General features: G+C 62.5%; 30 protein-coding genes, 1 pseudogene and 1 riboswitch (1 of these 32 cut by a window edge). Of the genes and pseudogenes, 15 read left to right on the forward strand and 16 right to left on the reverse strand.

Going from position 1 to position 46898, the window contains the following annotated elements:
- Nucleotides 1-1117, reverse strand: the 5' portion of a protein-coding gene (yiaY, locus tag HX814_RS13670) for an L-threonine dehydrogenase (protein ID WP_177008673.1). It extends 32 nt beyond the left edge of the window; 1117 of the gene's 1149 nt are visible here — the first part of the coding sequence; its start codon is at nucleotides 1115-1117; its stop codon lies beyond the left edge, outside the window.
- Between the two features lie 328 nt (nucleotides 1118-1445).
- On the opposite strand from yiaY, the pseudogene HX814_RS31505 reads away from it, so the two are divergent.
- Nucleotides 1446-1574: pseudogene (locus tag HX814_RS31505) on the forward strand (DUF6691 family protein); the annotation flags it as partial.
- 47 nt (nucleotides 1575-1621) lie between these two features.
- Nucleotides 1622-2398, forward strand: coding sequence for a nucleotidyltransferase domain-containing protein (locus HX814_RS13675; RefSeq protein ID WP_177008674.1), 777 nt, complete (start codon nucleotides 1622-1624; stop codon nucleotides 2396-2398).
- 225 nt (nucleotides 2399-2623) lie between these two features.
- Here the strand turns inward: HX814_RS13675 and HX814_RS13680 are convergent, their stop codons facing one another.
- The gene (locus HX814_RS13680; protein WP_087694689.1) at nucleotides 2624-2923 is read right to left on the reverse strand and encodes a hypothetical protein; all 300 of its coding nucleotides are present in this window, start codon (nucleotides 2921-2923) and stop codon (nucleotides 2624-2626) included.
- A gap of 370 nt (nucleotides 2924-3293) precedes the next feature.
- Between HX814_RS13680 and HX814_RS13685 the strand changes: the two genes are divergently transcribed.
- The 8 genes from HX814_RS13685 to HX814_RS13720 all read left to right on the forward strand — a co-directional run bounded on the left by HX814_RS13685 (nucleotide 3294) and on the right by HX814_RS13720 (nucleotide 10561).
- Nucleotides 3294-4283, forward strand: a complete 990-nt coding sequence (locus HX814_RS13685; protein ID WP_177008675.1) for an aldo/keto reductase — start codon at nucleotides 3294-3296, stop codon at nucleotides 4281-4283.
- Entirely contained in the window at nucleotides 4280-4870 is a 591-nt protein-coding gene (locus HX814_RS13690; protein ID WP_102605912.1) for a flavodoxin, read from the forward strand. Before HX814_RS13685 ends, HX814_RS13690 begins: the two co-directional genes overlap by 4 nt.
- A 24-nt stretch (nucleotides 4871-4894) precedes the next feature.
- On the forward strand, nucleotides 4895-5887 hold the full coding sequence (locus HX814_RS13695; RefSeq protein ID WP_008432612.1) for an aldo/keto reductase: 993 nt from the start codon (nucleotides 4895-4897) through the stop codon (nucleotides 5885-5887).
- Nucleotides 5888-5949: 62 nt separating this feature from the next.
- Nucleotides 5950-6417: a cupin domain-containing protein gene (locus HX814_RS13700; protein WP_008432610.1), complete on the forward strand. Its 468-nt coding sequence runs from the start codon at nucleotides 5950-5952 to the stop codon at nucleotides 6415-6417.
- Between the two features lie 228 nt (nucleotides 6418-6645).
- Nucleotides 6646-7419, forward strand: a complete 774-nt coding sequence (locus tag HX814_RS13705; protein WP_003209734.1) for a carboxymuconolactone decarboxylase family protein — start codon at nucleotides 6646-6648, stop codon at nucleotides 7417-7419.
- Between the two features lie 121 nt (nucleotides 7420-7540).
- On the forward strand, nucleotides 7541-8485 hold the full coding sequence (locus HX814_RS13710) for an alpha/beta fold hydrolase (protein ID WP_173406085.1): 945 nt from the start codon (nucleotides 7541-7543) through the stop codon (nucleotides 8483-8485).
- Between the two features lie 47 nt (nucleotides 8486-8532).
- Nucleotides 8533-9585 carry an alpha/beta hydrolase gene (locus HX814_RS13715; protein WP_134326300.1) on the forward strand — a complete coding sequence of 351 codons (1053 nt, stop codon included), beginning with the start codon at nucleotides 8533-8535 and terminating at the stop codon, nucleotides 9583-9585.
- Nucleotides 9586-9667: 82 nt separating this feature from the next.
- Nucleotides 9668-10561, forward strand: a complete 894-nt coding sequence (locus HX814_RS13720; protein WP_003209726.1) for a LysR family transcriptional regulator — start codon at nucleotides 9668-9670, stop codon at nucleotides 10559-10561.
- A gap of 171 nt (nucleotides 10562-10732) precedes the next feature.
- On the opposite strand, the gene HX814_RS13725 is transcribed toward HX814_RS13720, so the two are convergent.
- The 3 genes from HX814_RS13725 to HX814_RS13735 form a co-directional block, all read right to left on the reverse strand.
- Nucleotides 10733-11461: an SDR family oxidoreductase gene (locus tag HX814_RS13725; protein WP_177008676.1), complete on the reverse strand. Its 729-nt coding sequence runs from the start codon at nucleotides 11459-11461 to the stop codon at nucleotides 10733-10735.
- Between the two features lie 127 nt (nucleotides 11462-11588).
- Nucleotides 11589-12074: a nuclear transport factor 2 family protein gene (locus tag HX814_RS13730; RefSeq protein WP_177008677.1), complete on the reverse strand. Its 486-nt coding sequence runs from the start codon at nucleotides 12072-12074 to the stop codon at nucleotides 11589-11591.
- Nucleotides 12075-12279: 205 nt separating this feature from the next.
- The gene (locus HX814_RS13735; protein ID WP_177008678.1) at nucleotides 12280-13020 is read right to left on the reverse strand and encodes an SDR family NAD(P)-dependent oxidoreductase; all 741 of its coding nucleotides are present in this window, start codon (nucleotides 13018-13020) and stop codon (nucleotides 12280-12282) included.
- Nucleotides 13021-13194: 174 nt separating this feature from the next.
- Here HX814_RS13735 and HX814_RS13740 point away from each other — a divergent pair, with 174 nt between their 5' ends.
- Nucleotides 13195-13794: a TetR/AcrR family transcriptional regulator gene (locus tag HX814_RS13740; RefSeq protein ID WP_177008679.1), complete on the forward strand. Its 600-nt coding sequence runs from the start codon at nucleotides 13195-13197 to the stop codon at nucleotides 13792-13794.
- 355 nt (nucleotides 13795-14149) lie between these two features.
- Nucleotides 14150-14896, forward strand: a complete 747-nt coding sequence (locus tag HX814_RS13745; protein ID WP_177008680.1) for a BPL-N domain-containing protein — start codon at nucleotides 14150-14152, stop codon at nucleotides 14894-14896.
- A 68-nt stretch (nucleotides 14897-14964) separates the two neighbouring features.
- Here HX814_RS13745 and HX814_RS13750 read toward each other — a convergent pair whose 3' ends face one another.
- From HX814_RS13750 to lexA, 7 genes are all read right to left on the reverse strand, one after another.
- The gene (locus tag HX814_RS13750; RefSeq protein WP_083853185.1) at nucleotides 14965-15228 is read right to left on the reverse strand and encodes a hypothetical protein; all 264 of its coding nucleotides are present in this window, start codon (nucleotides 15226-15228) and stop codon (nucleotides 14965-14967) included.
- A gap of 236 nt (nucleotides 15229-15464) precedes the next feature.
- Nucleotides 15465-17993, reverse strand: a complete 2529-nt coding sequence (uvrA, locus tag HX814_RS13755) for an excinuclease ABC subunit UvrA (protein WP_177008681.1) — start codon at nucleotides 17991-17993, stop codon at nucleotides 15465-15467.
- Nucleotides 17994-18157: 164 nt separating this feature from the next.
- Nucleotides 18158-19867 (reverse strand): ATP-binding protein, encoded by a 1710-nt coding sequence (locus HX814_RS13760; RefSeq protein WP_177008682.1) that lies wholly within the window; start codon nucleotides 19865-19867, stop codon nucleotides 18158-18160.
- A gap of 113 nt (nucleotides 19868-19980) precedes the next feature.
- Nucleotides 19981-23070, reverse strand: a complete 3090-nt coding sequence (locus HX814_RS13765) for an error-prone DNA polymerase (RefSeq protein WP_371318523.1) — start codon at nucleotides 23068-23070, stop codon at nucleotides 19981-19983.
- Nucleotides 23046-24461 (reverse strand): DNA polymerase Y family protein, encoded by a 1416-nt coding sequence (locus HX814_RS13770; RefSeq protein ID WP_177008684.1) that lies wholly within the window; start codon nucleotides 24459-24461, stop codon nucleotides 23046-23048. Before HX814_RS13770 ends, HX814_RS13765 begins: the two co-directional genes overlap by 25 nt.
- A gap of 7 nt (nucleotides 24462-24468) precedes the next feature.
- Nucleotides 24469-25080, reverse strand: a complete 612-nt coding sequence (gene imuA, locus HX814_RS13775) for a translesion DNA synthesis-associated protein ImuA (protein WP_177008685.1) — start codon at nucleotides 25078-25080, stop codon at nucleotides 24469-24471.
- Nucleotides 25080-25697 carry a transcriptional repressor LexA gene (gene lexA / locus HX814_RS13780; RefSeq protein WP_003210482.1) on the reverse strand — a complete coding sequence of 206 codons (618 nt, stop codon included), beginning with the start codon at nucleotides 25695-25697 and terminating at the stop codon, nucleotides 25080-25082. The genes imuA and lexA overlap by 1 nt, the downstream gene beginning before the upstream one ends.
- A gap of 101 nt (nucleotides 25698-25798) precedes the next feature.
- Nucleotides 25799-26006: riboswitch (cobalamin riboswitch) on the forward strand.
- Nucleotides 26007-26099: 93 nt separating this feature from the next.
- Here lexA and HX814_RS13785 point away from each other — a divergent pair.
- From HX814_RS13785 to HX814_RS13795, 3 genes are read left to right on the forward strand one after another with little or no spacing between them, the layout of a single operon-like run.
- Nucleotides 26100-28034 (forward strand): TonB-dependent siderophore receptor, encoded by a 1935-nt coding sequence (locus HX814_RS13785; protein ID WP_177008686.1) that lies wholly within the window; start codon nucleotides 26100-26102, stop codon nucleotides 28032-28034.
- An 11-nt stretch (nucleotides 28035-28045) separates the two neighbouring features.
- A complete protein-coding gene (locus tag HX814_RS13790; protein WP_177008687.1) occupies nucleotides 28046-28378 on the forward strand; it encodes a (2Fe-2S) ferredoxin domain-containing protein in 333 nt (110 codons plus the stop codon).
- Nucleotides 28375-29295 (forward strand): ABC transporter substrate-binding protein, encoded by a 921-nt coding sequence (locus HX814_RS13795; RefSeq protein ID WP_177008688.1) that lies wholly within the window; start codon nucleotides 28375-28377, stop codon nucleotides 29293-29295. Before HX814_RS13790 ends, HX814_RS13795 begins: the two co-directional genes overlap by 4 nt.
- Nucleotides 29296-29587: 292 nt before the next feature.
- Here the strand turns inward: HX814_RS13795 and HX814_RS13800 are convergent, their stop codons facing one another.
- From HX814_RS13800 to gspE, 4 genes are all read right to left on the reverse strand, one after another.
- Nucleotides 29588-42151: a filamentous hemagglutinin family protein gene (locus HX814_RS13800; protein ID WP_177008689.1), complete on the reverse strand. Its 12564-nt coding sequence runs from the start codon at nucleotides 42149-42151 to the stop codon at nucleotides 29588-29590.
- 201 nt (nucleotides 42152-42352) lie between these two features.
- A complete protein-coding gene (locus tag HX814_RS13805; RefSeq protein WP_003210472.1) occupies nucleotides 42353-43516 on the reverse strand; it encodes a substrate-binding domain-containing protein in 1164 nt (387 codons plus the stop codon).
- Nucleotides 43517-43999: 483 nt separating this feature from the next.
- Nucleotides 44000-45211 carry a type II secretion system inner membrane protein GspF gene (gene gspF / locus HX814_RS13810; RefSeq protein ID WP_177008690.1) on the reverse strand — a complete coding sequence of 404 codons (1212 nt, stop codon included), beginning with the start codon at nucleotides 45209-45211 and terminating at the stop codon, nucleotides 44000-44002.
- Complete coding sequence (gspE, locus tag HX814_RS13815) at nucleotides 45211-46629, reverse strand: type II secretion system ATPase GspE (protein ID WP_087694715.1); 1419 nt, start codon at nucleotides 46627-46629, stop codon at nucleotides 45211-45213. Before gspE ends, gspF begins: the two co-directional genes overlap by 1 nt.
- Nucleotides 46630-46898: the final 269 nt, after the last annotated feature.

A 46898-nucleotide genomic window follows, 5' to 3' on the forward strand; every position in this document is an offset into this window, starting at 1 on the left:
CATCCTGATTGGCAGGACGCGGATTGGTAAAGCCGCAGGCATCTTTCATGGCATTGGTTGCCAGGGTCGGAATATCGTCAGCCTTCACACCCAGCTCAACGAGCCCGCTCGGAATCCCCACATCCGCAGACAGCTTGCGGATCGCCGCGATGGCCGCCGCAGCGCCCTTCTCCGCATCCAGTTGCTGAGTCTCAACCCCCATCGCATGAGCGATATCCTTAAACCGGGCCGGGCATACGCTGGCGTTGAAGCTCGACACATGGGGCAGCAGGATCGCGTTGCACACGCCGTGAGGCAGGTCGTAGAAACCGCCCAGTTGGTGCGCCATGGCGTGCACGTAACCCAGCGAAGCATTGTTGAAGGCCATGCCGGCAAGGAATTGCGCGTAGGCCATGTTTTCCCGGGCGGTCATGTTGTCACCCTGGGCAACGGCGGTGCGCAGGTTGGCCGAGATCAATTCGATGGCTTTGAGTGCGCAGGCATCAGTGATCGGTGTGGCCGCCGTCGACACGTAGGCTTCGACGGCGTGGGTCAGTGCGTCCATGCCGGTGGCGGCGGTCAGGCCTTTGGGCATGGCGGCCATCAGCGAAGGGTCGTTGACGGATAACAGGGGGGTGACGTTGCGGTCGACGATGGCCATTTTCACATGGCGGACTTCGTCGGTGATGATGCAGAAACGCGTCATTTCACTCGCTGTGCCGGCGGTGGTGTTGATGGCGATCAGTGGCATTTGTGGCTTGGCGGATTGGTCCACGCCTTCGTAGTCGCTGATGTGCCCGCCGTTGGCGGCGCACAGGGCAATGCCCTTGGCGCAGTCATGGGGTGAACCGCCGCCCAGGGAAATAATGAAATCACAGTCGCTGCGGGCCAGCAGTTCCAGGCCCTTCTCCACGTTGCTGACGGTCGGATTCGGTTTGGCGCCGTCAAACAGGGTGGAGTCGATGTCTTGCTGGGCCAACAGGCCGGCGACCTTGGCCGCCACGCCGGCTTTGGCCAGGCCGGCATCGGTGACGATCAAGGCTTTGCGGAATCCGTACTTGCGGATTGCGAGCATCGCCTCGTCGAGGCTGCCAATGCCCATCATGTTCACGGAAGGAATGAAGAAGGTGCTACTCATGATAAATCCTCTTTTTATTATGGAGACACGGGAGTCAGTGAGGTTTTCTACTCATCTCGCAGGTGATGCGGCGCCTCTTGTTGTCATCGTTGACGATCACAAAGCTGAGCCTAAACCTATGGCGTCAGACCGAAATGGTCCTTTAGCGGGCATTGACACCTCCTTTAGTACTGGAAGCAGGGCTTCACCATTCCATGGGGGGCGGCAGCAAAATCTGACTTGCGCAGACCCAGCCCCGCACGGATGGTTATGATGGTTCGCTGAGCAACAACCCTCACCGACTCTCCTGTGCAGGAACTGATCGGGCTGTCCGTCAGCGTGTTTGTTCTCGGGTATCTGCCCTGGGCCTGCGGTCGCCCTTCTGTTTACCGGGCACTGGCAAATTCTCATCTTCGTAGTGGCGATGCTGGCGGGTATGCATGTGTTTTCCAGCCTGGAAGGCCGGCGCACGTCTTGATGGGGTTTGACCCCGATTTTTACTGAACGCAACTCAAGGACGGCTTCATGGAACAACTCCAACCTCGTGGCACTGATGCGGACGGTTATATCCTCACCGTGTCCAACGTCGAGATGCAGCCACAGTTTCAGGCTTTGCTGACGGACGTTTGCATGACGCTCGCGCAGCCGGAACCTGTGCTGGACGGGATTTATCTTTATGGCAGTGTCGCGAGAGGCGACGCCGTGCCGGGGGGTTCTGACCTTGACCTAACCCTTATTCTGCACAGCCCTCCTACGTCGCAGGATCTGGAAATGCTGGAGTCGAAAAGGCGCACGCTGGAAAGTCGGCATGCCGAAGTCACCAAGATCGATTTCGATATCGGTAGTCGTGCTGAAGTATTGGCACCTGACAATCGATTGAGCTGGGGGTATTGGCTCAAGCATCACTGTCGTTGCTTATGGGGCAATGATCTGACCCAACGCTTCGACCGGTTCAAGCCGTCGCGCGATATCGCCATTGCCGTGAATGGTGACTTTGAATCCGTACTGACCCGGTATGCAGACCTTATCGACCAGGCGACCACACCGACGCAATCGCTACGCTTGCAGCGAGAAGCTTCGCGCAAACTCATCCGGTCAACTCAAGTGCTTCGCTCTGAACAGGACCTGATGTGGCCGCAAACACTGGAAGAGCTTGTCGAGCAGTTTGTTCAGCATTACCCGAGTATGAGAATGCAGATCTCTTTTTTCTTGTCCCAGGCAAGGAACCCGGATGCCAAGCCGAAGAAGTTTACGACTCAGCTCCATCGTTTTTTGACCTGGATGGCTACACAAACCGGTTGAATCCATAACGCGCCTATGAAATCAGGGGCGATTCATGTACCTACAGACGGGTTATCACGCATGCCATTACCGCGAAATTCGATATCCATAACCTGTTGGTTGCTCCATGGGGTTACTGAATTGAGTGAGTCACCCTAAGCGTTCCAGGATCCTCATCGAAAGATACGCCTCCAAGCGACAACAGGCCTTGGATCAACTCCCCCTGAATGACCGATACCCCTCTTCTTATTGATGAGTATCAGCCTCCTCTGCGGGATAAAACTCGCCCTCCTTCCCCATTTTTTTCAGCCGTTCGCGCACAATTACCTCGACGCTGGCTACGGCGGTTTGATCGTCAGGGTTGACCAACTGCAAGCACAGGCGTTGGACATTCTGATCGTGGGTGCCCTCGCTCATCATCTCGTGGGTGAAGACCTGTTCGCCACGCCATAGGCATAGCTGGGTATGCGTCCCGCCAAGCCATATTTCGTTGATTGATCCAAGGTCGGTGGTCGCTAGTTGATCGACGGTGATTGTCTTATCCATTGCGCTGTACCTTACCCATGAGTAGATACAGGTAGACTTGCCGGCATAGCGGGTCGTTCCACGCGTTGGCAGGTCAACCGGGCTAATGGTGGTTAAGCACGTCCCGGTTGGAACCAGGACAATTGACGATTGAAGGCGGGCAGTACGAGCCGATAAGGGCAATCACATGACTGATCCTGCTGTTTCACATGCAAAATGGCCGCGTCTGGATCAACCTTGATCTCCCCTCCTTGGGGCTGATACTGCCAGCTTCGCCAGCTCCTCTCTTCCGGGACTGATGAGCAAACCTCATGAAGCCTTGCCGATTTACCCGTCTAGTCCTCAGTCGTTAGCGCGCTTACTGTCTCCCCACGCCCAACGGGAGATCAACATGCACAAACGCACACTCGGCAACAGTTCACTCGAAGTATCCGCCCTCGGCCTCGGCTGCATGGGTCTGAGCCATGGCTATGGCCCGGCCACGGATACCGAACAAGCCATCGCACTGATCCGCTCAGCCGTTGAACGAGGCGTCACGTTCTTCGATACCGCCGAATTCTACGGCCCCTATATCAATGAGCAAGTAGTCGGCGAGGCGCTGGCGCCAGTTCGCGACCAGGTCGTGATCGCGACAAAATTCGGCTTCGCCGTCGGCGCCGACAATACAAAGCAGACTCTGGACAGCCGGCCCGAACGTATTCGAATAGCCGTCGAGGGTTCGTTGCGTCGACTGAAGACCGATTACATCGATTTGCTCTACCAACACCGCGTTGATCCGGACGTGCCGATCGAAGACGTCGCCGGCGTAGTGAAGGACTTGATTGGCGAAGGCAAGGTCAAGCACTTCGGCCTGTCGGAGGCAGGCGCGCAAACCATTCGTCGCGCCCATGCGGTACAGCCGGTCACGGCGCTGCAAAGCGAATACTCGCTGTGGTGGCGCGAGCCTGAGCTGGAAATCCTGCCGACCCTTTGGGAGCTGGGCATCGGCTTCGTACCGTTCAGTCCATTGGGTAAAGGCTTTCTCACCGGCACGGTGTCGGCCGATTCCACTTATGGCAGTGACGACTTCCGCAGCATCGTCCCGCGTTTCAGCCAGTCGGCGCTGCAGGCAAATCAGGGTCTGGTGGTGTTGATCCGTCAGATTGCTGCGCAGAAACAAGCGACACCGGCCCAGATCGCGCTGGCCTGGCTGCTCGCGCAGGCACCCTGGATTGTGCCGATTCCGGGCACGACCAAACTGCATCGCCTGGAAGAAAACCTCGGCGGCGTGAACATCACCCTCGACGCTGCCGAACTCAAGGCCATTGATACCGCGCTGGCGCAGATCCGCATCGAAGGCGAGCGCTATCCCGAGGCTCTCAAGGCGCGCGTCGGTCGATGAGTACCGATCACGATCCGCTGCGGCGCACGGTCATCGCCGCACTGGCCAGCGCCCCGCTGCTGTCGCTCGCCGACGCGCAAGGCGCCAGTGAAACACCGCGTTCGGGCTCGCGGATTCTGGTCGCGTATTTCTCGCGCTCGGGCAATACCCGCGTGGTCGCCGGGCTGATCCAGCGTGGACTGGGTGCCGATCTGTTCGAGATTCGCCCCGCCCACGCCTACCCCGAGGACTATCTGCAAACCGTGGAACAGGCGCGCCAGGAACGTGACAGTGGCTTCGAACCCGAGCTGCAAAACACGGTTCACGCCCTCAGCGACTACGACACGATCTATCTCGGCTTTCCGATTTGGGGTGAAACCGCCCCGCCGATCGTGCGCGCATTCCTCAGCGCCCACGATCTGACCGGCAAGACCCTCATCCCCTTCAACACCCATGGTGGATATGGCCTGGGCAACAGCCGCCGTGTGCTGGTCAAGCATGCGCCGAAGGCCAAAGTGCTGGAAGGTTTTGTGATGGAGGGTGAGCAGGAGCGCAAGACCATGGAACGCGTGAACGGCTGGCTGAAAGATCACCCTCTCACGCACTAATCGAATTCTGTACGGAGTAACTCCATGAAAATCCGCACGTTGGGTAATGGCCTGGAAGTGTCCGCCTTGGGTCTTGGCTGCATGAGCATGACGTCGGCCTACGGGCCGGCAGCCGACCAAGCCAGCATGATCAAGCTGATTCGTTCGGCCCACGAGCAAGGCGTCACCTTGTTCGACACCGCCGAAGCGTATGGCCCGTTCGCCAATGAAGAGCTGCTGGGGGAGGCCTTGCAGCCGATCCGCGAGCAGGTCGTCATCGCCACCAAGTTCGGTTTCGATATCGACCTGATCACCGGCGCACGTGGCGGCGGCACCAACAGCCGCCCGGAGCATATACGCGCCGTGGCCGAAGCGGCGTTGAAGCGTCTGCGCACCGATTGCATCGACCTGTTTTATCAGCACCGCGTTGATCCCCAGGTGCCCATCGAAGACGTGGCCGGCACCGTCAAGGATCTGATCGCCGAGGGCAAGGTCAAGCATTTCGGCCTTTCTGAAGCGGGTGTGGAAACCATTCGCCGGGCCCACGCGGTGCAACCGGTCACGGCGGTGCAAAGCGAATATTCGCTGTTCTGGCGTGGCCCGGAGCTGGAACTGCTAGCCGTGCTGGAAGAACTGCGGATCGGCTTCGTACCGTTCAGCCCGCTGGGCGCCGGTTTCCTCACCGGTCAGATCGACGAGAACACGCAGTTCGACGCGAGCGATTTCCGCAATTTCGTCCCGCGCTTTTCCCCTGAAGCGCGCAGGGCCAATCTGGCGTTGGTCGATGTGGTGAAAGCCGTCGCGCAACGCAAACACGCCACGCCGGCGCAAGTGGCACTGGCCTGGTTGCTCGCACAGAAACCGTGGATTGTGCCGATACCGGGCACGACCAAACAGCATCGCCTGGAAGAAAACCTGGGCGCGGTCGAGCTGCAATTGAACGGCGACGATCTGCGCGTGATCAACGAACAGATGGCACAGATTCGGGTGCACGGCGAACGTCTGCCGGAGTCGGCACTGAAAATGACCGGACTCTGAGTCTGCCCGACGCGGCGCCATGTGCGGCGTCGCTTTCTCTGTCTGACCGGAGAACTCATCCGATGAACCGATTGATTGCGCCACTCGTTGCTTTGTCACTGATGGCGGCAGAGTCCCAGGCCGCCAGCGAAATCCGCGTTACGCCGAACGGATCCCAGCCTTCGATCAAGGGCGCAGCGGAAAACTTTACCGGCTCTGTACGCGTCGATGGCCTGTTCAAAGGTGAAGCGCCCGCGCGCATCGGTGGCGGCACGGTGACCTTCGAACCCGGCGCACGCACGGCGTGGCACACCCATCCGCTGGGACAAACGCTGATCGTCACTGCCGGCGTCGGCTATGTGCAGCAAGAGGGTGGCGCGCGTCAGGAGATCCATCCGGGCGACACTGTCTGGATTCCACCGAACACCCGTCACTGGCACGGCGCCACGGCCAGCAACGGCATGACCCACATCGCCATCGCTGAAGCCGAGGATGGCAAGACCGTCACCTGGGCGGAGCAGGTCTCGGAGGCGCAATACGCCGGCCAATAAAGTTACGGAATGTGTCGAAGCTGCTCGACCGGCACGTTCGCGGCGAACCGCCACGTAACCTCAATGCCCCGTAACAACCTGCCCGCACCGGGATTCCAGCGGTTATCGCACGTCGACTCATGAGTTCTGCTCATGAGTCCATGCGCTATTTCGGGGTTAATCGCCACAACCATCCTCCTTACGATCCAGCAACACCGCAGCGCCCCGCAATGGATGGAGCCCTTCACGATGATCACTGACACCCGCAACCGCACTGCCCTCCCCACACTCATGGCGCTCTGCCTGAGCGTCGGGGCGATGTTCAGCGTCACCACTCAAGCAGCCGAGGCTTCGCCCACCATGACCAGCACACCCGCCAGCGCAGCCCGCTTGTCGAGCCAGCAACAAGCCATTCCACTGATCGCGGCGTTCATGGCGACCAGCGACATGCCCAACCTCAACACGGCGCTCAACCAAGGGCTTGATGCCGGCCTGACCATTAGCGAAACCCGCGAAGTCCTCGTGCAGCTCTACGCCTACGTCGGCTTCCCGCGCAGCCTCAACGCCTTGAATGAATTGATGACCGTGGTGCAGGCGCGCAAACAACGCGGCCTTGACGATGCGCCGGGGCGTGAGCCGAGCCGGGTGATACCGGTGGGGGATGAGCTATTGGCAGCGGGTACGGCGAATCAAACGAAAATCTCCGGCGCCCCGGTCAAAGGCCCGGTGTTCGAGTTCGCCCCAGTGATCAACCAGTTCCTGCAAACGCACCTGTTCGGCGACATCTTCGAGCGCGACAACCTCGACTGGCAAAGTCGCGAATTGGCGACTGTCGGAGCGCTGGCAGCGACGCCGGGGGTCGAGCCTCAGTTGCGCTCGCACATGGCGGCGAGCCTGCGCGTCGGGCTCAGCGCAGCACAGTTGCACCTAGTCACCGAACTGCTGAAAAAGCATGGCGATGCACAGACTGCCGAGCGGGCCAACGCAGCGCTGGTCCAAGCCCTCGCGGCGTCGAGGAAGTGACATGAGAACTGCAAAACGTCTGCTGAGCGTCATGCTGTTGAGCCTGTTGGCGGCCTGCGCGAACCACTCCGAAGGCCCGCTGCTGATCCAGAAACAAGGCAGCTTCGCCGCCGGCGGAACGATGACCACGGCACCGGGCACCTTCAACCCGCGCCAACCGATGACGCCCAACGGTCAGACCTACCACGGTGACCACGCCTACGCCTTCTATCAAATCCCGGTGGACGCGCGAAAACTGCCCATCGTCATGTGGCACGGCGCAGGTCAGTTTTCCAAGACCTGGGAAACCACCGCCGATGGTCGCGAGGGTTTTCAGAACATCTTTCTGCGCCGCCACTACGGCGTCTATCTGATCGATCAACCCCGGCGTGGTGATGCCGGGCGCAGCATGGTCGAGACTACCATCAAGCCTGTGCCGGACGAACAACTGTGGTTCAACCAGTTCCGTATCGGCCTTTGGCCCCGCTACTTCAACGGCGTGCAAGTGGCACAGGACGCCCAGACCCGCGAGCAGTTTTTCAGGGCTATGACACCGAACACCGGGCCGTTTGACATGGGCGTGGTCTCCGATGGTGTGTCGGCGCTGTTCGACAAAATCGGCCCCGGCATCCTGTTTACCCATTCTCAGGGCGGCGGGCCGGGCTGGTTGACGGCGATCAAGAACGACAAGGTCAAAGCCATCGTGGCGTTCGAACCGGGCAGCAGTTTCGTGTTTGCTGACGGTGAAGTGCCGGCGCCGATCCCCAGCGCGTTCGACACGGTGCAAGGCGCAGCGGTGCCGATGGAGCAATTCATGGCACTGACGCGCATTCCGATTCTGATCCTGTACGGCGACAACATCCCGGAACAGGCAGTCGATCTGCCCGCTCAGGACAGTTGGCGCGCACGCCTGAAAATGGCCCGGCTCTGGCGTGACGCGGTCAATCGCCATGGCGGTGATGTGCGACTGATACACCTGCCGGAGATTGGCATTCACGGCAATACCCATTTCCCCATGTCGGATCTGAACAACGTGCAGATCGCTGACCTAGTCGCGCAGTTCCTCAAAGAAAAACAGCTGGACTGACCCAAACACTTTTGCAACTGCTGCCCTTTTTTGCTCAGGAGCTTCACGTGAAGAACACCCTCAAAGCCACGTTCATGTCGGCATTGGTCGGCCTCTCGGCAGGCGAAGCCTTGGCCGCCGACTACAAGAAGAACCCATTCACCCTCGCCTACGACGGCGCGATCACCCGCAACGAACCGGGCAGGGTCAACATCCACCCGGTCAGCTATAAGCTCAACGGTCTGGACATCGCCGCCAACGTCTACACGCCTGCCAACTACGACGCGAAGAAGACTTACCCGACCGTGGTGGTTGCGCATCCAAATGGCGGCGTAAAGGAGCAAGTCGCCGGTCTGTATGCCCAGCGCCTCGCCGAACAGGGCTACATCACCATCACGGCCGATGCGGCCTATCAGGGCGCCAGCGGTGGTCAGCCGCGCAGCATCGATAAACCGGCGTATCGCATCGAAGACATTCACGGCATGGCCGATTTCATCAGCCAGTTCGCTGGCGTGGATGACAATCGTCTGGGCCTGCTCGGCATTTGTGGCGGCGGTGGTTATTCGTTGGCGGCGGCGCAAACCGACAAACGCTTCAAATCCCTGGCAACGGTGAGCATGTTCAACTCGGGTCGAGTACGCCGCAACGGCTACAACGACTCGCAAATGGACAGCATCCAGCAACGTTTGCAACAGGCATCAGCAGCCCGCGCGCAAGAAGCAGCGCGGGGCGCGGTGCTGTATTCGGGGGATGCCAACCTCACCGATGAGCAGATTGCCAAACTGCCTTTCGAACTGTATCGCCAAGGTTATGAGTACTACTGGAAAACCCACGCGCACCCGAACTCGACCTTCAAATACACCACCAGCAGCCTTATTGACCTGATGCGTTTCGACGCCACCGACCATATCGAGTTGATCAATCAACCGCTGCTGATGATCGCCGGCAGCAAGGCCGACAGCCTGTACATGACTCAGGATGCGTTCCCCAAAGCCACCGGCACCACCGACAAGGAAGTGTTCATCCTCGATGGCGCCACCCACATTGAAACCTACTGGGTGCCGCGTTATGTCGATGCGGCGATCGACAAACTGACGGATTTTTACTCACGCACCTTGTGATCAGCGCACCAAGGGTCGCGCATCCGTGCGCGACCTGCTTTCATGGAATAATCACGCGCTCCTCATGAGAGGTTTTCATCAAATGTCCCGCCCCAATCTCAACGACCTGCAAGCCTTCGTGGTCATCACCCGCGAAGGCAGTTTTACCCGTGCTGCCGCGCAACTGGGCGTTTCGCAGTCAGCGCTGAGCCACACTCTGCGGGCACTGGAAACCCGGCTGGGCGTGCGCTTGCTGACGCGGACTACACGCAGTGTTTCACCAACGGAGGCGGGCCAACGCCTGTATCAAGCGATGGCGCCGCGCTTTGAAGAAATTGAACTGGAGCTGGCGGCAGTCAGCGAGTTTCGCGATACCCCCGCCGGCAATGTGCGGATTCAGGCGTCCGAGCATGCGGCGAACAATATTCTCTGGCCGAAGCTGCTGAAGGTGCTGCCCGACTACCCGGACATCAAGGTCGAAATCACCGTCGATTACGCCCTCGCCGACATCGTCGCGCAGCGCTATGACGCTGGTGTTCGACTGGGTGATCAGGTGGCCAAGGACATGATCGCCGTGCCGATCGGGCCATCGTTACGCATCGCCGTTGTCGGCTCACCGCAGTATTTCCAGCAGCGGCCTTACCCGATGGAACCGAGAGATCTGGCGGCGCACAACTGCATCAACCTGCGCCTGCCGACTCACGGCAGCCTGATGCAATGGGATTTCGAAAAGGATGGCCACGAACTCAAGGCCCGCGTCGAAGGCCAATGGACATTCAACAGCAGCGTGCCAATTTTGCGTGCGGCCGTGGCGGGATGTGGCTTGGCCTTCCTGCCAGAGGACATGGTGGCGAAGGAGCTTGCCGACGGTAGCCTTGTGCGGGTGTTGGAAGATTGGTGCCAACCCTTTGCCGGTTACCATCTCTACTACCCCAATCGCCGTGAACATTCGTCAGCGTTTGGGGTTGTAGTTGAGGCGTTACTCTACAAGAGCTGAGTCATCGACCTTCTATGAATCGATTTTCGCGACTGATAAACCGTTCCAGGTCAGTGATTTCTTGTGAATGCGTTGTGCAGCGTGAGCAACGAAAAGCTGTCGATGACCACTTTCGGCCAGCAGCGGACAGTCGAATCCCTTGGGCATCGCGCGCGGCTGGCTTTCATCTGACTACCAGGGCTGTCTACCGTGACTTCCAAAAAAGCCACCGGTTGGACCATCGGGACCCAGCAGCGACATCTTGATGACTATTTGCGCCCCTTCTTCAGGCGTCAATACGCCCGAGTTGCCATTAAGATCGGTCCGCACATGCCCAGGCTCGACGGCATTCACTTTGATTCCCAGCGGCTCAAGCTCTTTCGCAAAGGAGACCGTTACGGCATTCAGTGCCACTTTTGACGAGGTGTAATCGAGAAGGTTGACGGTCGAGTAGATCGATGTCGGATCTGTTATCAACGTGAGCGAACCGACGCCGCTGCTCATCATGACGATCCGGGCGTGGGCGGCATTTTTCAGCAAGGGCAGGAAAGCTTGGGTGACGCGCACCGGACCAAACAGATTGACCTCGTAAACAGCTTTCATGTCCTGCATTCGCACCTCACTGGGTGCCTTGGTCATGTCGGCCGCAATCCCGGCATTGTTGATCAGGACATCAAGTGCACCTATTTGCTCAGACAGCATCGCTGCGGCTCGGTACACACTGTCTTCGACCGCAACGTCCAGTTCCAAGAGGCCTGCATCGAGCCCGGCATCACGTAACTGGGCGACGGCCTGCTCGCCTCGGTGCTGATCGCGTGCACCTATCCAAACAAAGAACCCTGCCTCGGCAAGTCCCTTGGCAATCGCCAGCCCAATGCCTTTATTGGCGCCGGTGATGAGCGCCTGTCGTTTGATAGTCATCGTGGTAGTCCTTGGAATTTCAAGATGCTCTTTCTTTAGTTTGTAAGGCTGCGGGGTGCCAACTCGAAGAGTCAGAGCCCCACACCCGAACCCTCTCGCGAGTTGAGCGTAGAGCCTGTTTGTTCTGTCAGGCGGTTTGGGCGACCGCATCACTTTGAACACCTTTAACGTGGTGCTGAAGGTCGCCTGCAAAACGCAAAGTCACCTCACGACGAGTGAAACGCCACGCCCCATCCTGCAGCTCGAATTGGTCGAGGTACTTGCCGGCGCAGATAGGTTGCAATGGGAATCCGTCGAGCTGCTGATGCACGGTGTAGTAACTCTCAGAACTCGCTTTATCGCCCGAAGGCGCGACGTCAATCAGTACGTTGGTGATCGAATGCCAAGTGCGCGGCGTACCGTCGGCGTGTACCTGAAGACCCGCCTCGAAAAAACCCAGCAACCCCTCAACCGTGGAGGCCTCAGTGCCTAGCACATGAATCACCGCATGCTGAAGCACTTCGGCCACACCCGCGAAATCTCCGCTGTCAAGACGATGGATGTAGGTAGCGTGAAGACGATGAATGGCGCTCTCGGCGTCAAGACGTGCGAGGATTTCTGGTGAGTTAGTCATGACTCTCTCCTAGGCTTCAGCCCACAAAGGAAGGATGTATAGCGGCGGCCATACATTTGATGCGCTCGGCAAACGACCTTGGCGATAATCCAATTTGGCGTCTGACGAGCAATGATTTTGATAAGCGAGTTGTCAGTCTTGTGGCTGGCGCCGAAACGGGATCAACACTTGCGGTAAACCTCGGGCTGCACAGCCATCCAGTGATCTAACACTGCGAAGCCCCGCCATCCGCGAACAGCTCGACGCCGTTGACGTAGCTGGCTGCATCACTGGCCAGGAAGGCCACGGCAGCGCCAATCTCATGGGCCTGACCGATACGTCCGATGGTGCTCTTCTCACTCAGGGACTCGATCACGGCCTCAGCGTGTTCCGCTAGCATATGACGTAGTGACGGGGTATCCACAGGGCCCGGGCTCAGGAGGTTGATGCGCACCCCTCTGCCTTTGATATCGAGCGTCCAGCTTCTGACCAGCGTGCGCAATGCTGCTTTGGTGGCGCCGTACACGCTGAGGCCGGGGCCGGGATCAATGGAGGCAGTAGAACCAATGATTACAATGCTGCCGCCTTCGCCCATGAGAGGCAGTGCGCCCTGAACGGTGAAGGTCACACCCTTGACGTTGGTGCTGAATACTCGGTCGAAATAGGCCTCGGTGATGCTGCCAAGCGGAGCGATTTCACCCATACCGGCGTTGGCGACCAGCACATCGATTCGGCCATGACGAGTCTTGATTACGTCAAATAGCACAGCGAGATCGGCTATCACCGAGACGTCCGCGACCACCGCGCTGGCCTGGTCCCCGAGCTTCGATAAAGCCTCCTCCAGTTGCTCCTGCCGACGCCCGGTAATCACCACCGTGGCCCCTTGCCCTGCCAGCTCTTGGGCGATGGAAAGGCCCAATCCCGAGGACCCTCCGGTGACGAGAACGACTTTGTCTTGAAACTGCATGCTGATACTCCCGTATGTGTTGAGGGCGAATGAATTTATATAGCGCACACTACATAGCGTTCGCGAAGGCCGCAAGCTATTTAGTAGTTGCTATATAATCCCGCCGTTCAGCTCAGCGCAGTTGCCCCAGGATATAGCGGTCGCTACAATCACGAGCACACCAACGAGATCACCATGACTGACAAAATTCGCCAACGCCGCCCTGCTTTCGATAGAGAGGCTGGTGTCGCCATTGCCCAAGCCATGTTCCACGAACACGGCTTCGACGCGGTGAGCCTCACGGATCTCGTCGAGGCCATGGATATCAAGCCGCCCAGCTTTTACGCCGCGTATGGCAGCAAGGCTGAGTTATTCGAGAAGGCCATGCTGCGCTACACCCGCGAGCATGCTTTGCCGCTGGACAAACTGCTGGCGCCGGACCGACCAGTGCCTGAAGCACTCGCCGCCTTGTTGGTCGCGGCAGCGAAGCAGTATGGAAACGACAGTGTCTTGCGCGGTTGCATGGTCACCGAGGGCACACGTGCGGACGACGAAGTAGCCCGCCAGATGGCGCAAACTCTGGCGGACGGAGGCGTCAAGGCGATTCGGAATTATCTTGATCTGACACTGCCCGAAAAAGCCCAATGCCTCACTGACTACCTTTCGATTACCCTGCGCGGGCTATCGTCCGCGGCGTGTAACGGCATGCCCCGCAAACGGCTAATCGACGCCGCACAGACGGCGGGCCGGTTCATTGCTCACGAGTTGGGTAAAGAACAGCGAACGGCACGCTAAGCCATGCGTCCACCACCGAGCTGTCAGTCTCGACATATACGCTGACCTGGCCGCACACGGCTGAAGGGACTTTCTGCGACCGCCAGAGGCCGCTTCTGGCCGATTGCAGCCAGTCACCAATGGCAGCAATCGGACAAAAGCAGCGAACAACGCCAACCCATCCGGCGTTACTGCACTTTGCATAGCCCTTCTCCAAACACATCCGTAGCCGATGTATTGGGCCAGCCTGGAAAATGTTGCGCCAAGCAACACTGGCCGATTTACAAATGTTCACGCCTTCACGTGGCTATTAGCTTTAGGCTTTGACTCACAAAGTCCGATCGGACCCAATCAGCTTTAAGACGACTCTACAACCATGAATCTGCACGCCATCGCCGCGACGCTTTTTGCGTTTTTCACACTGCTTCCTTCCTCAGTGCACGCCGCGACACCCATCGCCCATGTCGCTATCTACCGAGGCCCGGCGGGCTGCGAGGGATGTTCAGAGAATGTCAAAACAGCCCTGCTGCGCGCCCGCCCGAATGCGCAGATTGACTTTGTAGGTGCCGATGAATCGATCGACATCACGCCGCAAAGCCTCGCTCGTTATGACCTCTACGTTCAACCGGGTGGCGGTCAGGACATCCCTGCGGCGCTTGATAGTTTGGGGGATGCGCGGGTGCAGGCCATTCGTGACTTTGTCGCCCAGGGTGGGCGCTACCTGGGGCTTTGTATGGGTGCTTATCTGGCCGACGACAGCAACTTTGGCCTGATACCCTACGACCTTGATTCAGAGGCGGGCAGGCCTGGGTTTGAGGTCGCGGGCATTGCAGACGCGGCGGTGCAGGTTGTGTGGGATGGGAAAGCCGATAGCGTCTTTTATCAGGATGGGCCTTACTTCCCCAAGCCTGACGCGACCTCGCCTTCTTCAACCATTGCGACCTACCGGAATGGTGATGTGGCGGCAGCGCGTTACACCTATGAAAACGGGGTAGTGGTGCTGAGCGGCCCGCACCCAGAGGCGGATCGGGAGTGGTTCGAGAAGGCGAATATTCCCTTGAGCAAGATGCCGCGGGGTGAGCTTTTTGGGGCGTTGGTGCGCAGCATTGAGGGGCGCAGGTAGGGGGCGATGATGACTTCCGGATTTCAGCTGGATGCTCCAGCCAACTGAAAAAGTCATATGGCCGCCAGCTATTTACCCAGGTTTTGATTCATCAAATTGTCCAGTACGGGAAATTTGGTGGCCGCCTGCCATTCGCGTAAATGCTTGCAGCCTTCATCATTGAGCTCGGCAAGGTTGCTGCGAGCGTCGCATATCGTGAACCACTTCTGCCGGAGAGATGGATACTTTACAAACTCTTCCCGGGTTGGGGGTTGGTTAGTGGACAAACGCAGAACTGACAGCACTAAAAGGGCAGACACCCCGATACCGATAGAGCCGTTTTTATAATTCATATCAACTTCCGCAAATGAGAAACCTAACCCCACAGCAGAACTAATGACCGCTGTTAATTGCTTGGGGCGTTGGTCGACTATAAGAAGAGAAATGGATCGATAAAAGATCCATTTTCGACGTATCTCATAGGGCCATTTATTCACAAGATGGGGAAATCAGAAAAAATCGGGGCAGTCTACCGAACGCTCGGGCAATCACGAAGCTGCCGGCGAACCTGGCGCACGTCGAGCAAAACTCAGCCCAACTCGCGCCCCAAAAACGGCGCCGTCCGGCTGCTCTTGCTCTTCGCCACCTTCTGCGGCGTGCCACTCACCACCACCTTCCCGCCTCGATCCCCGGCCCCCGGCCCAATATCAATCACCCAATCACTCTGCGCCACTACGCGCATTTCATGCTCCACCACAATCACCGTGTGCCCCGCCTCTACCAGGTGATTCAACTGGCTCAACAACCGGTCCACATCCCGCGGATGCAGCCCGGTCGTCGGTTCATCCAGCACATACAACGTCGCGCCCCGGGCATTGCGTTGCAGCTCGGTCGCCAGCTTGATGCGCTGCGCCTCCCCGCCTGACAACTCGGTCGCCGGCTGGCCAAGGCGCAAATAACCCAAGCCAATATCCCGCAGCACTTGCAGCGAGCGCAGCACACCCGGCTCTTCGGCAAATACCTCTACCGCCTGTTCAACCGTCAGCCCCAGCACTTGGGCAATGGTCAGCCCTTCCCACTTGATCGCTAACGTCTCCGGGTTGTACCGCGCGCCGTGGCACGTCGGGCATGGCGCGTACACGCTGGGCATGAACAGCAATTCAACGCTGACAAACCCCTCGCCTTCGCAGTTCGGGCAGCGGCCTTTGGCGACGTTGAAAGAGAATTGCCCGGCGTCGAAATGGCGCTTTTTCGCCGCGGGTGTGGCGGCGAACAGTTTGCGTACGTTGTCGAACAGGCCGGTGTAGGTCGCGAGGTTGGAGCGCGGTGTGCGGCCGATGGGTTTCTGGTCCACCTGCACCAGGCGGCGGATGTGTTCCAGCCCGCCGCTGATACGGCCGCCGCTGGTTTGCGGGGCGTCGTCTTCGAGGCTGGGTTCGTCTTCGGTTTCCACCACGCGGCCCAGGCCTGCGCCTACCAGTTCCAACAGCGCCTGGCTGACGAGGCTGGATTTGCCCGAGCCGGAAATGCCGGTGACGGCGGTGAAGCAGCCCAGGGGAAAGTCCACGCTGAGGTCGTTGAGGTTGTTGCGCGTGACGCCTTCCAGGCTCAGCCAGCCGGTGGGTTGGCGCGGTGGTTGGCTGACCGGGCGTTTTTCGGCGAACAGGTATTCGCGGGTTTGCGAGGCTTCGACCTGCGCCAGGCCGGCGGGTGGGCCGCTGTACAGGACCTGGCCGCCGTGCTCGCCGGCAGCCGGGCCGACGTCGATCAGCCAGTCGGCGCGGCGCATGGTTTCCAGGTCGTGTTCCACCACGAACAGTGAGTTGCCGGCGGCCTTCAGGCGGTCGAGGGCGGCGAACAGGGCTTCGCCGTCAGCGGGATGCAGGCCGGCGGAAGGTTCGTCGAGCACGTAGATCACGCCGAACAGTTGCGAGCCCAGTTGGGTGGCCAGGCGCAGGCGTTGCAGTTCGCCGGAGGACAGGGTCGGTGTGCTGCGCTCAAGGGCCAGGTAGCCGAGGCCGAGGTCGGTCAGGGTGCTGACGCGTTCGAGCAGGTCCTGGGCGATGCGTTGGGCGGCCAGGCGTTTTTCCACGGAGAGCTTTTTATCGCCCTGCCCTTCAGCCACCGGGCGCAGGAGCTCGGCGAGTTGCAGCAGGGACATTTGCGACAGTTCGCCAATGTCTACGCCGGCAAATTTCACCGACAGCGCGGCCTTGTTCAGGCGTTTGCCTTCACACAGCGGGCACGGGCTGCCTTGCATGAACTGCGACACGCGCTTTTTCATCAGGGCGCTTTGGGAGTGGGTGAAGGTGTGCAGGATGTAGCGCCGGGCGCCGGTGAAGGTGCCCTGGTAGCTGGGCTCGAGTTTGCGTTTGAGGGCGTCGCGGGTTTGGGCCGGTGTGAAGCCGGCGTACACCGGGACGGTGGGGGTTTCTTCGGTGAAGAGGATCCAGTCGCGCTGCTTTTTCGGCAGGTCGCGCCACGGGATGTCGACGTCGTAGCCCAGGGTGACGAGGATGTCGCGCTGGTTCTGGCCTTGCCACGCCAGTGGCCAGGACGCCACCGCGCGTTGGCGGATGGTGAGGGAAGGATCGGGCACCATCAGGGCTTCGGTCACTTCGTACACGCGGCCCAGGCCGTGGCATTGCGGGCAGGCGCCCTGGGGCAGGTTGGGGGAAAAGTCTTCGGCGTAGAGCATCGGTTGCCCCGCCGGGTAACTGCCGGCGCGGGAGTAGAGCATGCGGATCAGGCTGGACAAGGTGGTGACGCTGCCCACTGATGAACGTGTGCTGGGTGTACCGCGCTGTTGTTGCAGGGCCACGGCGGGCGGCAGGCCTTCGATGGCGTCGACGTCCGGTACGCCGACCTGGTCGATCAGGCGGCGGGCGTAGGGCGCCACGGATTCGAAGTAGCGGCGCTGGGCTTCGGCGTAGACGGTGGAGAATGCCAGCGAGGACTTGCCGGAGCCTGACACGCCGGTGAACACCACCAGGGCGTCGCGGGGGATGTCCACGTCGACGTTGCGCAGGTTGTGTTCCCGTGCACCCCGCACCCGCACGAAGCCAGGGCGTTGGGAGGTGAGTGAGGTGTCTGGTGGCAGGTTGCGCTGGGAAGTCATGGGTAACCTTATCGGTGTGTTCAAGGCAGTGAAGATCAACTGTGGGAGCCGGGCTTGCCCACGATGACGGTGTGCCAGTTACCGGATGGGGTGCCTGACACTCCGCCATCGCGGGCAAGCCCGCTCCCACAGTGGTTTGGTGTTGCTGGCTGGATCTCCATCCGTCACATCATTCGTGAGGTCAGCACCGAGCGCACCCGTTGCGCCAATTCATCCGGGCCATAGGGTTTGCTCAGCAGGTGAATGTCGGTGCCCAGCAGGTGGTTGCTGGAAAGGATGTCGCGGGTATGCCCGGAGGTAAACAGCACCGCTATCGCCGGCACTTGCTCTCGCGCCCACTTGGCCAGGTCGGTGCTTTTGACCCGGCCCGGCATCACGACGTCGGTAAAAATCAGGTCCGGTTGCAGGCCGGCCTGGAGCATCAGCATGGCCCGGTCGCCATCTTCGGCGGTAAGCACGGTGTAGCCGGACTGTTCAAGCAATTCCACCGCAGCCGCACGTACGCCTTCGTTGTCTTCCACCACCAGGATGGTCTCCTGGCCGCCGCTGTGTTGTGCAGGCTCGACGGGCGCATCGTGGTTTTCCGGCTCTCCCAGGTTGCGCGGGAAATACATCTGCACCACGGTGCCGCTGCCCTCCACGCTCTCGACCTCAACATGCCCGCCACTTTGGCGCACGAACCCGAACACCATGCTCAGGCCCAGGCCGGTACCGTGGCCATTCGGCTTGGTGGTGAAAAACGGTTCGAAGGCCCGTGCCAGGATCGTTGGTGACATGCCGGCGCCGCTGTCGGCGACGGCCAGGCGCACATATTCACCGGGGTTGATGCTTTTACCGGCGCAATCCGGAGGGTTGAGAATAATGTTTTCGCCGGTGATCCGAATCACCCCCTCGCCTTTCATGGCATCCCGGGCGTTGATCGCCAGGTTGAGCAGTGCGTTTTCCAGTTGGTTGCGGTCGACGTTAATGCACCATGGATCCTGGGGCAGTTGCACATCAATGTGGATGGTTTCTCCCAGCGCCCGCTGCAGCAACTCGCCCAGGCCTTCATAGATGCGCAGCGGGTTGTACACCGCCGGTGACAATGGCTGGCGACGGGCGAAGGCCAGCAGTTGCGAGGTCAGTTTGGCCCCACGTTCCACTGCCGCGATGGCGGCGCTGACCCGGCGCTGCACCTGGGGGTTGTCCGGTTCATGCCGGGCCAGCAGGTGCAGGTTGCCGGCGACCACTTGCAGCAGGTTGTTGAAGTCGTGGGCCACGCCGCCGGTCAGGCCACCGATGGCTTCCAGCTTCTGTGATTGGCGCAACTGTTCTTCGGCGGCGGAACGGGCTTGCACCTCCGCGGCCACGCGCTGCTCCAGGTTGTGGGTGAGTTCCTGGCGCAGGCGCTCGGAGATCATATGTTCGGTGGTCTCCACTACAATCGCCAGGACCCCGGCCGGTCGTTGGTCGTCACCGGCCACGGGGCTGTAATACAGGTCCATCCAGACTTCTTCCGGGCGGCCGTCGCGCAACAGTTCCAGGGGCAGGTTGCGGTAGGACAAGGTGCCGCCAGCCAGGCAGGTGTCGACCACATTGCGGTTGAAGTCGGCGACTTCCGGCCAGCCCAGTTCCACCGGCGCACCCAGCAGATAAGGGTGGCGCCCGCCGGCAAACACCGAATAGCTGTCGTTGTAGATCATGTAACCGGCGTGCCCCCACAGCATCACCATGGGCATGGGCGACGCCAGCATCATCTGCACGGCGCTGGTCAGGCTGGAGGGCCAGGCACTCATCGGGCCGAGGTCGGTGGTGGACCAATCGAAAGCACGAATCCTCTGGGCCATTTCCCCAGCCCAACCCTCACAGCCGTGGGTATTGGATAAAAACTGCATCGGTCGGCTCTGCAAAAGATAAAAGGTGGGCGGCGATGAAAACTTTGAGCCCGGCAGTGGCGGTTGGTTTCATCGCATATTGCTTATGCCGGCAGGAAGGAGCAAGGGCCGACTCAGCGAAAGTCCCGGCTGCGCACACTGATGCCCGACAGCAACGGGGTCAGGTCGGTCAAGCGCCCGGCGATCAAGTGCCGAACCTCGCCCACCGCCTCCCAGCGGCCATCTACCTTGAGCAACCGCGAGCCCACCAGCGCCTGGCGTTGGCGCTCGGCCAAATCGCGCCAGACCACCACATTGATATTGCCGAACTCATCTTCCAGGGTGACGAAGGTAACGCCGCTGGCCGTGCCCGGGCGTTGTCGACCGGTGACCAGGCCGGCGACGCTGACGTTGCGGCCATGTTCAACCCGCAGCAATTCCCTGGAACTGCGGCAACGCCGCGCGCGCAGTTCATCGCGCAACAGCGCCAACGGGTGTGGGCCCAGGGTGGTGCCGACGCTGGCGTAGTCGGCATATAAATCTTCGCCGACTGTCGGCTGCGGCAGCTCCACCACCGCCTCTTCCGGGCTGGCGATACCGGCAAACAGGCCCAGTTGTTTCTGCACCCCGGCCACCTCCCAACGCGCCCGGTGCCGATGCCCGGCCAGGCCGCGCAAGGCACCGGCATCCGCAAGCAATTCCTGGGCGCGAGTGTCCAATTGGGCACGCTCGCCCAAGTCGGCAATATCAAAAAACGCCCGGGCCTGACGCGCCGTTTCGATACGCCGGCCGTCCTCTTCGCGAAACCCGGAGATCATGCGCAAGCCCATGCGAATCGCCGGTTGCTGGCCTTCGATCGGCTCAAGGCTGCAATCCCAGTCACTGGCCTGCACATCCACCGGGCGGATCTGCAAATGATGGCGACGGGCGTCCTGCAGGATCTGGTCGGGGCTGTAGAAACCCATGGGCCAACTGTTGATCAGGGCGCAGGCAAACGCTGCCGGTTCATGGCATTTAAGCCAGCAACTGGCATAGGTCAGCAAGGCGAAACTGGCGGCGTGGGACTCGGGAAAACCGTAGCTGCCAAAGCCCTTGATCTGCTCGAAGATCTGCGCGGCGAAGGCTTCGCTGTAGCCGTTTTTCAGCATGCCGGTGCGCAGGCGTTGCTGATGGGGTTCGAGGCCGCCGTGGCGTTTCCAGGCGGCCATGGAACGGCGCAGTTGGTCGGCTTCGCCGGGTGTGTAATCGGCGGCGACCATAGCGATCTGCATGACCTGTTCCTGGAACAGCGGGATGCCCAGGGTGCGTTCCAGTACGGACTTGAGTTCCGGCGATGGGTAGGTGGTTTCTTCCTCCTTGTTCCGCCGCCGCAGGTACGGATGCACCATGCCACCCTGGATGGGCCCCGGCCGCACGATGGCGACCTCAATGACCAGGTCGTAGAATTTTTCCGGTCGCAGGCGGGGCAACATCGACATCTGCGCCCGCGACTCAATCTGGAACACGCCGATAGTGTCGGCCTTGCTGATCATCGCGTAGGTTGCCGCATCTTCCTTGGGCACCGAAGCCAGGCTCAGGTCCTGGTTGCGATGGCGGCGCAGCAGGTCGAAGCAGCGGCGAATCGCACTGAGCATGCCCAGCGCGAGGATGTCCACCTTGAGCAGGCCCACGGCGTCGAGGTCGTCCTTGTCCCACTGGATGATGGTGCGCTCGGCCATGGCCGCATTTTCCACCGGCACCAGGGTGTCCAGCGGGTGTTCGGAAATCACGAAACCGCCGGGGTGCTGGGACAGGTGCCGGGGGAAGCCGATCAGTTGTTGGGTCAAGGTCAGCACCCGGCGCAGCACCGGGCTGTCGGGGTCGAAACCACCTTCGCGCAGGCGTTCCAGGGGCGGTGCTTCGTCGCTCCAGCGTCCACAACAGTCGGCCAGGGCGTTGACCTGATCCGGCGGCAACCCGAGGGCCTTGGCCACGTCGCGCACCGCGCCGGCGCCGTGGTAGCTGCTGACCACCGCCGTCAACGCGGCGCGGGTGCGCCCGTAGCGCTGGAAGACGTATTGCAGCACTTCTTCACGGCGTTCGTGCTCGAAGTCCACGTCGATGTCCGGCGGCTCGTTGCGTTCGCGAGACAGGAAGCGCTCGAACAGCATGTTCATCAGGCTCGGGTCGATCTCGGTGATGCCCAGGGCAAAACACACCGCCGAGTTGGCCGCCGAGCCACGGCCCTGGCACAGGATCGAACGGCTGCGGGCGAAGCGCACAATGTCGTGTACGGTGAGGAAGTAGCTTTCGTAGCCGAGGTCGCTGATCAGTTCCAGTTCGTTATTGATCTGCTGGAGGGTCTTGGCGTCGACCCCTTTCGGCCAACGCTGGGCGATGCCTTGCTCGGTCAAGGTGCGTAACCAGGATTTTGCATCCTGGCCTTCAGGTACCAACTCCCTGGGGTATTGATAGCGCAATTGGCCGAGGTCAAAGGTGCAACGCCGGGCAATGTTCAGGGACTCTTCCAGCAAGTGCGCCGGGTACAGCGCGGCCAATGCATCGAGGCTGCGCAAGTGCCGTTCACCATTGGGATGCAGGCGCGCGCCGGCTTCGGCCACCGGGACGTGGTGACGGATTGCGGTCATGGTGTCTTGCAACGCACGGCGACCGCGCACATGCATATGCACATCGCCGCAGGCCACCGCCGGCAGGTGCAGGCTGGCGGCCAGGTTCAGGCGTTGCTCAAGGTGACGGGCATCGTTCTGGCCGCAATGCAGTTCCACCGCCAGCCACAGGCGATCGGTGAAGGTGCTGCACAGCCATTGGATATGGGCCTGGGTGTCGGTGTCTTCGACCATCCATAACGCGAGCAAGCCGTGTACCGCGGTGAAGTCTTCCTGCAGCAAGCGGTAGTGACCTTTTCCCGCACGGCGACGGGCAATGGTGATCAGCCGGCACAGGTGTTGATAGCCTTCCAGGTTCTCCACCAGCAGCACCAGCTTGGGGCCGTTTTCCAGGCGCATCTCGCTGCCGATAATCAGCGGCAACCCGACTTCCTTGGCCGCCTGCCAGGCACGGACGATGCCCGACAAGGTGCATTCATCGGTGATGGCCAGCGCCTCGTAACCCTGCTGCCTGGCCCGTTCAAACAGCTCGCGGGCACTGGAGGCGCCCCGCTGGAAACTGAAGTTGGACAGACAATGCAGCTCCGCGTACTTCATGCGAACCAGCCTTGCAGCCACAGCGTGCCGCTCTCGCCCACGGTGCGGTAGGCCCAGCCTTGCTGGCCGGCACGGGTGCGCACCAGGTAATAATCGCGGCGCACATCGGCGCCATCCCACCAGCCGGATTCGATGCGCTCCGGGCCCATCAGGATGTGTAGACCCTGCTCGGCCAGGGGCGTCGGTTCATGCAACAACCAGCCCGGGCGTTGCACGTTGTTTGAGGGTGAGCACGGGCGAAGATCAGCACCGGCTTGCCAGGCGCATTCTGGGCGGTGGTCGGCGTGAAAGCGCAGGCCTTGCACCGCTTCGTCCCCCAACCGCGCCCGCAGGCGTTCGCGCAGTTGTTCCCACGGCAGGGTTTGTTGCGGGCGCTCGTCGAACAGGTCCTGGCGCTGGGGCACAAACACCGGCAGGTCCTGGGCCACCAGGCGAAAGCCACGCACCGGCGAGGTGACTTGCACCTGCTCCAGGCGGCCGCGGGCCAGTTCGAACAGCATCGCCGCGTCACGCTCGGCGCTGAGCAGGCCGACCTTGATCACGCTGTCGGGCTCGGCCGCGTGCTCCAGGTGCAGGTCAAAACGCTGCACGCCACTGTCGCGGCCACACAGGAACGCCGACAGATCGCCAGTCAAACGGCGCAAGGGAAACAGCAAGGCCTGGTGGGACAACACATCAAAATTCAGCTCGATGCGCACATCAAACCGGTCCGGCGGCTGGTAGAACGCCAGCGCCAGGGGCCGTTGGCCGCACAGTGCATCGAGGTGCTTGAGCAGCGCAGCGTCGAAGCGCCGGGCCAGGGTATGCCGAGGCAACGCCTGCACCTGGGCCAGGGTGCGCAAGCCCATGCGCGACAATGCGGTGGCGGCTTGCGGGTCGAGGCCGGCGCGGTCGATGGGGATCGGTGCCAGGGCGTGTTGCAGGTATTGCTCATCGGCCACGGCCAGGCCGTCGTAGACATTCGCCAATATCCGCGCCGCCGCCGGGTTCGGCGCGGCGACGATGCGGTGACGAAACCCCAGTTCGGTCAGCTCCTTGCGCAAGCGTGCTTCGAGCAACGGCCACGGCCCGAACAGGCCCAGGCTCGACTCGATCTCGAACAGCAACGCCCGTGGGTAGAACACGCTGACCTGGGAGCTGAAACGGTAGGCCCAGGCGGCGAGAAACTGCTGCCAGTATTCGATCTGCGCCGGGTCGTATTCGGCGCAGGCGAACGCCTTGGTCAAGGCATGGGCCGCCGTCAGGGATTGGCCGGGGCGCAGGCCGAGTTTGCGCGCGGCGTCATTGACGGTTTGCAGCACCCGCCGCTGCGGCGTGCCGGCCAGCAGGGCCAACGGCTGGTCCGGTTCGGGGCGCGAACGCAGCACCCCGTCCAGCGCCAATTGCGGGAACACAATACACACCCAGCGCATGCCAACCTCAGTGCCCAAGCGCAATGGGCGCGGGATGGGCCAGGCCACCCCGGCACTTGAGCACCCGCACTTGCGCAGGGCTCGCCTCAACCGCCAGGCGCAACGCGGCCGGTGACGGGTTGATGGCCTCGTTCAAGGAGCGCCAGGCAAAGGCCAGGGTCTGGCCGGTTTCCGCCGCCACCTGCAAGCGGCGCAAGGCGCGGTCATCGGCCTTGCGCGGCCAGCACAGCACCGCGCCACAGCTGCCGGAACGCAGGCATTGCTCCGCTGCCCACAAGGCATCGCGTTCATCGGCCTGGATCACTGACAGCTGGCGCACATCCACCCCGGCGTTTTGCCAGGCGTGGGGGTACGGCGTGTAGGGCGGCGCCACCAGCACGATGCGCTCACTGGCCGCCGCCAACCGTGCCAGGGTCGGCCACACCAGCTGCAACTCGCCCACGCCCTCCTTCGCCATCAGGATTTCGCTCAACGCCGCTTCCGGCCAGCCACCGCTGGGCAGCACCGCATCCAGGGCCGCAAGCCCGGTGGGATGGACGCTGGCCGGCGGCGCGGCGGGCCGGCCTTTCCAGACCCGGCCGCCATTGAACAGCGAGTCCAGTGCAACGACGGCGCCCATCAGCCTTGCCTCACCAGGCCGCAGAACACCCCTTCGATGGCCAGGTCCTGATCGGGCCGCACCACGATGGGTTGATAGGCGGGGTTGCGCGGCAGCAGGCGCACACGCTCGCCCACGTGTTCGAAACGTTTGATGGTGACTTCACCGTCCAGGCGTGCCACCACGATCTGCCCGTTCAAGGCCTCGGCACTGCGGCGTACGCCTACCAGGTCGCCATCGAGGATGCCGTCTTCGATCATCGAATCGCCCTGCACCCGCAGCAGGTAATCCGGGGTTTTCGCGAACATGCCCGGGTCGAGCAATAGACGGTTGTGCACTTCGGCATCGGCGCCAATGGGCAAACCGGCGGCCACCCGGCCGAGCACCGGAATATCCAGCAGCTCCGGCCGCGCCGGTTGATTGAGCAGGCGGATGCCGCGCGCCTGGTTGGGGTTGACCTCGATAAAACCGCCCTCGGTCAGCGCCAGCACATGCTTGCGCGCCACGCTGCGGGAGGCAAAGCCGAACGCCTCGGCGATCTCGGCGAGGCTGGGAGACTGGCCTTGCTGCGCGATACGGTCGCGGATAAAGGTCAGGATGGCGGTACGGCGGGGCGTTAGATTCTTCATGGAGTACATTTGTACTCCTGTGGGAATTTTCTGGCAATATCCGTCAGTCGCTTCCCTGGGAACCGCCGGAAAAGTACCCGCCAAGTTGACGAACGGTCTTTCGAATGTTCAGATGCCGGCCTGTTTCAGGTGCCTCATGCCGCCGTGCATGGGGTGAAACGGGAAACCGGTGCCGCTCTTTTCGAGCCAGTCCGGTGCTGCCCCCGCAACGGTAGACGCATGACCCCTTCGACACACCACTGTGGCCTGCGCGCCATGGGAAGGTGAAGGTGTCCATAAGCGTGAGCCCGGAGACCGGCCTGGAATTCTGTTTGGCAAAATCCTGCGGTGGGCGGGCATGGGCCGGTATTGGCGTGTGCTCGGTGCCTACTCGTGCGTGCTTTTCGCGAAAGATACTTTTCCGAGAAGACTATGATTCGACCTTACAATACGTCCGTGCCCAGCCTGTTGCTCGGCTGCCTGTTCAGCCCCCTGCTGCTGGCCGACGACCCTCCCCTTGAGCTCAAGCAGCAGATCATTTCCGCACCTTCGGTGGAATCCACTACCGTGGCCGACATGGCCCAGTACGGCAGCAAGGTCGAGATCGTCACCCGCGAACAGATCGAACGCGCCGGCCCCGCCGCCGATGTGTCGCGCGTGATGCAGATGTTCATCCCCGGCCTGTACGTGGCCCCCAAGAACGGCCCGTTCGACTACGGCACCTATTCCCTGCTGGGTGGGCGCAACGACGACACGTTGATCCTGCTGGACGGCGTGCGCCTGAACAACCGCCTGTACGGCGGCCTGTACCTGGACACCCTGCCCGCCAACGCCATCGAGCGCATCGAAGTGCTCAAGGGTGGCCAGAGCCTGCTGTTCGGCACCCAGGCGGTGTCGGGAGTGATCAACATCGTCACCCGCAGCCCGCAAACCCGCGAGGCGTCCGGCGAGGTGAACCTGGGTGCCGACACCTTCGGCGGCACCACCGGCGACGCCCGGGTCGAGAAGATTTTCAATAACGGATTTGGCGACCTCGGCTTGCTGGCCTACGTCAGCCGCAACGCCTCCGAGGGCTACCAGCCGTTTCGCAACCGCGACATGAAAAACGTCAGCGACAAGAAACGCTCCTACGAAGTCACCACCTTCGGCACCAAGGCGATCCAGTCGTTTGGCGATGACACGCGCCTTGAGCTGTTTTACCAGTACGCCGACGCCAACCTCGATTTCGCCCGCCCGGTGGACAACCACAAGACCACCAACGACCGCGTGCAACAGATCGCCACGGCCACCTTCGAGCAAACCCTCAACGAGCGCCTGAGCTACTTCGTCAAAGGGCATATCAACGATTGGGACACGCGCTATACCCGCATCAACAATATCGAAGGCGGCGGCACCCGGGCCATCAACCACAACGACTACTGGGGCTTCACTGACTGGGGCGTGCAGGCCGAAGGCAAGGCCGTGCTGCCCGGCGAGCACGTGCTGGTATTCGGGTCCGACAACCAGTGGTTCAAGGGCCAGGACGATGTATTGATCATCGACGACAACAAGGCCCAGGCCCACGCGCTGTATACCCAGTTGCGGCCGAATATCGAAGCCCTGCCGAACTGGCACCCGAGCATCGGCGTACGCCACGAAGCCATGAGCGGCGGCGACAGCGCCACCGTCGGCATGCTCACTTCGCTCTACGACCTCAACGACAACTGGGCCCTGCGCGGCCAATACGGCACTGCCTACAAACTGCCGAATGCCGAGCAACTGTTCGTCAACGAAGACGATGAAAAAGGCAACCGCAACCTCAAGCCGGAGAAGAGCCGCAACGCCGAACTGGGCGTCGACTACAAGGGCAGCCTGCTGGCCCGGGACTTCAGCGCCAGCGTCACGCTGTTCAAACGCAAGATCACCGACCTGATCACCCTGGACGATATCCAGTGGGTCAACGGCCAGGGGCAGATCCAGATGCGTGGTTTCGAGGCCGACGCCAAGCTGCAGCTCAATGAACAATGGAGCGTGCAGGCCGACATGACCCGCAACCTCACCGAGTCCCGTGCGGGTGTCACCATCAACGATATCCCGGGCTTCTTCGCCCGCTCGCGGGTCGGCTATGAATCGGCGGACCGCCTGTGGGGCGCCGGCACCGCCGTGCGTTACATCGGCGATATCGTCAGCTCGAAAAAGGTCGAATACGGCAACTACACCGTGGTGGATGCCGACGCCTATCGCTACCTCGACAACGCCCACCAACACCGCGTGAGCCTGCTGGTAGAGAACCTGTTCGACCGCGACTACGTCACCAGCCGCGCCAGCAACGTCGACAACCTCGGGCGGCCGTTCACCTCCGAAGTACGCTACACGTATCGCTTCTGATGAGTACGCCCGTGGAAACTCATCCGGACTGGTCCCACGTGCCTGACCACGCCCGTCACGTGTTCCTGTGCACCGGCCCGCGCTGCACCCAGCGTGGCGCGCTGCAACTGTGGAAAACCCTGCGCCGCCACCTGCTGGCACGCGACCGCATCGAAAAACCTGGCGGCGTGCTGTTGACCCGCACCCACTGCCAGTTCCCGTGCAACCTGGGGCCGATCGTGACGGTGTACCCGGACACGTGCTGGTACGGCGTGCACAGCAACGCAGACGTGCAACGGCTGGTGGAAGTGCATCTGGTGGGCGGCGAAGTCGTCGAGGATCTGCTGATCAAGGAGCGCCCATGAAAGCCTCGTGGTTGCTGTTGGGCGCCCTGCTCTGCCCATCGTTGGCCCTGGCGGACCGTTATCGCAACTGCAACCAGGACTGGACGGCCGCCCACTCACCGCCTTCGCGCATCGTGGCCCTCAATCAGCATGCGGCCGACCTGTTATTGGCGCTGGATGTCGGTCCCGCATTGGTGGGCGTGGCTTATCTGGATGACAACGGTGTGGCCCACCGACACGGCGAGTATTTCGGCGTGCCGGTGATTGCGCCCAAGTACCCGTCCAGCGAAGTGCTCTATGCGCAGAAACCGGATCTGGTGGTCGGTGGATTCGCCACTGCCTTTGGCACTGGTGTCACCTCCCGCACAGGGTTGGCAGGCAACGGGGTTGGGTCGTACTTGCTGGAGTCGGCGTGCGACGGGCACTCGCTGGATTACTTCGGGCATATTCGCAACGACCTGTTTACCCTCGGCGCCCTGGTGCACAAACAGCAACGGGCGCGGGCGTTGAGCGATGCCATGGACGCCGACCTGGCCAGTGCCCAGGCACTGGCGGGCGAAGGTAAACCGCTGTCGGTGTTCTACCTGGACAGTGAGGTCAACGGGCTGGACAGCGAAGGCCGGCGTGGGTTCGTCACCACGTTGGTGGCGGCTGCTGGTGCGCGCAATTTATTCGCCGGGATCAACCAATACCGCGTCACCGTGAGCAGCGAAACCCTGCTGATGAGTGATCCGGATGTAATTTTGCTGGCGGATGCGCTGTGGTCACCGGCCAGCCGCAAACGTCAGTTGCTGACCACCGACCCGGTGCTGTCGCGTTTGCGGGCGGTGCGGGAGAACCGGATGATCGATATTCCCTTTACCCATTTGGTGCCCACCGCGAATAGCGGCCGAATCGTGTTGGAGTTGGCGAGGCAATTCAAACAACTGGCTGAATAATTCACGAGCGAAGCGCCTGACCAATTTACTCAGTCCATGCCACCGACCAAAGTTGTGAAACGCTGTAGGTTTCCAATGCTGAGCGCTTCGTACTTTTAATCGCCTCCAGCTCCTGGCCTGACAGATCAGGGTGATAGAGCTCGCACTTGGTGGCCGAGATATCACTCATCCCGGCCTCAGTGACTACCGGCTCGACCGCGCCACCATCCACCGGGGAAAGCCGGGACCCCAAGACGAAAAAAAGGGGCGATCAATGATCGCCCCAAATACAACGAGAGGTCCTTTTCTAAAACTACAAGCTGATCTGCTGGCGCTCCTCATCCGTCAACCGCGCCCGCGCCTGGTCACTCAACGGTCCGGCGCCGAGTACCTGCACCGGGCTGTTGGGGTTGTAGCCCGAAGTCTTCTGCCCGTCCTCCGGCTTGCGCTCCACTGGCTCGCTGCCAAAGCTCAACACTTCCACCGTGACAATCGACGCCCGGCCCTGTTTGGCCGCCGCCTGCTGGCTACGCGCGGCATCTTCCGCCGCCTGGGACGCCGCCGCACCGGCTGCGCTCGCCGAGGTCATGGCCCCGGTGTTTACCGCCGCCGACACCGGCACCCCGGACGACTTGCCCTGGGTCTGGATGTTGGCGGCATTAACGACGCGCAACGCGGCAATGTTGATGTTGCCCGAGACCCGAATCCCCGCTTCACCCGCATCGATGGTGCCCAGCGGGGCGATCAGGTCGATGTCTCCGGCCGGCACTTCGGGAATCGGGTTCAAGGTGGCAATCCCCGCCCCAGTGCTCGGCACCGCCGGCGACAGGGTCACGTTGCCCCAGTTGTCGTAGACACGCTTGGGCGGCGTGTACACCACGGTGGTCTTGGATCCGCGACCGGCGTTGATGTCGCCCTCGCCGGACCAGCCCATGATCGAGCCGCCGAAGGTGGTCATGATGCGGCTCTGGCCCAGCAGGATGCTGCCCATGGAATACAGCTGGATATCGCCGGCGCCCTGGGTGATCACACCGGCGGTGGACGGCGGTGCCGCGCCTTCGATGCCGAAGGTCTGCCCACCGCCCGGGGTGAGCATCTGGATCGAGCCACCGAAATTGGTGTGTACACCGGAGCCGCCGAACAACGTGATATCGCCCTTGTAGGTGATCGGGTTGCCGGCCACGTCCTTGTCCGGGAACAGCGCGGCAATCGCCGCACGCCCCCGTACATAGCTGCCCTGGCGCACACCGCCCACCGCGTTGTACTCACGGCCGGCGGCCTTGAGTTCGGCGAAGTACACATCACGGGCGAACACCCGTTGCTGTTCAGCGGGCAGTGCGGCGTAAACCGCGCGGGCCTGCTCGCGGGTGCCGACGAAACCGAAGCGCTCGGCGAGCCAGGTGACCAGTTCGTTCTCATAGGTCTTGGCGACCTTGCCGCCCTGGATCGACAGGGCTTCGCCTGGCTGGACGAGGTTGGCCGGGTCCAGGTAGGCCTCGACAAAGCGCCGGTAATCCGGGCCGTTGGGGCCGACGCCAGCTTGCATGACGATGCCTGCGCCAGGGCGGTTGTCGCCCGCGACCACCGGGCCCAGGCTGGTGATGCTGACTTCGCCGCCCTTCGCCGGGTCACGCCCGGACATCAGGATATTGCCGCCCGCCGTCACTTCCAGCAGGCCAGGACCGGCAACCTGGAAGTTGCTGTACAGAATGTCGCGCCCGGCGGAGACGATGGAGATGTCAGTGGGGTTGTTGTGGATGAACAGGTTGCCGGTCGACTGCTCGCTGACCGCACCGGGGGCCGTATTAAAACGGCTGCCACTGCTGACAATGTCTCGCCCCGCCATCATCCAAACCGGCCCGTTGCCCTCGTACCAGGTCTGCCCCGAATGCAAAAACGTGGGGGAAGAATTGAACGTCAGGGTCCGGCCGCTGCTGACCCCCACCAGATCGCCGGTCAAGGCATAGAACCGCGCCGGTTCCGTTGGCGCGTAAGCGGCTGCCGACGCCGTGGCGGAGCCAAAGGCAAACAAAGGACGCGGAATGGAACCCGACGAGCTACCGTTCTCCGACAGATTGTTGCCATCGGCAACCACCTGACCATCAATGGTCCCGACGAACGCCGGCCGCCAAGGTGTGGCCATGATGCTGGGGTCGGCCCCGGAAGGCGTGACAAACATACCGCCCGCATAAATCGAGTCATGGGCCAGGAATTGCAACTGGCTGCTGGCACCGGGGGCGAGCACCAAGGCATTTATCGGACTCGTATCGGCTTGGTACCCCAGGACGGCGTTACCGTAATAAATACTGCCGCCAGCCGCCGTCGCTCGAACGATCGATGGGTAGACGGTTGCCAGGTCGGACGCTGCGGCGGAGACAGATGGCGTCAAGTTGCCCCCCGCTGAAAACAGGTCGATTGCCGTGTGCCCGGTCCACAACGAGAACCAACTTTCGCCGGTCCCACTCGTCCCGCCACGGGTAAACGATGAGTTGTTCAGCAGGACGACACGGCCCGGGTCAATCACTTGCTGCAGCACCAGGTCACCCAATGTCGTCAGGTTGAATGTGGCATCCCCCGGCACCAGGGTGATGCCCCCCACTGCCCGGCCACGGGTCGCCTGGAACGGATCGAATGCGCGGGTTTCGCCCGGGCTCTGCTCAGAGCTGTTGCTGCCGTAGGTCAGGTCGATCCGGCCCGTGGTCGCACTTTGCAGTTGGACATTGCCCCGGATATTCACCAACTGGCCGTTCTGATCGTTTACATCAACCACGCTGCCAGGGTTCAGGGCGCCACCGATACGCACCCGCAGATCACCACCGCCCGTCAACTGCAGGCTGCCATCACCGGCAACCCGCCCGGTACTGCCGACCGCCAGCACCAGCCCCTGGCTGCGCGGGTTGGCAGAGGCCGACATTGGGTTGCCGTCCATGCGCCGAAGCACACCGGCATCCCCGCCTACCTGAACATCTACGTCACCGCCGCCGAGGGTGCCGAAACCGGTAAACCCGACGAACGCATCAGCCTTGGAGGCGTTGGCGGTATAGCTCCCGAAATTGATCCACCAGGCCGTCGGCTGCGCCTGCCCGCCGGTGTTCACCGTGCCGCTGCCCTGGCGCCACAGCCAGTTGGCCACATCGGCGGAGTCGATGCCGTTATCCAGGGGGTTGGGCCGACTTGGGTTGAAGACGCCTCCCAGGATATTCCCCGTCAGGTTGCCCCCCACGTTCATGCTCAAATTCCCCCCTGCCTCCGGGTACCAGGCACGGTACAGGCTGTCAGATGAGCCGTTGACGAACTGTTCAAAATAACTGTTGGTATCGTTCAGCACCGTCTTCGCGCTGTTCAGCGCCTTGGGCTGGTTGTAGGGGTCACTGGCACCGGTTGCAGTGGACGATGTACCGGCGGTGTAGACCCCGTACAGGGAGTCCATGCTCAAGTTGCCGGCGCTGAGCAGTTCGAGGTCGCCCGTACCGGTGCGAATCACACTGAAACGGCTGCTGGAGGGGGTCGCCGCATACTCTTTGCCGCTTTGGGCCTGGCAGTAGGCGGGCGAGCTTGCACAGAACTCATCGATGGAAGGGATACCGAACTGGTCCAGGATGCTTTGCTCGATCGGCGTTCCGACGGTGACGATAATCCCGTTGTCCGCCAGGTCCTTGGCGCCGAATTCGGTCCAGACATAGCCAACTTTCACGGCGCAGTACGCCGGATTGCCCGCACAGAAATCGTCAATCGAACCCAGCCCGAAATCATCGAGGATCTTTTGGTCGATCGGGTCGCCTTCCTTGACCACCACCCCATTGGCCGCAAAGTCCTCCACCGCGAAGGCGGTCCAGGTCAACTTGCCCTTGGCGGGCATCTCCTTGGCAAACATGCCGTAGTGGCTGTCAGCCAAACGCAGGTCGCCGCTGCGCGGATGGGCTTGCAGGATGCGGCTGTCGGCCGCCTCGGTGTCAGCACCTGCGACCAACCGCAGCGACCAGGATTGCGAACCTTCGGCCAGCATCGGCGAGAGGGCCCACAGCTTGCCCTGGCGCCCCGCCACTTCCGGGCGCAACGCCACCGACTCAGCCCCGCCCGGCAACTTGACGTTGGTGCCGGAAGGAATCAACGCGCCGCGCGGCAGCGGTATGTCGCCATTGAGGGTCACGTAGTTTTGCGTCGGGTTAAGCGCCTCGTAGTTCGTCGGCAACGGCACCCCTTTGGGCCAGGTCAGCGCCCCGAGCCGGGTGTCCTGGGTCAGCAGGCTGCCGGCGTCCAGCTGTGAGCCGGCCGCCAGGGTGTGTGCCTGGCTCAATAACGTGCCTGCGGCAAACAGCAGATTGCCCGCGCTGTCGAACACCGCTGCGGCCAATACCGTACCGGCAGGCAGCGTCAGGTCCTGGTTCAGCGTCGCCCGGGTCGGCAAGCGCGTTCCGGCGGCCACGCCCACGGCCTTGATCGGCAGGTCGTAGTTGAGCACGGTGCCCGCCGGGAAGGTCGTGCCGTCCGCCAGGGTGATGCCGTTACCCGGCACGATGATCGTGCCCCCGGTAAAGTCGATACCCGGCAACAACACCCAGCCCTTGTCATCGACGGTCTGCGGTGGCGGTGCAAAACCGTCGTTGATGCTGCCGTAAATATTCAGGTCGCCACCGGCGCGCAGGGTCAGGCTGCCCGACTCACCGGAGCCATACACCGAGGTTTTCTGGCTGTTGGGGTTGAGGCTGGCGTAACGGTAGCCGGACAGGTCCAGATCGCCCTGCACCACCAGGTCACCGTCCGCGGTCTTGCTGACGATTTCCACGCCCGGGCGCAGGTGGAAGGCATCGGCGTAGGTTGCATTGTTAAGCCCGGCGAGTTTGTTTTGCAGCAGGTTCTGGTTGAGCAATGCACCGTTGATAAAGGCCGTGCTCAGCACATGCTTGCCATCCAGGTAGGCCTGGTCGATCTGTTGGTAAGGCCGCCCGCTGGCCGTCGGATCGGTGACCAGTGGCGCATCGTCGTAACTGATCATGCCGTTGAGGGTGATCGAGCGCGCACCCTGGATCGTCAGGCGGCCATGGGCATCGATGTTGATGTCGTTGCTGGTGCCATCGACGTTGATCAGCCGTGGTGCATTCAGTTCCAGGGTGCCGCGGTTGCGCCCGTCATTGCCCTGGACCGCCTTGGTGCCGTGGCGCAGGTCGATGCGTGCGCCATCGGCCAGGGTCAGTTGACCGGTGCCGGAGCCGAGCACCACCATGGCCCGGTTGGGCGAGTCGATGATCTTGCCGTAGCTGTCCACCCGCAGCTTGCTGCCATGGGCGTCGAGTACCGCGCCGCCGTCCAGCGTCAGGCCGTGCTTGCCGGCCAGGTTGATGCTGCCGACGCGCTCGCCACTGGCGTCCACCAGGCCGGTGACCCGCAGGCTGCCGTTGTCCACGGAGACGTTGACGGTGCCGGCCTTGAGGCCATTACCGATGGTCAAGTCGCCCTGCTTGAGTTGGAAGCTGCGTGTGCCGAACACCTGGCCTTGATTCAGGCGCTGGTTGAGGTCGGCGAACTGCTGGTCCAGCGAACCGCTGCTGCCCAGGCGCTGGGCCTGGATTTCCACGGTACCGGCCTCATAAGGCATCGTGGTCCCGCCCGCATCGTAATAGCCACTGCTGCCGGCGAGGATCGTGCCTTGCAGGTCGACGATACCGCCCGCCGCGTCCACCGCAACCGCCCGCAGTTTGCCGGCCTGGTTGTTTTTGGCCGAGAGGTCGATGGTCGAGCCGGCAGCCTGCAGTATGTTGCCGCTGCGGCTGTCCAGCAGCACAGTGCCGCCCGCGCCGTATTGGGTCACATCGTTGAACACAGTGGCGCCACCGGCCACGTCGATCAACGCCGCATCCGTCAGCACCACATCACCCCGGGCGCTCAGGCTGATTTTACCGCTGGGTAGCACTACCGCCGTGGCCAGGCGAATGCTGTCGCCTTGCAGGGACAGTTCGGCGCCCTGGCCGTCGGCCTTGCCACGCGCCCCCACGGACGCTGCAATATCAATCGCCCCACCTGCGGTCATGCGGTTCACCGAACCGGCTTCGCCGGTCATCAGCGGGGTGAGGATATTCAGGTCGCCGCCGCTGTACTGGAAGCCCTTCACCGGGTCATAGGCGCCCTGGCTCTGATACACCGAGAGGCTGCCCTTGTGGTTGGCGGTAATGCGCTCGCTGGCATTGAGGTTCACGCTGGCAAAGCCCAAAGCCAGGCGATCGAAACTGCTCACGGTGTTGGTCTGGGCAAAGGCGCCGTAGCCGAACTCAATACGCTCGGCGTTGATATCCAGGCGCCCGCTGCCAGTGCCCGCCCCGCCGGCGATCACCGAGCCCGGTGGGGTGGTCGCGCCCTGCCAGATCAGGTTGGCGGTATGAATGTTGGCCACGTCGCCACCGGCACCGGCACCGTAGATCGCCGGAGTGGAGAGCATCAGGTTGCTCAGCCGCGACTTACCCGTCAGTGGGTCATAGGTGTCCAGGGAGGTACTGCCGTAGAAGTTGAAACTGTCCCGCGCCGAGAGCTGCAGGGTTTCCAGGGCCGGCGCACCGAACTGTGAATCACCTTTGAGCAGGCGATCAAGAAGCGCCTGGGTGAGTGTCAGGCCGGCCGGCAACTGATTGGCCACAGCGGCAGCGGCCAGGGCTTGGGCGCTGCCGAGGTTAATGGTGTTGACCCCCAGGTTGAGGTGACGGGTGCCGTAGCGCACCTGGTCGCCCAACTGGAAGGTATTGTTGGTCAACGCCACGATGCTGCCTTCGGAGTACAGCCCGGTTTGCCCGCTGCACAGGCCCGTGTCACACACACCGATGCTGATCCCGCCGCTGGGCACCGTCGTATTGAATGCAATGACATTGAGCAAGCCGTTGGACGCCGCCAGCATATTGGTGACTTTGTAGATAAAACCGTCACGAGCGTCGTAGCTGGCTTTGCCACGGCCGATGGTGTTGATGGATGCGCCCTGCTCCAGGACGATCGCGTTGGTGTCACTCAACAAAAAGACTTCCGGCGCTGCGAGCGTCACACCTTCCCGAAGCGTGACGGTGCTGTTGGCCCGACTCGTACCGCCAGCCAGCACGATGTAATTCCCGGACTGGCCATACGTAACTGCCGTCATCCCCCCCACCATCAAACGCGAGGCTCCCAAGGCGTTGAGGCTCTCATCGTTGAAGGTAATGCCGGAAAAACCGCTGGTTGCGGAACTGCCCGCCGCGACGACTTCAATACCCAGTTTGCCTGGATCAATCACCGCCACCGCGCCGCCATAGCCACCCGCCGCGGCCTCAAAACGGCCTATGCCCTGGAACGAAAACGCATCAGCGCCGCCCCCTGGCCGCAAGGCCAGTTTCAGGGTCTTGGCGTCGACGGCGAGCATCGGGCGTGGCACACCCTGTTTCGCAGCGTCGGCCATGGCGAACTGGGCGTAGCTGGTTTCGTTGTATTGGGAATAGCGACGCAAGGTATCGGCCGAGGTCAAAATCAACTGGCTGGCAACGCTGTTGCCGATCCCGGTGTTGGCGATGGACAAGCGCCCGGCGGTGGACCAGGAGCCATTGCGCATGCGCTGGGTGGCGGCATCACTGCCGAGCCCGGCCAGGCCGTTGATCTCGACGCGGAAAGCGCCGGGCATCAAGGCGTAGGTGGACGGCATCAGGGTATAAGTGCCCGCCGGCAGCCCCGGCACTCCGGCGCCGATGGTGACCTGCTGGCCCACCAACGGATCGACTGCGCCTTTCTCCGGTGCCACCGGCGCCGCGCCAGGCTGCACCCCGGGCACGATGGCGTAAATCGGGTTGGTGCCCAGGCCCGGCAACACAAAACCGCCATTGGCACCAAACTGCACCAGTGGGCTGTAGCGCGCATCCGTAGAGCCTCCGCGCCCGGAAACGAAACCGGCCCCCAGCAATTCGCCGCCGCCCGACAGGTCCAGGGTAGCCTCAGGCTGCACCTGCACCGACTGGCCGCCGAGAATCACCCCGACGCTGAGTTCCGCGTCCTGGTTGACCAGCCCGCCCTGGCCGACAAACGTCACGGTCTTGCCGTTGTACTTATAGACCTGCCCGTCCAGGGTGCCGCCATACGGCAGCACCAGGCCCCTGCCGCTCACCGAGGTCACGCTGCCCGGCAGCAAATGCACCTGGCTGCTGCCCATGCTGCCGATATCGATCAACCCCAGGGGCGCCCGCACCACACCGCCCTGCCGCACCGTCGCGGCGCCCAGTTGCAGGCGCCCGAATGCCGAGTAAGGCACCGCGGCATCCGTGTTGCCGGTACGGCCAATGGTCAGGGTGCGCAGCGGGTCGAACGTGATGTTGAGGCTGTTGAATTCGCTCAGGTAGCCGGCAATGACCCGCGCACCGACCTCCGTGGCCGGATACAACTGCGCCGCCCGCAAGGTCATGTCGCCCTGGGTCAATAACTGGGTGCTGACCCTCAAGGCCACGCCGTCCGGGTTCGCACCCGCCAGGAAGCGCAGATCGCCCTGGCTGGTCAGGTTGACCTGATCAAAGCCGCGACGCTCAAGGCCGACCAGGCTGTCGTCGGCCTGGCGCAGTTTGCCCTTGCTGCCAAACAACACGCTGCCGCGCACATCGATCAAGCTGCCGCTGGCATTGAACTGCGCCTCGGTGGCGCGCAGCGAGGGTAACGGCAACACCGACACCGGGTTCACGTAGAACTCCCGGGCCGGCGAATCCATGCCGGACAGCAGCAGAGACGGTGCCGACAGATTCACCCGGGCATTGGCTGCCGCGCCCTCACTGAGGTTGAAGGCACCGCTGTACAGGCGCAGGCTCTGGCCCATGTTCAAGGACACATCGCCGTCGAAACTCAACAGGCCGTTGCTCATCAATGCCAGGTTGTCGAAGCCGCCCGCACTGACCTGGTCGACGCCCAGGCGAGCGTGGCCGTATTCCAGGCTGTCGGCCGCGTCGGCGGCGGTGCCGGCGAGCGGGTGGGCCTGATGGGTCTGGCCGAGCACCAGTTCACGCACCTTCAGCACGCGATCCGTGACACTGCTCTTGGTGTAATACGGGCTGTCCAGCGCTACGTTCAGGCTGCCGCCCGCTGCGCCGGCACCGCCGGCCCGGGCTACCAGACTGCCGTCCAGGTACAAGCCATTGTTGGACGCCAGGCTGATGCTGCCGCCATTGCTGGCCACCCGGGTTGCGCCCTGCCCCGGCACATCCAACACCGCTTGCGTGCCCGACGCGTCCAGCCGGGCGCCCTCGCGTACCACCACAAACAGGTCGCTGGCAGTGACCGTGCCGGTGCTCAGGTTGATCTCGCCACCGATGCTGATCTTGCCGCCGTCACGGACCAACCCGTATTGGCTCCCGCGATTGTCCACGGCGGTCGCGGCCCGGGCGGCGACATCGATCAGTGCGTTTTCACCCAGCCAGATGGAGCGGCCGTGGCCAACCGCGTTGGCCGGCTCGAACGCGCGCGTGGTCAGGCCGTTCAGGTTGACGCTGCCACCCCAGGCATTGAGCGTGCCGTCGACCGTCAGTTGACCGATGCTGCGCAGGTTGATCGACTGGCCCGGGTCGACGCTGATCACCGCGCCCTTGCCGACCACCAGCGCGGTTGTCGGCAGTTGCTCGGCAGGCGACTCCAGGTGGCCGGCGGAAAGGGTCAGGCTGGCGCCACGGCGTTGGCCGAGTACGCCCTTGCTGGCGTCTTCCTGGTAAAGCGGCGGGGTCCAGCGTTCCATGACGCTGGCCGCGTCGCCGCCGCCCGGCGTCGTGGCGGCCTGCTCCGAGAGCCGATAGGCCGGCACGTTCACATCCACCTGAGTACCATCGGCGACCAGCAATCCTTCGTTGCCGGTAATGTCATAGGCCGAAAAACCCTTGTTGAAAAAATCCCCGGCCAACTGCAAGGTCTTGGCATCCGGCGCCTGCGGGCTCTGGCCGATCTGCACCTTGTTGGCCTGCAAGGTCAGGGTGCCGCCTGCGCTGACGCCATAGCCGCGAATCTCGGCGCCCAGGTCCAAAGCCCCCAGTGCGCCCACGGTCACGTCGCCGCCCTTGCCGCCCCCGACTTTGCCATCCAGGCCGATGGTCGCCCCGGACGACGTTTCCACCAGGCTGCCCGCCGCGAGGTTCACGTCGCCGGAGCTGCGCAACGACACCTTGCCACCGTTGATATACGCCACCCCATCAGTGGCCGAAGGGTCCAGCGCCAGATTATTCCAGCGCCCGGAACTGTCCAGCTTGACTCCGGCGGCCACATCGAGCCGGCCGATGCCCGGCAGAATCACATCGCCAACGACATTGGAGCGATTGAGGTCGACCTGATTCAGCAGGTTGCCCGCGTTGATGCTGCCGCCGTGGGCCGTGAGGTTGGCATTGACTGAAACCACGGGGCCGAACAGGGTGATGTCGCCGCCGTCAGCCACCTTGAGTGCGCCATTGACGTCAATCTGCTGCTTTGCGCCGACCTTGATCGCGCCCAATCGGTAGCCATTGAGCTGGTCACTGTCGAGCACCAGTTTGCCCTGGCGTTCGGTCGGCAGCGCAGTGGCCAGGCCCAGGCCGTCGGCGATTTTTTGCGCGCTGCCCTCGATCAGCACCTGGTCGATGGTCGGCGTCAAGGCGTAGCGCAAGGTGCCGGTGGCCTTGTTGTACACCGGCGTGTACTGGCCAATGATCAACTGCGCCCGCTGGGCCATGGCCTGCTGTGACTGCTGATAACCATCAAGGTTGATATTCGGTGCCTGGGTCTGGCGATCGCCCTGGAATACATCGCTGATCAACTGGCCTTCCAGCACCGCGTTGGTGGTGCCCACCACCAGCTTGCCGGCGTCGCGGCCCACGGTGTAGCCCGCCTCGTAGCGGCTTTGCTGGGCCACCAGCGGGTTGTAGTAGAAATCGCTGCGGCCCCAGCGGACGCTGGTGTCTTCAAAGCCCTTGTAGATCCCCGCGTAGAGAATGTCCCCGGGGGCTTTCGACAGCTCATAGAGCTGGCCGTCAGGCCCCTTGAGCCAGGTCTGGCGGATGTAGCCGGCCTGCACATCGACGGTGCCGCCCGACAGATTGACCTGGGCCCCCTGCTGGGTCACCACGTCCTTGCCGGTGAACGTCACAGTGCCGCCCTGGGCCATCCACTCGCCGACCGAGTGGCCCTGGGTGCCCAGGTAACCGCCGACTTCCAGCAGCCCGCCGGCGGTGTACCAGCGGTCCGTCGCATAGCCGTTGGTGCCGGCCGGGACGAACACCAGGTCCCGCAGGTCGACCCACACGTCGTTGTTGATCAATTGCCCGCCGTCACGGTTGGCGGGCGCGTCGCGCTGTTCGTTGCCCTGCACGTTGATCTTGATGTTGTTGGCTTCCATCGCCACCTTGACGCCAATCGCGCCGGACACGTCGATCATCGCGCCGTCACGCACCAGGCTGCGCTGGCCGGCACTGACCGCCACCTGGCCGCCGGTGGCCAGAGTGATCGAGCCTTTGCGCAAATCCACAGTGCCGCCGCTGACGATCTCGATCCGCGACTGGTCAGTGCGGTCGGCCACCGCGCTGAGGTTGTTGAACTGACCGGTGATCAGGTTGGCAGGCAAGCCGTCGAGCTTGATCAGGCCGTTGTCCTTCTGGCTGTTGAGGGCGGTGCTGCCGCTGGCGTCCAGCAGGATCGCCGTGGTGCTGCCCTCGCTTAGGGTCACGCTGCCGGTGGCATCGCTGGCGGCGTTGAGCAAGTGAATCGTGCCACGGGTATCCACCGAAGTGCTGGCCAGGACCACGCCGTTCTGCTGCACCTGGTGCCCGGTGAGGGTGATGTCGCCGGTCGACGCCATGATCAGGCCGCTGTTGCTGACCTTGCCCGACGTGCTGCCGGCCTTGAGGCTGGTGGCCACTTCATTGCCACGGGTGGTGGAGCGGTCGTTGCCGGTGGTGCCGACGCCCTTGCGGATATAAAAACTGTCGCCGGCGGCCAGGGTGGCCTGGCCCCTGGCGGTGATGATGCTGCCGGCGTTCTCGACCTCCGAGCCGAGCAGCAAGGCATAGCCACCGGCGTCGGTAGAGGTGGCCGGGTTGTGAGTCTGGATCAACGCGCCGCGCTGCACCTCGACCTTGCCCGCCGCGTCGGTGAAAGTCGGCTGGGTGCCGTTGGCATCCACATAGATCCCGCGTTGGGTGAATTGGTCATCGGTGATGGTGGCGGCGGCCGCCACCAGGTTGCGCACATTGACCTGGCTGCTGCCGCTGAAGATCACCCCGTTGCGGTTCATGATCATCACTGTGCCAGGGGCGTTGATCTGGCCCTGGATTTCGCTGGGGCGCGCGTTGGGGTCGTTGACACGGTTGAGCACGGCCCAATTCGATTGCTGCTGGAAATCGACCGTGGTGTTGCGTCCGACGTTGAAGGTTTCCCAGTTGAGGATCGCCTTGTCGGCGGTCTGCTCGATGGTCACCGTGGTCTTGCCACCGGACTGGCTCTGGGTCGGGCCCTTGGCGTTGGTCCAGCCCTGGGTCAGGCTGTTGTCCACCTGCAAGCCGCCCTTGCCGAGGCCGTCGGGAATCGTCGAGACCTGGCCGAGCGCCGCTTGCCGGCCAGCGGCCTGGGCGGCCTGCTGGGCCGCAATCGCCGCGACACTGTTGTTGAGCGTGCTGATGGAACGTGACAACTGCTGGTTCGCCCGCGCCTGCTGATTCAACGACGGAATCCCCGGCACCTGCGCCCCGTTGAGGCGGGCCGCTGTCGCCGCCTGGGAGGCACCCTTGTCGGCAAACCAGCCGGAGCTGAACGCTGTCGCCGCGTGGGCGCTGCCTGCCACCATGAACAAGGCAATCGCCTGGGCCAGGGGTTTGAGGCGCAGGACCGTCTGGCCGCCAGGGCCTTGGGCATTCAGGTTGACCGGTGGTTTGCAGCGGACCATCAGGAAGCTTCCTTCTTTATTTTTGCCCATGGGGAACTGGCGACGTGCGTCACGTATGGGAGTTAGGCGGTTGGCGAGGGGCGGGACTGAACTTCTGTCATGGAAAGTTCATGTAAGGCTGATAGCCGAGCCGCAAACGCAAAAATCAGCAACGGCACAGGCCGTTGCTGATCGGGTGTTGCCGGTCGGTAAAAGCGTGGGTTACAGCGGACGACCGATGGCGTTGCAGACATCAGACTTGCCGATGCTCAGCGCGCTGGTTGCGGTAACGAAGTTGCTGGTGATCGCGGCTTTCCAGGCAGCTGGCAGTGGCACGAAGCGGTTGGCCTTGATCGCGTTGTCGTTGCTGTTCAAGGCGCTGGCACCGAAGTGACGGGTGAAGAATGCACGCACTTGCGAGGTCTGGGTGGCGTCGGCGTAGCACTGGCTGAAGATCAGGTTGGTGAAGCCCAGGATCGGATAACCGCTGCTTGGGTAAGGCACGACGCTTGGGTCGTTGGCATCGGCGGCGGCAGCAAACACCGGTACCCAGGCGTTCTGGTTGGCGACGTTGGCAGCAGCCGGTACGGGCACAGCAGCGATGGCGGCGGAAACGTTATCAGGGGCTGGAGAAACACCGGCGACCTTGGCCACTTTGGTGGCGTCATCCAGGCCAGCCAAGGTAGGCGCGGCATAGTCCGGGCTCATGTAGGTGATACGACCATCACCGGCGTTCAGCGCGGTCATCACGCCTTGGCTGGTCACGGCAGGCACAGCGCCTGGTGGCACGCCGAAGCTGTCCGCGAAGTTGGTGGTGACCACAAATTTCTTGGACTCATTGACGCACTTGGCCGCCAGGAAACGGGTGAACAGCTCGGTGGTGCCGCTGGCTTCGTTACGGTAAACCACCACGATATTACCGGTGCGACCGGTAGCCGGGAGTTGGTTCCAGGTGGTGATGCGGCCCGAGAACACGCCGCACAGTTGATCAACGCTCAGGTCAACTGCGTTGGTACCGGCCTTGTTGAATGGAATGGCAACCGAAGTGGCGACCGAAGGCACTTGAATCAGCTTGCCCCAGGTCGCTTGTTTGGTGGAGGCGTAGGTGGACAGTTCAGTCGAGGTCAGCTTCGAGTCGCTGCCCGCCCAGTGAACGTTCTTGGTGCCGGTGCCGAACTGGCTGTAGTCGTTGTTCAGGAACGCCAGTTTGCCCTTGCCGCTGCCCACGCCGATGTACGGGGCGAAACCGGCGGTCAATACGCCGGAGGTCTGGTACAGCGGTTGTGGCAGGGTGGCGCCGCCGCCGTTGATGTCTGCCATGGCAGCCTGGGCCGAGCACAGTGCAGCGAGGGTCATGGATACCGCGAGAACGTTGCGCTTAAACATGAAGAAGCTCCTTTCGTCGTGTTTGTACGTTGGGGTAGATGACGCTATGGCTTCGGTCCCGGGCTGTGTTCCGGGGGGTACCCAGGGGTGAGGCCATGGGTATGAAATTTCGCAGCATCCGATGACAGCTAAAGGAAAAAACCTCGGGAGGAACGGCTTGATTTTTAAAAAGATTCTCGGGTGTTTTGGTCACACTTTTGAGCGGTTTGGGGGTGAGGTGACAGCGAGGTTTCAGCGCGGATTTCGAGGACCGGGCTGGAGGCGTTACGGGCCGCGTGGTGGGGTTGGGCAGATGACAGAATGAGGAACCCGAGGTTGGGACCCGCGTGTCAGGCGCGCGAAAATAGTCTTGAAGAAACGCGATTCAAATGTGGGAGCGGGCTTGCTCGCGAAAGCGGTGGATCAGGCGCGACATGTGTTGACTGACACACCGCTTTCGCGAGCAAGCCCGCTCCCACCTTTTTGATCGTGTTTCGTCAGCAGTCAGGTCACCAGTTGGTTGATTTCGATAATGGGCAGTAGGACGGCCATGACGATGACCAGCACAACGGCCCCCATCACCACGATCATCAGTGGCTCAAGCAACGCCGTCATGCCCATCGCCCGACGCTCGATATCCCGCGACAGGGTTTGCGCCGCGCGCTCGAGCATTGGCGGCAGCGAGCCGGTTTTTTCGCCGCTGGCGATCAGGTGGATCAGCACGGGCGGAAAGACCTTTTCCACCGCCAGCGCAGGCGCCAGGTTGACGCCCTCGCGCACCTTGGCGGTGGCATCTGTGACGCACTGGCTCAGGCGGTCGTTGGACAAGGTCTGGCGCGCCGCTTCCAGGGCGCGCAACAACGGCACGCCCGCCCCGCCGAGAATCGCCAGGGTCGAGGCAAACCGCGCGGTGTTGAGGCCCAGTACAAAACGCCCGATCAACGGCAGGCGCAACACCCGGCTGTGCCAGCTCAACCGCGCCACGGGGTTGCGCAGGTACAGGCGCCAGCTCCAGAAACCACCCACGATCCCGGCAAAACACAGCCAGCCCCAGGCGCGGATGAAGTCACTCGCATTGAGCATCGCCAACGTCAGCCCCGGCAGGTCCTGGCGAGCCTGGGAAAACGCACTGACCACCTGCGGCACCACGTAGCTGAGCAGGAAAATCACAATGCCGATGGACACCAGCCCCACCACGCCCGGGTAGATAAACGCCGTGAGGATCTTGCCCCGCAGGTTATTGCGCTCCTCGATGTAGTCGGCGAGGCGCTCCATGACCTGGGCCAGGTCGCCGGACTCCTCCCCCGCCGCGATCAGCGCCCGATAGATCGACGGAAAGTCCCGGGGCCGCGCGGCCAACGCATCGGCCAGGCGCATGCCGCTGCGCACATCGGCGCGCACCGCGCTCAAGGTCTGGGCAATGTGTTTTTTCTCGGCTTGCTCCACCGTGGCGCTCAACGCGGCCTCCAGTGGCAAGCTCGCACCGAGCAGGCTCGCCAGCTGGCGCGTGGCCCAGGCCAGGTCGTTGTCCGAGAGCTTGGCGCTGAACCGGCTGCCACCGCCGGCACGCTCGTTGTTGTTCTCGACCTGCACCCGCAAGGCCGTCAGGCCGCGGCTGCGCAGGTGGGCAAACGCGCCGCTCTGGCTGTCTGCCTCAAGGTGCCCGGACTCCAGCTTGCCGCTGGCGTCGGCGGCTTCGTAGCGGTATCGGTTCATCAGGCGTCCCGTGTTACGCGCAGGATTTCTTCGGGGGCGGTGGCGCCGCTGCGTACCCAGCGATCGCCATCCTCACGCATGCTGAACATGCCGGCGCGGCGTGCGGCGGCTTTCAAGGCCTGCTCGCCGGCGCCCTGGTGGATCAGCCCGCGCAGCTCGTCGTCGATGCAGAACAATTCATGGATACCGGTACGCCCGCTGTAACCGATCTGGTTGCACTGCGCGCACCCGACAGGCCGCCAGGTGCCGGGCGCGGCCGGGTCTTCCTGCTTGCAGTGCGGGCACAGCCGACGCACCAGGCGCTGGGCCAATACGCCGAGCAGTGACGAGGCCAGCAGGAACGGTTCGACGCCCATGTCGATCAAGCGGTTGACCGCCGAGACGGCGTCGTTGGTGTGCAGGGTGGCGAGCACCAGATGGCCCGTGAGCGAGGCCTGGACGGCAATTTGTGCGGTCTCCAGGTCGCGGATTTCGCCGATCATGATGATGTCCGGGTCCTGGCGCAGGATTGCCCGCAGGGCCAGGGCGAAGGTCATGTCGATCTTGGCGTTGACCTGGATCTGGCTGATGCCCGGCAGGTCGTATTCCACCGGGTCTTCGACGGTCAGGATATTGCTGGTGCTCGCATCCAGCCGGGCCAGGGCGGCGTAGAGGCTGGTGGTCTTGCCGCTGCCGGTGGGGCCGGTGACCAGCACGATGCCGTGGGGTTGGCGGATCAGGGTGTCGAGTTTGGCCAGGACGGCGGGGTCCATGCCGAGGGTTTCCAGTTGCAGGCGGCCGGCTTGTTTGTCCAGCAGGCGCATCACTACGCGCTCGCCATGGCCGGTGGGCACGGTGGAGACGCGGATATCGATGGGGCGACCGGCCACGCGCAGGGCGATGCGGCCGTCCTGGGGCAGGCGTTTTTCGGCGATATCGAGTTGGGCCATGATCTTGATGCGTGAGACCAGAGCGCCGTGCAGGGCCTTGCGCGGGGACACCACGTCACGCAGGGTGCCGTCGACGCGGTAGCGCACCACGGAGTGGGTTTCGTAGGGTTCGATGTGGATGTCGCTGGCTTCGTCGCGGGCGGCCTGGGTGAGCAAGGCGTTGATCATGCGGATCACCGGGGCGCCGTCCTGGGTGTCGAGCAGGTCGGTGATTTCGGGGATGTCTTGCATGAGGCGGTCGAGGTCGACTTCGTTTTCGGCGGCGCCCACGACGGCGGCGGCGCTGCCGGTGTCGGCGTAGGCAGTGGCCAGGAGGCCGTCGAGTTCGTCGTCGCGCACCTGGATCAGGTGGGTTTGGCCGAACTGGCGGTGGACTTCGCTGATGGACCAGCCGGGGGTGGAGGGGCAGATGGTCAGCGTCGGGCCCTGGGTTCCCGGGTGAAGGAGGATACGTTGGGATTTGGCCCAGGCGTAGGGCAGGAGGCTCATGCTTTTGGGCTTCGTTTGGTTGAGTACATATCCATTCCTTCGGTTACGGCTTGTATTGGTTCCGCTCTTACAGCGGCTCACTTTTGAAAAGCGCAAAAGTAAGCAAAACGCTCTTGCCCCACCACTCGGCACCTCGCTTAGGCTCGGTGTGCCCTCACTCCGGCTTTGGACCGTGGGCCGCCGTCATGGGCCATCCTTGGCCCAGGACGGCTAACCCGGCGTCCTGCCGGGTTACCCACGCTCCAAAGCCTGCGTTCGGCCAGCGTGGT

The organism is Pseudomonas sp. C8002 (assembly GCF_013385765.1).
In the GTDB taxonomy this organism is placed as follows: Bacteria; Pseudomonadota; Gammaproteobacteria; order Pseudomonadales; family Pseudomonadaceae; genus Aquipseudomonas.

Excerpts from the sequence above, each read along its gene's own strand:
- HX814_RS13795 (WP_177008688.1), top strand. The coding sequence starts at position 28,375 with ATGAAAGCCTCGTGGTTGCTGTTGGGCGCCCTGCTCTGCCCATCGTTG.
- uvrA (WP_177008681.1), bottom strand. The coding sequence starts at position 17,993 with ATGACTTCCCAGCGCAACCTGCCACCAGACACCTCACTCACCTCCCAA.
- HX814_RS13720 (WP_003209726.1), top strand. The coding sequence starts at position 9,668 with ATGTCCCGCCCCAATCTCAACGACCTGCAAGCCTTCGTGGTCATCACC.
- HX814_RS13690 (WP_102605912.1), top strand. The coding sequence starts at position 4,280 with ATGAGTACCGATCACGATCCGCTGCGGCGCACGGTCATCGCCGCACTG.
- HX814_RS13725 (WP_177008676.1), bottom strand. The coding sequence starts at position 11,461 with ATGACTATCAAACGACAGGCGCTCATCACCGGCGCCAATAAAGGCATT.
- lexA (WP_003210482.1), bottom strand. The coding sequence starts at position 25,697 with ATGTACTCCATGAAGAATCTAACGCCCCGCCGTACCGCCATCCTGACC.
- HX814_RS13705 (WP_003209734.1), top strand. The coding sequence starts at position 6,646 with ATGATCACTGACACCCGCAACCGCACTGCCCTCCCCACACTCATGGCG.
- HX814_RS13760 (WP_177008682.1), bottom strand. The coding sequence starts at position 19,867 with ATGCAGTTTTTATCCAATACCCACGGCTGTGAGGGTTGGGCTGGGGAA.
- HX814_RS13750 (WP_083853185.1), bottom strand. The coding sequence starts at position 15,228 with ATGAATTATAAAAACGGCTCTATCGGTATCGGGGTGTCTGCCCTTTTA.
- HX814_RS13735 (WP_177008678.1), bottom strand. The coding sequence starts at position 13,020 with ATGCAGTTTCAAGACAAAGTCGTTCTCGTCACCGGAGGGTCCTCGGGA.
- HX814_RS13740 (WP_177008679.1), top strand. The coding sequence starts at position 13,195 with ATGACTGACAAAATTCGCCAACGCCGCCCTGCTTTCGATAGAGAGGCT.
- HX814_RS13770 (WP_177008684.1), bottom strand. The coding sequence starts at position 24,461 with ATGCGCTGGGTGTGTATTGTGTTCCCGCAATTGGCGCTGGACGGGGTG.
- gspE (WP_087694715.1), bottom strand. The coding sequence starts at position 46,629 with ATGAGCCTCCTGCCCTACGCCTGGGCCAAATCCCAACGTATCCTCCTT.
- imuA (WP_177008685.1), bottom strand. The coding sequence starts at position 25,080 with ATGGGCGCCGTCGTTGCACTGGACTCGCTGTTCAATGGCGGCCGGGTC.
- HX814_RS13680 (WP_087694689.1), bottom strand. The coding sequence starts at position 2,923 with ATGGATAAGACAATCACCGTCGATCAACTAGCGACCACCGACCTTGGA.
- HX814_RS13785 (WP_177008686.1), top strand. The coding sequence starts at position 26,100 with ATGATTCGACCTTACAATACGTCCGTGCCCAGCCTGTTGCTCGGCTGC.
- HX814_RS13685 (WP_177008675.1), top strand. The coding sequence starts at position 3,294 with ATGCACAAACGCACACTCGGCAACAGTTCACTCGAAGTATCCGCCCTC.
- HX814_RS13800 (WP_177008689.1), bottom strand. The coding sequence starts at position 42,151 with ATGGTCCGCTGCAAACCACCGGTCAACCTGAATGCCCAAGGCCCTGGC.
- HX814_RS13710 (WP_173406085.1), top strand. The coding sequence starts at position 7,541 with ATGACCACGGCACCGGGCACCTTCAACCCGCGCCAACCGATGACGCCC.
- gspF (WP_177008690.1), bottom strand. The coding sequence starts at position 45,211 with ATGAACCGATACCGCTACGAAGCCGCCGACGCCAGCGGCAAGCTGGAG.
- HX814_RS13675 (WP_177008674.1), top strand. The coding sequence starts at position 1,622 with ATGGAACAACTCCAACCTCGTGGCACTGATGCGGACGGTTATATCCTC.
- HX814_RS13730 (WP_177008677.1), bottom strand. The coding sequence starts at position 12,074 with ATGACTAACTCACCAGAAATCCTCGCACGTCTTGACGCCGAGAGCGCC.
- HX814_RS13745 (WP_177008680.1), top strand. The coding sequence starts at position 14,150 with ATGAATCTGCACGCCATCGCCGCGACGCTTTTTGCGTTTTTCACACTG.
- HX814_RS13695 (WP_008432612.1), top strand. The coding sequence starts at position 4,895 with ATGAAAATCCGCACGTTGGGTAATGGCCTGGAAGTGTCCGCCTTGGGT.
- HX814_RS13700 (WP_008432610.1), top strand. The coding sequence starts at position 5,950 with ATGAACCGATTGATTGCGCCACTCGTTGCTTTGTCACTGATGGCGGCA.
- HX814_RS13805 (WP_003210472.1), bottom strand. The coding sequence starts at position 43,516 with ATGTTTAAGCGCAACGTTCTCGCGGTATCCATGACCCTCGCTGCACTG.